This is a genomic window from Actinoplanes awajinensis subsp. mycoplanecinus (genome assembly GCF_001509495.1).
Taxonomy (GTDB): Bacteria; Actinomycetota; Actinomycetes; order Mycobacteriales; family Micromonosporaceae; genus Actinoplanes; species Actinoplanes palleronii.
Map to the genome: position 1 here is coordinate 1 of NZ_LLZH01000211.1, position 57671 is coordinate 57671.

49 protein-coding genes, 1 pseudogene and 1 riboswitch (1 of these 51 running past the window's edge) are annotated in these 57671 nt (G+C 70.9%); of the genes and pseudogenes, 21 read left to right on the forward strand and 29 right to left on the reverse strand.

Annotation, left to right across the window (positions count from 1 at the left end; translation table 11 throughout):
• Positions 1–906: 906 nt before the first annotated feature.
• Positions 907–1590 carry a DUF3152 domain-containing protein gene (locus ADL15_RS55465; RefSeq protein ID WP_269748367.1) on the reverse strand — a complete coding sequence of 228 codons (684 nt, stop codon included), beginning with the start codon at positions 1588–1590 and terminating at the stop codon, positions 907–909.
• Here ADL15_RS55465 and ADL15_RS55470 point away from each other — a divergent pair.
• Entirely contained in the window at positions 1565–1894 is a 330-nt protein-coding gene (locus tag ADL15_RS55470) for a hypothetical protein (protein ID WP_232344267.1), read from the forward strand. The two genes, ADL15_RS55465 and ADL15_RS55470, sit on opposite strands and share 26 nt — an antisense overlap.
• Positions 1895–1902: 8 nt before the next feature.
• On the opposite strand, the gene ADL15_RS21650 is transcribed toward ADL15_RS55470, so the two are convergent.
• Positions 1903–2862, reverse strand: a complete 960-nt coding sequence (locus tag ADL15_RS21650; protein ID WP_067694077.1) for an alpha/beta fold hydrolase — start codon at positions 2860–2862, stop codon at positions 1903–1905.
• Positions 2862–4589, reverse strand: a complete 1728-nt coding sequence (locus ADL15_RS21655) for a Daple (RefSeq protein ID WP_394326947.1) — start codon at positions 4587–4589, stop codon at positions 2862–2864. Before ADL15_RS21655 ends, ADL15_RS21650 begins: the two co-directional genes overlap by 1 nt.
• A gap of 464 nt (positions 4590–5053) precedes the next feature.
• Between ADL15_RS21655 and ADL15_RS21660 the strand changes: the two genes are divergently transcribed.
• The 3 genes from ADL15_RS21660 (at position 5054) to ADL15_RS21670 (ending at position 8064) form a co-directional block, all read left to right on the forward strand.
• A complete protein-coding gene (locus ADL15_RS21660; protein WP_067694083.1) occupies positions 5054–5713 on the forward strand; it encodes a TetR/AcrR family transcriptional regulator in 660 nt (219 codons plus the stop codon).
• Positions 5714–5754: 41 nt separating this feature from the next.
• Positions 5755–5979: a DUF3107 domain-containing protein gene (locus tag ADL15_RS21665; protein ID WP_067694086.1), complete on the forward strand. Its 225-nt coding sequence runs from the start codon at positions 5755–5757 to the stop codon at positions 5977–5979.
• Positions 5980–6210: 231 nt separating this feature from the next.
• Positions 6211–8064 (forward strand): DEAD/DEAH box helicase, encoded by a 1854-nt coding sequence (locus tag ADL15_RS21670; protein WP_067694089.1) that lies wholly within the window; start codon positions 6211–6213, stop codon positions 8062–8064.
• A 74-nt stretch (positions 8065–8138) separates the two neighbouring features.
• Here the strand turns inward: ADL15_RS21670 and ADL15_RS21675 are convergent, their stop codons facing one another.
• Complete coding sequence (locus ADL15_RS21675) at positions 8139–8795, reverse strand: biliverdin-producing heme oxygenase (RefSeq protein WP_067694092.1); 657 nt, start codon at positions 8793–8795, stop codon at positions 8139–8141.
• Between the two features lie 70 nt (positions 8796–8865).
• On the opposite strand from ADL15_RS21675, the gene ADL15_RS21680 reads away from it, so the two are divergent.
• Positions 8866–10005 carry a class I SAM-dependent methyltransferase gene (locus ADL15_RS21680; RefSeq protein ID WP_067694095.1) on the forward strand — a complete coding sequence of 380 codons (1140 nt, stop codon included), beginning with the start codon at positions 8866–8868 and terminating at the stop codon, positions 10003–10005.
• 6 nt (positions 10006–10011) lie between these two features.
• Here the strand turns inward: ADL15_RS21680 and ADL15_RS21685 are convergent, their stop codons facing one another.
• From ADL15_RS21685 to ADL15_RS21695, 3 genes are all read right to left on the reverse strand, one after another.
• On the reverse strand, positions 10012–11079 hold the full coding sequence (locus ADL15_RS21685; protein WP_232344269.1) for a hypothetical protein: 1068 nt from the start codon (positions 11077–11079) through the stop codon (positions 10012–10014).
• The gene (locus ADL15_RS21690) at positions 11072–11284 is read right to left on the reverse strand and encodes a heavy-metal-associated domain-containing protein (RefSeq protein WP_067694098.1); all 213 of its coding nucleotides are present in this window, start codon (positions 11282–11284) and stop codon (positions 11072–11074) included. The genes ADL15_RS21685 and ADL15_RS21690 overlap by 8 nt, the downstream gene beginning before the upstream one ends.
• A gap of 162 nt (positions 11285–11446) precedes the next feature.
• Positions 11447–11752 (reverse strand): metal-sensitive transcriptional regulator, encoded by a 306-nt coding sequence (locus tag ADL15_RS21695; protein ID WP_067694101.1) that lies wholly within the window; start codon positions 11750–11752, stop codon positions 11447–11449.
• A gap of 200 nt (positions 11753–11952) precedes the next feature.
• Here ADL15_RS21695 and ADL15_RS21700 point away from each other — a divergent pair, with 200 nt between their 5' ends.
• Positions 11953–12408 (forward strand): GNAT family N-acetyltransferase, encoded by a 456-nt coding sequence (locus ADL15_RS21700; RefSeq protein WP_067694104.1) that lies wholly within the window; start codon positions 11953–11955, stop codon positions 12406–12408.
• Between the two features lie 255 nt (positions 12409–12663).
• On the opposite strand, the gene ADL15_RS21705 is transcribed toward ADL15_RS21700, so the two are convergent.
• A complete protein-coding gene (locus ADL15_RS21705; RefSeq protein WP_067694107.1) occupies positions 12664–14793 on the reverse strand; it encodes a RecQ family ATP-dependent DNA helicase in 2130 nt (709 codons plus the stop codon).
• A 171-nt stretch (positions 14794–14964) separates the two neighbouring features.
• Between ADL15_RS21705 and ADL15_RS21710 the strand changes: the two genes are divergently transcribed.
• Positions 14965–15363: a hypothetical protein gene (locus ADL15_RS21710; protein WP_067694110.1), complete on the forward strand. Its 399-nt coding sequence runs from the start codon at positions 14965–14967 to the stop codon at positions 15361–15363.
• A gap of 5 nt (positions 15364–15368) precedes the next feature.
• Here ADL15_RS21710 and ADL15_RS21715 read toward each other — a convergent pair whose 3' ends face one another.
• The 8 genes from ADL15_RS21715 to ADL15_RS55475 form a co-directional block, all read right to left on the reverse strand.
• Positions 15369–16094: an SDR family NAD(P)-dependent oxidoreductase gene (locus tag ADL15_RS21715; RefSeq protein WP_067694113.1), complete on the reverse strand. Its 726-nt coding sequence runs from the start codon at positions 16092–16094 to the stop codon at positions 15369–15371.
• A 112-nt stretch (positions 16095–16206) separates the two neighbouring features.
• Positions 16207–18003: a serine/threonine-protein kinase gene (locus ADL15_RS21720; RefSeq protein ID WP_067694116.1), complete on the reverse strand. Its 1797-nt coding sequence runs from the start codon at positions 18001–18003 to the stop codon at positions 16207–16209.
• 137 nt (positions 18004–18140) lie between these two features.
• On the reverse strand, positions 18141–19655 hold the full coding sequence (locus ADL15_RS21725) for a fused MFS/spermidine synthase (RefSeq protein ID WP_067694119.1): 1515 nt from the start codon (positions 19653–19655) through the stop codon (positions 18141–18143).
• 18 nt (positions 19656–19673) lie between these two features.
• Positions 19674–20684, reverse strand: a complete 1011-nt coding sequence (locus ADL15_RS21730; protein WP_157441513.1) for a coiled-coil domain-containing protein — start codon at positions 20682–20684, stop codon at positions 19674–19676.
• Positions 20685–20748: 64 nt separating this feature from the next.
• On the reverse strand, positions 20749–21522 hold the full coding sequence (locus ADL15_RS21735; RefSeq protein WP_067694122.1) for an SDR family NAD(P)-dependent oxidoreductase: 774 nt from the start codon (positions 21520–21522) through the stop codon (positions 20749–20751).
• 68 nt (positions 21523–21590) lie between these two features.
• A complete protein-coding gene (locus ADL15_RS21740) occupies positions 21591–22409 on the reverse strand; it encodes an inositol monophosphatase family protein (protein WP_067694124.1) in 819 nt (272 codons plus the stop codon).
• On the reverse strand, positions 22402–22854 hold the full coding sequence (locus ADL15_RS21745) for a response regulator (protein WP_067694127.1): 453 nt from the start codon (positions 22852–22854) through the stop codon (positions 22402–22404). The genes ADL15_RS21740 and ADL15_RS21745 overlap by 8 nt, the downstream gene beginning before the upstream one ends.
• Complete coding sequence (locus ADL15_RS55475) at positions 22851–23411, reverse strand: sensor histidine kinase (protein ID WP_232344270.1); 561 nt, start codon at positions 23409–23411, stop codon at positions 22851–22853. The genes ADL15_RS21745 and ADL15_RS55475 overlap by 4 nt, the downstream gene beginning before the upstream one ends.
• A 76-nt stretch (positions 23412–23487) precedes the next feature.
• On the opposite strand from ADL15_RS55475, the gene ADL15_RS55480 reads away from it, so the two are divergent.
• Positions 23488–23673 carry a hypothetical protein gene (locus ADL15_RS55480; protein WP_232344271.1) on the forward strand — a complete coding sequence of 62 codons (186 nt, stop codon included), beginning with the start codon at positions 23488–23490 and terminating at the stop codon, positions 23671–23673.
• Between the two features lie 6 nt (positions 23674–23679).
• Here the strand turns inward: ADL15_RS55480 and ADL15_RS56860 are convergent.
• From ADL15_RS56860 to ADL15_RS21760, 3 genes and pseudogenes are all read right to left on the reverse strand, one after another.
• A pseudogene (locus ADL15_RS56860) lies at positions 23680–24246 on the reverse strand (CHASE3 domain-containing protein); the annotation flags it as partial.
• Positions 24247–24401: 155 nt separating this feature from the next.
• On the reverse strand, positions 24402–25604 hold the full coding sequence (locus tag ADL15_RS21755; RefSeq protein ID WP_067694130.1) for a PP2C family protein-serine/threonine phosphatase: 1203 nt from the start codon (positions 25602–25604) through the stop codon (positions 24402–24404).
• Between the two features lie 92 nt (positions 25605–25696).
• Positions 25697–26053 carry a hypothetical protein gene (locus tag ADL15_RS21760; protein WP_067694133.1) on the reverse strand — a complete coding sequence of 119 codons (357 nt, stop codon included), beginning with the start codon at positions 26051–26053 and terminating at the stop codon, positions 25697–25699.
• A 76-nt stretch (positions 26054–26129) separates the two neighbouring features.
• Between ADL15_RS21760 and ADL15_RS21765 the strand changes: the two genes are divergently transcribed.
• Positions 26130–28481, forward strand: a complete 2352-nt coding sequence (locus ADL15_RS21765) for a M28 family peptidase (protein WP_083971547.1) — start codon at positions 26130–26132, stop codon at positions 28479–28481.
• Positions 28482–28488: 7 nt separating this feature from the next.
• Here the strand turns inward: ADL15_RS21765 and ADL15_RS21770 are convergent, their stop codons facing one another.
• The 3 genes from ADL15_RS21770 to ADL15_RS21780 all read right to left on the reverse strand — a co-directional run bounded on the left by ADL15_RS21770 (position 28489) and on the right by ADL15_RS21780 (position 29475).
• Positions 28489–28773, reverse strand: a complete 285-nt coding sequence (locus tag ADL15_RS21770; protein ID WP_067694138.1) for a Smr/MutS family protein — start codon at positions 28771–28773, stop codon at positions 28489–28491.
• Between the two features lie 9 nt (positions 28774–28782).
• Positions 28783–29154: a tetratricopeptide repeat protein gene (locus tag ADL15_RS21775; RefSeq protein ID WP_067694141.1), complete on the reverse strand. Its 372-nt coding sequence runs from the start codon at positions 29152–29154 to the stop codon at positions 28783–28785.
• A gap of 90 nt (positions 29155–29244) precedes the next feature.
• Positions 29245–29475, reverse strand: coding sequence for a hypothetical protein (locus tag ADL15_RS21780; protein ID WP_157441514.1), 231 nt, complete (start codon positions 29473–29475; stop codon positions 29245–29247).
• A gap of 139 nt (positions 29476–29614) precedes the next feature.
• Here ADL15_RS21780 and ADL15_RS21785 point away from each other — a divergent pair, with 139 nt between their 5' ends.
• The 6 genes from ADL15_RS21785 (at position 29615) to ADL15_RS21810 (ending at position 37794) form a co-directional block, all read left to right on the forward strand.
• Positions 29615–30352 (forward strand): response regulator transcription factor, encoded by a 738-nt coding sequence (locus ADL15_RS21785; RefSeq protein WP_067694147.1) that lies wholly within the window; start codon positions 29615–29617, stop codon positions 30350–30352.
• A 2-nt stretch (positions 30353–30354) separates the two neighbouring features.
• Positions 30355–31965 carry a sensor histidine kinase gene (locus ADL15_RS21790; RefSeq protein ID WP_067694150.1) on the forward strand — a complete coding sequence of 537 codons (1611 nt, stop codon included), beginning with the start codon at positions 30355–30357 and terminating at the stop codon, positions 31963–31965.
• Between the two features lie 198 nt (positions 31966–32163).
• Complete coding sequence (locus tag ADL15_RS21795; RefSeq protein ID WP_083971549.1) at positions 32164–33228, forward strand: 3-deoxy-7-phosphoheptulonate synthase; 1065 nt, start codon at positions 32164–32166, stop codon at positions 33226–33228.
• 383 nt (positions 33229–33611) lie between these two features.
• The gene (locus ADL15_RS21800) at positions 33612–35780 is read left to right on the forward strand and encodes an ArnT family glycosyltransferase (RefSeq protein WP_394326946.1); all 2169 of its coding nucleotides are present in this window, start codon (positions 33612–33614) and stop codon (positions 35778–35780) included.
• A gap of 189 nt (positions 35781–35969) precedes the next feature.
• A complete protein-coding gene (locus ADL15_RS21805) occupies positions 35970–37193 on the forward strand; it encodes a bifunctional glycosyltransferase family 2/GtrA family protein (protein ID WP_067694153.1) in 1224 nt (407 codons plus the stop codon).
• A gap of 325 nt (positions 37194–37518) precedes the next feature.
• The gene (locus ADL15_RS21810) at positions 37519–37794 is read left to right on the forward strand and encodes a DUF3040 domain-containing protein (protein WP_067694156.1); all 276 of its coding nucleotides are present in this window, start codon (positions 37519–37521) and stop codon (positions 37792–37794) included.
• Positions 37795–38375: 581 nt separating this feature from the next.
• Here ADL15_RS21810 and ADL15_RS21815 read toward each other — a convergent pair.
• From ADL15_RS21815 to ADL15_RS21825, 3 genes are all read right to left on the reverse strand, one after another.
• Complete coding sequence (locus ADL15_RS21815; protein WP_067694159.1) at positions 38376–38963, reverse strand: hypothetical protein; 588 nt, start codon at positions 38961–38963, stop codon at positions 38376–38378.
• A 212-nt stretch (positions 38964–39175) separates the two neighbouring features.
• Positions 39176–40264: a DNA glycosylase AlkZ-like family protein gene (locus tag ADL15_RS21820; protein ID WP_067694162.1), complete on the reverse strand. Its 1089-nt coding sequence runs from the start codon at positions 40262–40264 to the stop codon at positions 39176–39178.
• Positions 40265–40279: 15 nt separating this feature from the next.
• Positions 40280–40888 (reverse strand): GNAT family N-acetyltransferase, encoded by a 609-nt coding sequence (locus ADL15_RS21825; protein WP_067694165.1) that lies wholly within the window; start codon positions 40886–40888, stop codon positions 40280–40282.
• Between the two features lie 159 nt (positions 40889–41047).
• On the opposite strand from ADL15_RS21825, the gene ADL15_RS21830 reads away from it, so the two are divergent.
• A complete protein-coding gene (locus ADL15_RS21830; protein ID WP_067694167.1) occupies positions 41048–41665 on the forward strand; it encodes a class I SAM-dependent methyltransferase in 618 nt (205 codons plus the stop codon).
• 56 nt (positions 41666–41721) lie between these two features.
• Here the strand turns inward: ADL15_RS21830 and ADL15_RS21835 are convergent, their stop codons facing one another.
• On the reverse strand, positions 41722–42960 hold the full coding sequence (locus tag ADL15_RS21835; protein ID WP_067694170.1) for a saccharopine dehydrogenase family protein: 1239 nt from the start codon (positions 42958–42960) through the stop codon (positions 41722–41724).
• A gap of 319 nt (positions 42961–43279) precedes the next feature.
• A riboswitch (cyclic di-AMP (ydaO/yuaA leader) is annotated at positions 43280–43459 on the forward strand.
• Between the two features lies 1 nt (position 43460).
• Here ADL15_RS21835 and ADL15_RS21840 point away from each other — a divergent pair.
• Positions 43461–44141, forward strand: a complete 681-nt coding sequence (locus ADL15_RS21840; protein ID WP_083971551.1) for a LysM peptidoglycan-binding domain-containing protein — start codon at positions 43461–43463, stop codon at positions 44139–44141.
• A gap of 58 nt (positions 44142–44199) precedes the next feature.
• On the opposite strand, the gene ADL15_RS21845 is transcribed toward ADL15_RS21840, so the two are convergent.
• Positions 44200–44565 carry a YybH family protein gene (locus ADL15_RS21845; protein ID WP_067694174.1) on the reverse strand — a complete coding sequence of 122 codons (366 nt, stop codon included), beginning with the start codon at positions 44563–44565 and terminating at the stop codon, positions 44200–44202.
• A 70-nt stretch (positions 44566–44635) separates the two neighbouring features.
• Between ADL15_RS21845 and ADL15_RS21850 the strand changes: the two genes are divergently transcribed.
• Positions 44636–45511: a LysR family transcriptional regulator gene (locus ADL15_RS21850; protein WP_067694176.1), complete on the forward strand. Its 876-nt coding sequence runs from the start codon at positions 44636–44638 to the stop codon at positions 45509–45511.
• Positions 45512–45624: 113 nt separating this feature from the next.
• On the opposite strand, the gene ADL15_RS21855 is transcribed toward ADL15_RS21850, so the two are convergent.
• A complete protein-coding gene (locus tag ADL15_RS21855; protein WP_232344272.1) occupies positions 45625–50457 on the reverse strand; it encodes an ExeM/NucH family extracellular endonuclease in 4833 nt (1610 codons plus the stop codon).
• Between the two features lie 450 nt (positions 50458–50907).
• On the opposite strand from ADL15_RS21855, the gene ADL15_RS56485 reads away from it, so the two are divergent.
• Positions 50908–51795 carry a hypothetical protein gene (locus tag ADL15_RS56485; protein ID WP_157441515.1) on the forward strand — a complete coding sequence of 296 codons (888 nt, stop codon included), beginning with the start codon at positions 50908–50910 and terminating at the stop codon, positions 51793–51795.
• 309 nt (positions 51796–52104) lie between these two features.
• Entirely contained in the window at positions 52105–53952 is a 1848-nt protein-coding gene (locus tag ADL15_RS21865; protein WP_067694185.1) for an Lcl domain-containing protein, read from the forward strand.
• A gap of 9 nt (positions 53953–53961) precedes the next feature.
• Here the strand turns inward: ADL15_RS21865 and ADL15_RS21870 are convergent, their stop codons facing one another.
• Positions 53962–55572: a chitinase gene (locus ADL15_RS21870; protein WP_067694188.1), complete on the reverse strand. Its 1611-nt coding sequence runs from the start codon at positions 55570–55572 to the stop codon at positions 53962–53964.
• A 151-nt stretch (positions 55573–55723) separates the two neighbouring features.
• Here ADL15_RS21870 and ADL15_RS21875 point away from each other — a divergent pair, with 151 nt between their 5' ends.
• A protein-coding gene (locus ADL15_RS21875) for an EAL domain-containing protein (protein ID WP_232344273.1) crosses the window boundary here: on the forward strand, positions 55724–57671 show its 5' portion. 1115 nt of this gene lie beyond the right edge of the window; the window shows 1948 of its 3063 coding nt (coding positions 1–1948); it begins with the start codon at positions 55724–55726; its stop codon lies off the right edge, out of view.

Below are 57671 nucleotides of genomic sequence, written 5' to 3' on the forward strand. Positions count from 1 at the left end.
GCCGCACTCCCCGGCCCCACCCCCAGCGAGCACCCACGGCCCCTTCGCCGCCCGAATAACCACCACCCGAGCTCACCGGCCACCCTCAGCGAGCACCGATAGTGGTCAAAACCGCCGAAAAACCACGACAAGTGCTCGCCAGCCCAGGCCGGCCGGCGCTCACGGTCCCCAAAACAGACCCGACACCACCCTCAGCACCAGCCGAGCCGCTCTGCTTAAGTTGATCTTGGCGGGGTGCCTGCCTGGGCGGTCGGAGTCCGCACTGCCAGATCGCGTGCGCTTACCGCCCGCCCGGGGGCGGTAAACGCACGCACAACCCGATCGCGGACCGCCACCGCCCCAGAACTCGCCCTAACGCGGCCCTCCGCCGCCCCTTCGGTGTCGAGTGCGGACCTCTACCGCCCCACGGGCATCGCTCACCCGAGTCAACCGCGAAAGCAGCACTGAGCGACTTAACATCCCGGCCCGCAACGACGCCCCGGCCTGCCTGCACCGAATGCATCGGACACCACTCAACAGCTGCAGGCCCCCGCCAAGATCCAAATAGGCCAAGCGGCATTGGAGCCCGCCCGGCTGGTCGTGACGGCCGTCAAACCAGCGCGAGACAACCCTGAGCACCAGCCGACACCGTCCAGCTGGGCCTGACGGCCCTCAACCCCAGCGCGAAACGACCCTGAGCACCAGCCGGGACCGCGCGGCTGGGCCTGACGGCCCTCAAAAGCAGCGCGAAACGACCCTGAGCACCAGCCGAGACCGCGCGGCTGGGCCTGACGGCCCTCAAAAGCAGCGCGAAACGACCCTGAGCACCAGCAGACACCGCACGGCTGGGCCTGACGGCCCTCAAGAGCAGCGCGAGACGACCGTGGGCACCAGCCGGGCTGTCGGTGGGGACGGAACAGGGGTGGGTCAGAGGTGGGGGCCGGCGAAGGGTTTGTTGTCGCGGCGGGGCCAGGCGTAGGGGACGCAGCCGCGCAGGGTGATGGTCTGCTGGACCATCACCGGGGCGGGGCCGCCGGCCTTGGGGCAGCCCTCGTGATGATGGCCGAGCTCGTGCCCGACCTCGTGGTTGATCACGTAGTTGCGGTAGACCGCGAGGGAGACCTTGGCGTTCAGGTAGGGCTTGGCGGACTTCCGGTAGCGGTCCAGGTTGATGATCGCTTTGCCGGTGGCGCGGCACGACGTGTATGGCACGCCGCCGATCGTGATGTTGGTGCCGCCCTGCTGGCACATCTGCCCGGCCGTGTCCCGGGTGGCCAGGTAGACGGTGAAGTCGGCCTTCTCGTTGCCGTTGACCATCTGCAGGCGCAGCGTCCCGTTGCCGGTCCAGCTCCGCTCGTCGCCGAGCGTGCTCACCACCTGCGTGGCGAAGGCGTCCGGGTCCTCGCCGCTGCCCTTCTCCACGGCCACCCGGAAACGGCGTACCGGACCTTTGTCGCCGAGGAGCGATCCGCGCTTCACCGCGTACAAGAAAGTGCCTGAACCGTGTGTCGGGACCACGCCGGCGATCTGCAGGACCTCGGGTGGCGAAGACACGGGAGAAGCGGAAGGCGCGGCAGGCGAAGAAGTGGCAACCGGCGGCGCGGAAGTCACCGCGGAAGCCGACGGCGAAGGCGCGGCCGGGAGCGAAGGCGCGGATTCCAGGATCGGCGCCGAGGAGGCGGCGGCAGCGACAGGGGTCGTCGCCGGGCGCGGGGAACCGGTGTTCCGCACGGCCACCGTCACGACGGTGAGCAGCACCAACGTGACGGCGAACAGGGCGAGCCACCACTGGCGCCAGCGGTCCTCGGCGGGCGGCGGAGCTTCCGGTTCGAGCGCGGAAGTGACTGGATCGATCATCTCGCGAACCAGCCTCGCACACGGGAACGGCGCGCAACCAGCCGAGTCGATCTTGTGAGACCAGCGCTACGTCGCGGGTGATCCGGCTTCCTCGAGCATGCCGACGATCGCCCGGGCGACCAGGCGGGGCACCTCCATCTGCGCGACATGGCCGACGCCGGGCAGGATCAAAAGACGACTGTCCGGTACGACCTTGGCCACCTGTACCGGCACCCGGGGATCGACCAGCTTGTCGTTGAGTCCACCGATCACCAGTGTCGGCGCCTGCACTCGCGCGGCCAGGCGCCACTGCGAGTCGGGGCCCGGGAGATAAGCCCGCAGGAAGCTGCCCACCAGCCCGCGCAGGGTGCCCAGATAGGCCCGCGGGTAGTGATCGACGGTGTACCGGAGCTGGATCTCCTCCATCGCCTCGGCCCGGCGCTGCGGGTGCACCTTCGTGGTGTCGCCGAAGCACGCGGCCAGCACCTGCTCGGCCATCTGCTCCGCGGTGATCCGGGTCAGCGCCCAGGCCATCAGGCGTTCCGCCCGTGGCAGGGCCAGCAGCGGCAGCACCGGGCCCTGTGCCGTCCGGCGCGGGTCGAGGAACGGCATCGCCGGGGAGACCAGCGTGAGGGTCCGCACCAGGTCGGGACGGAGCGCGGCGACCCGCACCGAGATCGAGCCGCCGAGCGAGTTGCCGATCAGGTGGACCGGGCCGCGGCCGGCGTGGTCCAGATAGTCGATCAGGGTGGCCGCGAAGGCCGGGATCGAATATCGCGGGCTGGGGTCGCTGTACCCGAACCCGGGCAGGTCGACGGCCTGCCCGGCGAACCGGTCGGCGAGCAGGCCGGCCAGGTCGGTGAAGTTCTGCGAGGAGCCGCCGAGGCCGTGCACGTAGACCGCGGGCTCGGCGTCCGGACTCAGCGCCGGGGTGTCCCGTACGTGCAGCATCGAGCCGCCCACCGTGACCCGCCGGGCGGGCCAGGGTGGGTGCACCTCTCCATCCGGCAACAGTGCGCTGTCGCCGGCCAGCATCGCGCCCTTCATCAGGCCAACAGTGCCTCGACGCGGCGGTTGACCGCGGCGAGTGTGGCGCGGACCATAGCGTGCCGGTCGTCGCCGGTCACCACGGCCGAGCCGGCCAGCTGCTCGACCCAGCCGCCACTGCAGGACAGCAGCAGCACCACGACGGCGACCTGGGTGGAGCCGAACGAGACGGCGGACGCGTGCTCGACGAAGCAGCGCGCCGGGCCGTCCGCGTGCTGCGAGGTGGAGAGCAGCTCGTCGACCGCGCCGGCGGTGGCCGTCGCGCAGAGGCGCAGGAGGTAACCGTCGACGGCCGGGCCGGTGGCGACACCGGACGCGCTCCGGTCGCCGGCGCGCAGCCGCACCTCGACGGTGGCGTCCGCGCCGAACGTGTTGACGTGCACGTTCTCGATCAGCACGCGCGGGCCGGGGCGGTTGCCCGGGTCGAGCGGGCGGGGCTTGTTCAGGTCCTGCGGGATCAGGGCGGCCGGAGCCTGCTGCACCGGCTGACGGGCCGGCGGCGCGGTGACCGGGACGGCCGAGACCGGAGCGACCGACACCGGGACAGCCGAGACCGGGGCCAGGGACGGCGCCGGAGCGGCCGAGACCGGTGCGGGCGCCGGCGGCGCCGAGGTCATGGCGGCCGACATCAGCGGGGCGGCGGACCGCGGCGCGGACGGCATCGGCGCGGCCGAGACCGGGCGGACCGAGGCGCGACCCGGCCGGGTGGCCTGGGACGGCACGAACGGCTGGGCGGGTGGCAGCAGGCCGGCGTCGCCGGGCATCGCCGCGTCCAGGCCCATCCGCTCCTGCAGCAGGCGGGCCACGTGACGGCTCACATCGGCCGCGTCGGCACCGTCGGAGAGGTCGAGCCGGAGACTGTGTGCACCGGCCGGGGTGGCGCGCAGCGACGCGTCCCGGACACCGGCCACGCCGCGCACGGCGGCCAGGATGGCCTGCACGTCGAAGCCGTCGTGGCGCTCCTGCGCGGGCACCACGTCGCCGCGGCGCAGGTGGGTGGCGATCCGGGCCAGGGCGGGCGCCTCGGCCGACGGCTCGGCGGCGACGGGCGGCTCCGGAACCCGGGGCACGTCCGGCTGGGCGGGCACGCGCTGGGGCAGTGCTCCGCTCGGTTCGCCCAGCGCTGAGCTGGGACCGGGGCGTTCCGTGGCGGCCTCCTGCTCCTCGGGGCGGCTGTTGGTGAAGCCCGGGTACGTCGGCGCGGCCGAGTACGGGGAACTCAGATCGTCGGCGGGCGGGGGAAAGCCACCCGGCGCCGGCTCGTAGCCCCGGCGCGAGAAGTTCGAGGCATCGTACGTCGGCAGCCCCATCACCGGCTCGTTGTCCACCGATCGCTGGTCCCCCGCCGGTGCGGCGGGTTCCACCCGGGGGAGGCCCTGTGCCAACGTGTCGTTGACCAGCGCATGCCGGGAACGGATCGGTTCGGACGGCGCGTCGGTACGGCTCAGTGGATCTCCCTGGTTCTGGCCCGGCTCGCCGGGCGTCCAATCGGTGCGTGCCTGCGTGACCGGCCGCGCCATCGGCACGGCGGCGCGCTGCACGGTCGCCGGCGGGGCGGCACGGTACGAGTCGTCGAGATCTCCCTCGTACGGATACGGGGGTGCGCTGCTCGGTGATGACATCGGCGCCTCGAACGGCGTGGTGGACGACTCCGCATCGACCGGACGCGGCCGGTGGCCGAGAATGTCAGCTAACCGGCTGCGATCGCCGGACCAGGGCGACACCATGTCGGTGTTCCCGGAAGGGGGAATCTCGGTGGACGGCGGCGGGTCCACGAACCCGGGCGGCGGGGGTGCCTGCAGCGGCACGGCCGAACTCGGAGCGGGCCCGAACGGGCGTTCCGGGAACGGCTGGCGGGCTATCGGAGTTCGCCGCCAGGGAGGCACTTCGGCCTCCTTCTCCAGCGCGGGACCCGTGTTCGACCACGGGTTTTCGCCGTTCGCCCAGCCGTTCATCCGATTGCGGTCATGCGCGTCGGCACCGTTGCCGCCACCCGCGGCTCCGGTGTCTCCGGAATGCCCTGTTTCATCCACCGCGTGCTCCTCGCTCGCCCCCGCTGAGGCTACCGTGTGGTTGCAGTGGCGATAAGTTGCAGCGTCGCGACAATTGCCCGCACGACCGCGACAAGCGCCGATCCGGGCAATCCGCGACGACAAACCGCGGGGACCGACCCCCTGGAGGTTCACCAGATATGACCGCCGCGTCCGGCGGGGCTCAGACCACCCGCCCCACCCGGCTGCCTCGTTCGGCACGCCGAAAGCAGCTGCTGGCCGCCGCTCAGCAGATTTTCGTCGCGCACGGCTATCACGCCGCTGCGATGGACGACATCGCGGAGCGGGCAGGTGTCTCCAAGCCCGTGCTCTATCAACACTTCCCCGGCAAGCTCGAGCTGTACCTGGCCCTGTTGGACACGCACTGTGACGCGATAATCGCCAAGGTGCGCAGTGCGCTGCTGGCGACGCCGGACAACAAGGAGCGGGTCAAGGGCGCGGTGCGTGCGTACTTCGACTTCATGGATCACGAGAGCGAGGCGTTCCGCCTGGTCTTCGAGTCCGACCTGCGCAACGACCCACAGGTCCGGCAGCGGGTCGAGCGGGTCGAGCAGGGCTGCATCGAGGCGCTGACCGAGACCATCATCTCGGACACCGGCCTGCGTCCGGATCAGGCTCAGCTGCTCGCTTCCGGTCTCGCCGGGGCCTCCGGCGCGGCCGCTCAGTACTGGTTGGCGAACGGCCGGCGTACGCCTAAAGCTGAAGCTGAGGCCCTCGTCGCCGCTCTGATCTGGCGTGGGATCGCCAGCTTCCCCCTCCAGGGCGGTTCAACGGCCGGAACGTCTCCGGAAATCGGATAGCCTTTCCAAGCGGTACACGGGTTGATCACGAGGAGGACTCCGTGGAGGTCAAGATCGGCGTGCAACATTCGCCGCGTGAGCTTGTGCTCGAAAGCGCGCAGTCTCCGGCGGAGGTCGAGCAGGCCGTGTCCGAGGCTCTGGCCAAGGACGGCGTCCTTTCGCTCACCGACGAGAAGGGCCGCAAGGTGATCATTCCGGTCGCCAAGCTGGCCTACGTGGAGATCGCTGAGGCCTCGCACCGGCCGTTCGGCTTCACCACTCGCTGAGGTTGCGGGAGGGAACCCTGGACACGTCGTGTCACAGGGTTCCCTCCCGTATCCGCTCTCGCGTGCGTCTGCTATTGGGTCGGGTAGAGTGGCAGGTGTCGCCGCCGACGTGGATCGTCAACTCGGCGGCCCCGCGTGTGGCCCGCTTTCGAGCGTGCGGCCCGCGCCTCACTACAGACCGCGCCCCAGACATCCGACGGGCGCACCACGAGAGGGCACCCGTAAAACTTCATGACCGACATTGAGCAAGCTCTAGTCCCCGTTACGAACCGCGCCCCGGTCCGGCCGGACAGCCCCACCTTCGCTGAGCTGGGTGTCCGCCCCGAGACCGTGGAGGCGCTGGCCGCGGCCGGCATCACGCACGCCTTCGCCATCCAGGAGTACGCGCTGCCCGTCGCGCTGCGCGGCACCGACCTGATCGGCCAGGCTCCGACCGGCACCGGCAAGACCCTCGGTTTCGGCCTCCCGCTGCTGGAGCGGGTCCTCGCCCCGTCCGAGGGCTCCGACGGCCGGCCGCAGGCCCTTGTCGTCGTCCCCACCCGTGAGCTGGGCATTCAGGTGGCCCGCGACCTTGCCGCCGCGGGTGCCACGCGCGGTGTCCGGGTTCTGCCGATCTACGGTGGCGTGGCGTACGAGCCGCAGGTCGAGACGCTGAAGAAGGGCGTCGAGATCCTGGTCGGCACCCCCGGCCGTCTGCTCGACCTGGCCAAGCAGAAGCACCTGAAGCTGAACGCCGTGCAGGCGCTGGTGCTCGACGAGGCCGACCGGATGCTCGACCTGGGCTTCCTCGACGACGTCGAGAAGATCCTGGCGATGCTCCCGGTCGACCGGCAGACCATGCTGTTCTCGGCCACCATGCCGGACCCGATCGTGGCGCTGTCCCGCCGGTTCCTGCGCAACCCGATGACCATCCACGCCGGTCACACCGCGGAGAGCGCCGCCTCGCCGCTGACCAAGCAGGTCGTCTACCGCACCCACCCGCTGAACAAGCTGGAGATGGTGGCCCGCCTGCTGCAGGCTCGCGGCCGGGGCCTCTCGATGATCTTCACGCGCACCAAGCGGGCCGCCGACCGGGTGGCCGAGGACCTCGACTTCCGCGGTTTCGCGGTCGCCGCGGTGCACGGTGACCTGAACCAGGGCGCGCGCGAGCGGGCCCTCCGGGCGTTCCGCAGCGGCAAGATCGACGTGCTGGTCGCGACCGACGTCGCGGCGCGCGGCCTCGATGTGTCCGGTGTCACCCACGTGGTCAACTACGACTGCCCGGAGGACCCGGAGACCTACACGCACCGGATCGGCCGGACCGGCCGCGCGGGTGCGACGGGTGTCGCGGTCACGTTCGTCGACTGGGAGGACATGCCGCGCTGGGTGCTGATCGACAAGTCCCTGCACCTGAGCATGCCGGAGCCGCCGGAGACGTACCACACCAGCCCGGCGCTCTACGCCGACCTGGACATCCCGACCGACATCTCGGGCACCCTGCCGACCGCGAACCGGAGCCGGGTCGGGCTGTCCGCCGAGATCGAGGAAGACCTCGGCGGCGTCAGCCGGCGCCGGTCGCCGTCGCGCAGCGGTGGCCCCGGTGGCGGCAGCCGTGACCGGGACCGTGATCGGGACCGCGATCGTGGCGGCCGGTCACGCGGCTCTTCGGCCCCGGCCGAGAGCGCCCCGGCCGCGGGACCCGTCACCGAGGAGGGGACCGAGCGGCCCAAGCGGCAGCGGCGTCGCCGCCGGGTGGGCGAGGACCAGGTCGCCGAGACCCCGGGTACTCCGACTCCGGACAGCACGGTCACGTCCGACGTTCCCGTCCCGATCTCGGACGACGCCTCGCCGACCGGTGAGGACGCGGCTCCCCGCGCTCGCACCCGCCGTCGCCGGGCCCCGGCCGCCGCGCCGGCGTTCTCGGACGGCGCTCCGGTCGCTGCGGAAACGGACGCGGCTCCGGCCGTCGCCGACTCCGCTGACTCCACTGGCTCCGCTGACTCCACCGAGGGCGAGGCTGCGGCCGCTCCGCGCCGTCGCCGCCGGCGCAGCACCCGGGCCGACGGTGACACGGCCGAGGCCGTGACCGGCGGTTCCGAGGCGTAGCGCAGGCATGGGGCCACCCCTCGTGGCCCCATGTCGTACTTTTCTCGCCGGGACCGTTCGCGGTCCCGGCGTTTTCAGGTCCAGCGGTTGTCGAGATCGGTCAGCACGGCCAGGTTGAGTTCGGCGGCCGCGGCCACCTCGGTCAGAAACGCGTCCCGCTCCGCGCGGTTCCACGGTGTGCTCTCCAGGCGGTTGCGGTACCGCGCCCGGAACAGCTCCGGGTCGACGCCCTCGAAGACGAAGAACCGATATCCCTGCCGGCGGAACCGGTACGCCTCGAGCACCGCCGCACCCAGCCACTGCCCGCCGTCGAGCTCACTCAGGTAGCGCGTGCAGTGATGCGCCACGAACCCGGTGGCCTTGTCGAACGCCGCGGACCGCAGCCGGGTGCAGTACGTCGAGGTGGCCGGCAGCGCGACGATCCGGCTCTGCCAGCGCGGGCCGTGCAGGAACTGCAGGTCGGACTCGATCGCCGGGATCCGGAACAGCTCCGGGAAGTAGAACCGGCCGCCCATCGGGTCGTCGGCCATCGCGGTGGTGGCCAGCTCCAGCGACTCGTAGACGAACCAGTGCTGCGCGACGAACTCCGCGTACGCCGCCACCGGCAGCCGGCCGGTGACCAGACCCTGGATGAAGCGGCTGCGACGCGCAGTGGCGTCCAGGTCTCCGAGGATCTTCTGCAGCGGCACGAGCAGCGCACCCGTCGCGGGCGGATCGGCCGTGTGCCACATCCCGCCCTCCCCTCGTTGATCAACAACCTAGCCCGTCGGTGCTCTCCGGCGGTGCGGGCAGAATAGGGCTATGCCACAACCGCTCGATCAAGCGCTCGCCGAGGTGCGCGAACTCCTCCTCGCTCCGGGGCTGACCCGTGCCGTCGCGGCCGGTCGGCGCCGCGGTCAGGTGCCCTCGGTGACCCGCGCTCAGGTACGCCCCGTCACATTGAAGAGCGGTCTCAAGTTGCAGATCGTCACCGAGGACGGTGTGCGGCCGTTCACCCGCAACGTCATGTCCGGTCCGGAGGCGGAGGCCGCGCTCGACGAGCTGCTGGCCGAGCCGTTCGGCAACTGGCACGTGGAGACCGAGACGGCCACCGTCCAGGTGCGGATCACCAAGAAGGGCGACGCCCAGGTGCACCGGTCCGCGGCCGTGGCGCCCGCGCCGGCCGCGCAGGAGCACGACCGCACCAAGCAGTGGCTGCTCGACCCGGGTGACCCGCTGTTCACGGTGATCGGCGGGAACGCCGCCAAGCGGCGGCAGATCGACGCGTTCCTGCGGGCGCTCGCCGCCACGCTGCCCGAGGACCTGCCGACGCCGCTGCGCGTCGTCGATCTGGGCTGCGGAAACGCTTATCTCACCTTCGCCGCTTACCGCTATCTGACCGGGCGCGGCGCTTCGGTCCAGGTCGTCGGGGTCGATGTCCGCGAGGACCAGAGGGTACGCAACAGCGCGCTCGCCGAGCAGCTCGGCTGCGCCGACGAGGTGACGTTCGTGGCCGGCACGATCGAGGAGGCGGACGTGCCGTTCGCACCCGATCTGGTGCTCGCGCTGCACGCCTGTGACACCGCGACCGACCAGGCGCTGGCTCGGGCGGTGCGCTGGGAGGCCCGGTGGACGCTCGCCGCGCCGTGCTGTCATCACGACATCGCCGCGCAGCTCAAGGCCGGTGCCGCGCCCTCGCCGTACGGTGAAATCACCCGGCATGCGATCCTCCGCGAGCGCTTCGCGGACGTCCTCACGGACTCACTTCGCGCGGCTCTTCTGCGGTTGAACGGGTACAAGGTCGACGTGGTGGAGTTCGTGGACTCGGCGCACACGCCGCGGAACCTGCTGCTGCGGGCCCGGCGCACCGGTGCGGCACCCACCGCCGAGCAGCAGGCCGACTACGACGCGCTGATCGGGCAGTGGGGCGTGAAACCGGCGTTGTCCGTGCTGCTCAGCTGATCGTTTTCAGCCGATCTTGAGGGTCCACGCCGCGGTGTGGACCCGCCCGGTCACCTGGAAGTCGAAGAACATCCGGTAGTCGCCGGGGCTCGGCGCGGTGATCCAGAACTTGACCTTGCCGTCCACGAGCTGCAGCTCCGGGTGGACGTGCACGTAGGCCAGGTCGCCCTGACGGATCACCACCAGGTGGCCGAACGCGCCCAGGTAGGGCTCGACCGCTGCGGGCTTGCCGTCCGCGCCGGTAACGGTCATCAGCAGCGGCTGGACCGCCGCGGTGCCAGGATTTCCTTCGTACGCCACGGTCAGACCGTCAGTGGTCGCCGCCGGGGTCGGCGCGGGCAGTGACTCCGGGGAGTAGTCGCCGGCCACGGTCAGGTCGCTACCCAGCGTGGTGGTCACCTGCTGGCCGCCGACCAGAGCGGTGAAGTCGGTGATCATCCGGTACAGCCCCGGCCGGGCCAGGGTCAGGTCGATGCCCCAGGTGCCGTCGGCGGCCATCTCCGGGTGCAGGTGCTGGAAACCGGTCAGGTCCCGGCGGATCACGATCAGGTGCAGCGGCTTGTCGTGCACGATCGCGTACGACGTGACCGGCGCACCACCCGGGCCGTTGATCGTGAAGCTGAGCCGCTGCTTCTTCCCGGCCTGGAACGTGGTGCTGGCCGGGCGCAGGGTCACCCCGTCCGCGCTCAGCGAGAGTCCGCCGACCGCGGCGCCGGCCGTGGTGGTCAGGCCGGCGCCGGTCGCGCCGTGGGTGTGCGGCATGTTCTCGTTGATCACGCCGGTGCTGGTGCTGGTGGTCGCGGCCGGGGTGGTCGCCGGGCCGGCCGCGGTGCCGTTGTTGAGGCGGCCCAGCCCGTAGCCGGCGAAGAGGACCACGATCAGCAGAGCGCCGATCGCGGCGAAGCGGAAACCGGAGCCCTCGGTGACCGGGTGCTCCGGTTCCGCGGTCTCCGGCACGTCATCCGTGTCCGCTGGTAGCGCCCACCTGGACCGCTTCTTGTTGTCAGCCCGGGGCTGGTTCTTGTTGTCAGCCCGGGGCTGGCTCTTGTTGTCAGCCCGGGGCTGGTCAGGCATCCGCGAGCTCGTAGCCGGCCTCGTCGACCGCCGCGCGCACCGCGTCGTCGGCGAGCGGGGCCTCGCTGGTCACCGTCACTCCCCCGGAAGAGAGGTCGACCTGCACGCCGGCGACACCGGGCAGCGCGGTGAGTTCCTCGGTCACCGCGTTGACGCAGTGCGAGCAGGTCATGCCCTTGACGGTGTAGGTGCTGGTGACGGTCATGAGAGGAACCTTTCGCCGCTTTCGTAGCTTCGTGGGTAGTCGCTCCGGGAACCCCGGGAGTTCCGTCCGGGTTTCACCCGGCGTTCGGTCCGGGTTTCAGCCGGTGTTCGGTCCGGGTTTCAGCCGGGGTTTCGCCCGGCGTTCGGTCGGGGTTTCGGCCGGTCAGGACTTGATCAACCGGGCGATCGCGTCCGACGCCTCTTTGACCTTGGCGGACGGGTCGCCGGCCCGGGCCGCGTCCACGACGCAGTGGGCCAGGTGATCCTCCAACAGGCCGACCGCGACCGAATGCAGCGCACTCTTCGCCGCGGAGATCTGGGTCAGGACGTCGATGCAATACGTGTCCTCCTCGACCATCCGCTGCAGTCCACGGATCTGGCCCTCGATCCGGCGCAGCCGGCCGAGCAGGGCCGCCTTGTCGCCGGAATAGCCGTGCGGTCCATGCTGCGGGGTGGGCTCCTCGGACATGGAGCCAGAATACCCCCCGCCGGTATGCGAACCCACCATGCCCACCCGTGACCGTCACCCCCGCCGCGCGTCACACCGGACTTCGGCTGGTGCCCACGGCTGCCTCAACGCCCCGGACACAGCCGTCACCACCAGCCGGGGTCGTCCCGGCGTGGGAAAGCGCTGGCGGATCCGCCCCCGGGCCGTGACACCATGCGGCCGTGGAAAACCGTGAACGGGACGGCTACGTCCTTACCGACGACCCGAGCAGGGTCGATGTCGACCTCGTGCACCACTGGCTGAGCGAGGAGTCCTACTGGGCGGCCGGCCGATCCCACGAGCTGGTCAGCCGCTCGGTCTCGGGCTCCTTGCCGTATGCGGTCCTCGCCGGCGAGCAGCAGGTGGCGTTCGCCCGGGTGGTGACCGACGGGGCGACCTTCGCCTGGATCTGCGATGTCTTCGTCGACAAGCAGCACCGGGGCCAGGGCCTTGGCACGTGGCTGGTCGACAGCATCGTCGAGGATCTGACCGGCCGGGGCATCCTGCGCTTCCTGCTGGCCACCAAGGACGCGCACGAGGTCTACCGCCGGTCGGGCTTCGCACCGTTGGAGGGCCCGGACCGCTTCATGGAAATCGACCACCGCCCCACCCGCAACGCCATCCTCGGCCGCTCCTGACCACCCGCCCGGAGGGGCGGCAGCAGCACACAACCGGTCATCGCGTGCTCCTGCCGCCCACCAGAGGGCGGCACCAGACCGCAATCAAGCAACGCGGGGCCGCACCGCCCTCGACGGTGCGGGCGGGCGTGAGTCGGCCGGTGCCGGGGCGACGGATCCGGCCGTGGCGTAGTGGAACGGCCGCGCGGCACGGATCCGAGCCCGCCGAGACGAGGGCACAGGGCGCGGGGGCACGGGCACGCTAAGGCGCGGGGGTCAGCTGGACGTGGCCAGGGCCAGCGGGAGGATGGCGGTGGCGCCGGAGCGGCGCAGGGAGCGGCCGGCCAGGGTCATCGTCCAGCCGGAGTCGACCAGGTCGTCGATGAGCAGGAGCGGGCCCGGGTGGGCTTCGATCGCGGCGGCCAGGTCGGGGCTGACGGTGAACGCGTCGTGCAGGGCGCGGACCCGCTGCGCGCTGTTGCCGCGGAACGTCTCCTCGCCGCCGCCGGCCGGGCTCAGGGCACCCAGCAGCGGCAGCCGGCCGACCGTCGCGATGTGCTCGGCCAGGCTGTGGACAAGTTGTGGATGACGGCGTGAGCCGACCGCCACGACGCCGACCGGGCGCTGCTGCCAGGCGTCGGCGCCCCGGGCCCAGGCCTTGAGCACCTCGACCACCGCGGCGGCGAGCTGGGCCGGGACCGGCGCGTCGGATGACTCCGGACCGACCACGGTGCGCAGCCGGGCACCCCAGCCCAGGTCGGAGAGCCGCCCGACAGCCCGGCCCGGCTCGATCTGCTCGACGGGGCTGATCTTGCCTTTCAGGGAGATGCCGATGGCGGACATCCCGGGCGGCCACAGCTTCTTCGGCGCGACCTCGACACCGGGCCGGCCGAGGAACGCCTCGGCCGCGGCGAGCGAGCCGGCCGACACCTCCGCGTCGAACAGCGGCTCGGCACAGTTGTCGCACCGGCCGCACGGCGCGGCGTCCGGGTCGTCGAGGCAGCGGCGCAGGAACTCCATCCGGCAGGTGGCCGTCACGGCGTACTCAATCATGGTTTGTTGCTCGGCGGTCCGGGCCTCGGCGACGCGCCGCAAGCGGGCGGTGTCGTAGGTCCACGGCTCGCCGGTGGAGAGCCAGCCGCCGCGGATGCGGCGCACCGCGCCGTCCACGTCGAGGACCTTGAGCATCAGCTCGAGGCGGTTGCGGCGCAGGTCGACGAGCGGCTCCAGGGCCTGGGTGGAGAGCGGCCGCTCCGCGGTGAGCTGGGCCAGCACCGAGCGGACCTGGTCCTCGGGCGGGAACGCCAGCGAGGCGAAATAGCGCCAGATCGCCGCGTCCTCCGGGCCGGGCAGCAGCACCACCTCGGCGTGCTCCACGGCTCGGCCGGCCCGGCCGACCTGCTGGTAATAGGCGATCGGCGAATTCGGCGCGCCCAGGTGCACGACGAACCCGAGGTCGGGCTTGTCGAAGCCCATGCCGAGCGCGGACGTCGCCACCAGCGCCTTGATCTTGTTGTCCAGCAGGTCCTGCTCGGCGACGCGGCGCTCGGCGTCCTCCACCTGGCCGGTGTAGGAGGCCACCGGGAAGCCGCGGGACCGCAGGAATTCGGTGGTCTCGGTGGCGCCGGCGACGGTCAGGGTGTAGATGATGCCGGAACCGGGCAGCCGCTCCAGGTGGTCGGCGAGCCAGGCCAGCCGGTGGGCCGGGTCGGACAGGCGCAGCACGGCGAGGCGCAGCGAGTCACGATCCAGCGAGCCGCGCAGCACCAGCGCGTCGTCGCCCAGCTGGTCGGCGACGTCGGCGGTGACCCGGGCGTTGGCGGTCGCGGTGGTGGCCAGCACCGGAGTGCGGCCGGGGAGTCCACTCAAGAACGTCCGCAATCGGCGATAGTCCGGCCGGAAGTCGTGGCCCCAGTCGGAGACGCAGTGCGCCTCGTCGACCACCAGCAGGCCGGTGCTGTGCGCGAGGCCGGGCAGCACGTTGTCGCGGAAGTCGGGGTTGTTCAGCCGCTCCGGGCTGATCAGCAGCACGTCGACGGTGCCGGACCGGATCTCCTGCTCGATCTCGGACCACTCGTCCAGGTTCGCCGAGTTGATCGTGCGGGCTCGGATGCCGGCCCGGGCGGCCGCGTCCACCTGGTTGCGCATCAGCGCGAGCAGTGGGGACACGATCACCGTGGGGCCGGTCGACCCGTCGGCCCGCAGCAGCGCGGTGGCCACGAAATAGACCGCCGACTTGCCCCACCCGGTGCGCTGCACGCAGAGCACCCGGCGGCGGTCGACGGTGAGCGCCTCGATGGCACGCCACTGGTCCTCGCGTAGTTTCGCGTGCTCACCGGCGAGCCGGCGCAGCACCTCCTCGGCACGCTCCCGCACACTCGCCCGCTCGGCCGCACCGGCCGTCATTCGCGTCGTCTCGGTCACCCGGCATGTCTATCAGCCCGCACCGACAGAACCGGAGTTATCCACAGTCCGCCGCTGTCCACAGGCCGACGGCGGGAAGCCCGGCGCTGGGCCATGCTGCCGAGGTGACCGGAAATCCGACCCTCATCCGCTCCTGAATGGAAGTCTCGACTCATGAGCAAAACGATTGCCGAGAAGCTGTTGATCAAGCCGAACTCCACGGTCTGGCTCAACCAGCCGGCCCGTCTGCCGCTGCTCACCCCGATGCCCGAGGGCGTGCGGGAGACCGGCACCCTGGCCACCGCCAGCACCGCTGTGCTCTTTGCCGACAACGCCGACATCGTACGAACGGAGCTCACCGAGCACCGCGCCGACCTGGACAAACCGGCCGCCTTCTGGATCGCCTACCCGAAGGGCAACCAGGCGGACATCAACCGGGACTCGCTGTGGCCGATCGTGGCCGATTTCGACATGCGCCCGTGCGGTCAGGTGGCGATCGACGCGCGCTGGTCCGGTCTCCGCTTCCGGCCGAACCGGCCCGGTGAGGGCCGGTTCACCGGCGGGAGCGAGTGACCTGGTCAGCGGCCGAGGACCGAGCCACCGTTGACGTTGATGATCTGGCCGGTGACGAACCCGCCGCCCGGACCGGCCAGCCAGCGCACCGCCTCGGCGATGTCCTGCGGCTCACCGGCCCGCTTGACCAGCGTGGCGGCCACCCGGGAGGCATGGCCCTCGGGTGTCATCCGGCCGTCGAAGAACTCGCTGTCGGTGACGTAGCCGGGCGCGATCACGTTCGCCGTGATCCCCTCGCCGCCGAGGCCGGCCGCGAGGTCCAGGGCGTATCCGTGCAGGGCCGCCTTGGCCGCCGAGTAGGGCCCGCCGCCGCCGCGCTGCGCCGCGATCGAGCTGGTCAGGATGATCTTGCCGCCGGGCCGGCGGAGCAGCGGCAGCAGCGCGGTGGTCATCAGGACCGCGGTGAGCACGTTGGAGTCGAGATTGGCCCGCCAGCGCGCGGCCACCCCGTCCAGCGTGCTCTCGTCACCGGCGAGGTACGCGCCGGCGTTGTTGACCAGGACGTCCACCGGGCGGCCGGCCACCGCCTCGACCACTGCGGGGATCTGCGCCGGGTCGGACACGTCGGCGGTGACCGGGGAGGCCTGCGGGCCGATCCACTTCACCGCGTCGGCGAGCACCTCGGGCCGGCGGCCCACGATGATCACGTCGTAGCCCTCGCCCGCCAGCATGCCGGCGACCGACCTGCCGATTCCCGTGCCACCACCGGTGACCACTGCCAGTCTTGTCATGGCCTCGACCCTATCGACGCGTCACCGGCCGGTGTCCCGGACCTGCCGACGCGACCCAGACCGCGGCTCGCGGCGTGACCCGGCGGGCGCCCGGACCGCGGCGTGGCGGGGCTCAGAGGGCGAGCGAGAACCCGCCGGAGCGCTGCTTGGCCGGTGGCGGCGCGGTCGCGCGGCCGGCCGGCGGTGGCGTGACCTGCTTGCGCGGGTTCTCGCCGGATCGCGCCGGTGCGCGCTTGCGCTTGCGGACCGTCTCCTCGGGCCCGGGGCCCTCCTTCGCCGAGGCGGCGCTCACCGAGTCGTCGGCCACCGGTGCGGGCTCGGTGACGCTGCCCAGCACCTCGACCCGGCACGGGTGACCGTCGATGGCGAAGGCGAACGGCAGCGGGTTGCGGTCGCGGTACCCGCCGCGCAGCGTGACGCTCCGGGTGCTGCCGCTGCCGTGCACCACGACGTGCTTGCCGCTCTGCGAGACCGCCTTCGGCGCGGCGGCGAGCCGCTGGGTGCCGGGGAAGCTGAAGTCGACCCGCCAGCCGTCCGGCCCGGCCGTGGTCTGCACGGTCAGTCGCGCCTGGAAGGAGCCGCCCGAGTCGCGTTGCACCTGGTAGCGGACCGAGCAGCGGATCCGTTTCACGTTCTCGTGGCCCGGCGCCGGTCCGGCCGCGGAGGCGCTGGACTGGTCGGCCTCGGTGGGTTCCCGCCGGGACGACCAGTTCACCGCGCTGCCGGCCAGCAGCACCACGCTGGCCAGGGCGGTGATCGCGGACAACCGGTTCCGGACGCCGGCCGGGCGGCGCATCCAGGCGCCGGCCGCGCGGGCGCGCCGCATCCGGGCGCCGATGAAGACGCCACCGCCCAGCGGCCGCACACCACCCATCCGCAACGCCGCGCCGATCTTGAGACCGACGCGCAGGCGGAGTTTGAGGGCCTGGGTGCCGCCCAGCCGGAGCTTGCGGCCGTCCGGGGAGACCGGCGAGTCCAGCGCACCCGACAGCGACACCACACCGCGGGCGGCCGGTACCGAGGGCTGCTCCCCCGGGCGCAGCGGCGGGATGATCGGGCGTACCCCGACGGTGGCGGCCAAGGCGCGGGCCACCTCGGCCGAGCCGGGCCGGTCCGCCGGGTTCTTGGCCAGGCAGCGCAGGCACAGGTCGGCCACCGCGGGCGGCATCCCGGGCAGGTCCGGCACCGGGGCGGGGTCGGCGTAGAGGTGGGCGCGCAGGGCTTCGGCGGTGCTCTCGGCGGGCCAGGGCATCCGGCCGGTGAGCGCGCGGTAGAGGAGCAGGCCGAGGGCGTACACGTCGGTGGCCGGGGAGACCGGTGCGCCGCCGAGACGTTCCGGGGCGAGGTAGGCGGGGGTGCCGAGCAGGCTGCCGTCCGGGCCGGCGTCGCGCTGGCCGACCACGGCCGAGATGCCGAAGTCGACAACCTTCGCGCCGGCGCCGGTGAGCATCACGTTGGCCGGGGTGACGTCACGGTGGACGACGCCCCGGGCGTGCGCGGTGGCCAGCGCGGAGGCGACCTCGGCGCAGAGCATCACGGCCTCGCGCCAGTCCAGCGAGCCCTGCCGGCCGATCCGGGCGCCGACCGACTCGCCGTCGTTGAGCTCCATCACCACGTACGGGACGGTCAGGTGGTCGGAGAGCAGTGCCTCGCCGAAGTCGTAGACGCCGGTGATGTGCGGGTGGCAGAGCCGGGCGGCGGCCAGCGCCTCCTGGCGGAGCCGGTCGCGGGACGTCCGGTCCTCGGCCAGCTGCGGCGCGAGCACCTTGACGGCGACCTCACGGCCCAGGGTCTCGTCGTAGCCGCGCCAGACGACCGACATCCCGCCGGTGCCGAGCTTCTCGATGAGACGGTAGCGCCCGGCGAGACGGAGCGGTCCTTCGTGTCCGTTTCGCTCCGTACGCCCCATGCGCCGATTCTCGCCCGCGCAGCTCACCCTCCGGTGCCGCACTCCGAAACCCGTGCGGATTCCCTGCCCGGATCGCCCAAATACGCCCAAATCGCCCAACGTGCCGCGCGAGAAAGGCCCGGGCCCGGCCGAGGACCTCAGCCGGGCAGCAGCTGGTCGACCGGGGCGTAGTCGTCGGTGAGCACCGTGGCGTCGCCGACGTAGCCGGCCAGCTCGGCACCGGAGAGCAGCGTGACCGGCTCCTTCACCTGGGCGAGCCGGGTGCCGAGCGCGGCCAGCGGGAGCGGGCTCCGGGACGCCACGATCACGAAGTTCGAGCCGACGTCGCCGGCCAGGGCGTCCGCCGGGGCGATCACCGCGACGTACCGGAAAGCCGCCTGGACCGTCGCCAGCTCGGCGCGGATCAAGCGGTCCGGCGGGTAGTCGATCACGTTCTGGGCGTAGATCCCGTCCTCGCGCAGGGTGCGGGAGATGTCCGCGGCCATCTCCCGGGTGGCCAGGTGCCACGGCACCACCTGGTGACCGAAGGCGTCCCCGACCACCAGGTCGTAACCGGCCGACGGGCGCCCGGCCACGCCGACCCGGGCGTCGCCGACCCGGACCCGCAGGTCGGCGCCGGTGACCAGGCCGAGTTCGCGCTTGTCCAGCTCGACCAGCTCGCCGTCGAGCTCGAGGACCAGCTGCTCGCTGCCGGGACGGGTGGCGCGCAGGTACCCCGGGACGGTGAAACCGCCGCCGCCGATGTGCAGGGCGTCGATCGGGGCGCCGGCCGGGCGCACGACGTCGGCCACCGCGGCGATCCACTGGACGTAGGCGAACTCGAGGTGCCGCGGGTCGTTCAGATCGACGTACGAATGGGGTGCCGCATTGAGCAGCAGCAACCGACCACCTGGCCGATCAGGATCGGTCTGTACCCGGGCGCAGTGGTAGGCGGTCTCCACGTCGCACGGTGTCGGCGCGGTCGCGCCCAGACCGGCGCCGACCAGTCCGATCGAGACGGCCACCGCCCGGAAGCGGGGTGAGCCGGGCAGGTCGGGGTGGTTCTCGTCGCGGCGCAACCACCAGCCGAGCACCAGGCCGCCGAGTGCCAGCAGCACCGCCAGGCTCAGGATGATCGCGCTGCTCGGCATCGCGGCGACGAACACGAACCCGGTGCCGAGGGTGGCGGTGATCGCGCCGAGGGTGCCGATGCTGGACAGCCGGCCGACCACGGTGCCGGCCTCGCGCAGGTTGCTGAGCTGGAGTTTCACCACCATCGGCGGGATCGCGGAGAGCACGAACGCGGGCAGGAAGACGGCCAGCGCGGCGAGCAGGAGCACGGCCGGCGCCGCGCCGCCGCGGAGCAGCTCACCGCCCCAGCGGACCAGCGGCAGGGTCACGGCGGTGCCGATCGCGCCGAGGATCAACGCCGGCGCCAGCAGGATCCGCGGGTCGAACTGGTCGGCGAGGCGGCCGCCCAGCCACGCGCCGTAGGCGATGGCGGCCAGCGAGATGCCGATCACCGAGCTGCTGACCTGCAGGGTGACACCGACGTACGGCCCGACCAGGCGCAGGGCGACGATCTCCAGGACCAGGACGGCACCGCTGGCGCCGAAGGCCAGGGCGGCGGCCAGAGCCGCCGGCAGTGCTCGGGGCGGCGCGACGATGTCCATCGCGCGATGCTAACCGGGTCAGAGCATGGAGAGATGCACGTGGTTGGTGTGCACCGCGGCCGCGTCACCTGTCGCGCTGTAGGCCCGCCAGCCGGTGCTCGGCATCCAGATCTGCCGGTACCAGATCACGTACATGATGCCGAGGCGGTCGGCGTTCTTCACGAAGTAGGCGGCCAGGCGGTCGCCGTAGGCCTTGTCGCTGCCGGTCGCCGCCGAGGTCTTGAAGGTGGTGGCGTTGGACGAGAAGTCGCAGGCCCGCCCCTTCGGGTGCTCGCCGGACGACCGCTGGCTCCAGCACACCGTGTAGTGCTTGAAGCCGTCCGCGCGGGCCTGCTCGTACGCGTGCAGCGTCCGCGGCGTGAGGCACCCGTCCGACGTCGGGTCCTTGATCGAGCAGGACTCCTTCGGCCAGGAGCCGTCGGAGTTGCGCGGCGCGGGCTCGGCGGCCGGCGAGGACGCGTCGATGAAGCCGCCGGCCGATCCGCCGCCCACCTCGGCGAGCGCCAACTCGGCCTGCTTCTTCTTGCGCTCCATCACCGAGACCTGGCGCTTCTGCTCGCCGATCTCGGCGTTCAGCCCGATCTGCGCCTTCTTGATGGTGTCGATGTCCTCCCGGTAGTCGGCGAGCGTGCCGCCGTCCACCTGGGCGAGCATGTCGAGGCTCTGCACCCGGTCCACGAAGCGGTCCGGCGAGTTGCTGTTCAGCAGCAGCGCCAGCGTGCTCATCCGGCCCATCTGGTACGACCGGTTCGCCACCTCGGAGACCCGGGAGGTGAGCTTGTCCGAACGGGTCTGCGCGGCCTTGAGCGTGGCGGCGAGCTGGGTCTGCCGTTTCTTGGAGGCGGCCAGCTTCGTCTTCGCCTGGTCGTACCCCTTGGCGGCGGCTTCCAGGTTGGTCCGCAGCTTCTTCGTCCCACCCTCCGGGTCGGCGGCGAACGCCGGAGTTCCGGGCACGATGAGGACAGCCATGACCGCGGCCGCAAGAAGGGCGAGCAGGGCGGTACACCGGCGCGGGGAGATGACCGCCACGGAAAACCTCCAAGTCGGGAGCGCGGGTACTTTACCGTGCCGGACCTGGCGTAAGGGAGATCGATCAGGTCGCTGAATATCCACCGTCGACGAAGAGTGTCTGCCCGGTCACCGCTTGGCTCGCGGCACTTGCCAGAAAGACGGCACATCCGGCGAAATCTTCGGGCACCCCGTTGCGGCCGATCATGGTGCGCGCCGCGTGGGCCGCCACTTTCGTGGGATCGGCGAAGACCGGCTCGGTCAGCGGGGTGTGCACCACTCCGGGCGCGATCGCGTTGCAGCAGACCCCGTGCGGCGACCAGGCCTCGGCCTGCGAACGGGTCAGTCCGACCAGGCCGGCCTTGGCCGCTCCGTAGGCGCCGCTGTTGCCGTACGCGCGGAACGCCTGCTGGGAGACGATGTTGATGATCCGGCCCCAGCCGCGCCGGGCCATCACCGGGCCGAACGCCTGCCCGAGAAGGAACGGCGAGGTCAGGTTCGCCGCCAGGGTGAGGTCCCAGACGTCCTCACCCAGCTCCCCGAGCGGCGGGCGCAGGTTCACGGCGGCCGAGTTGACCAGGATGTCCGGTTCGCCGTACCGGGAAATGATCTCACTGATCGCGGCCCGGACGGCCTCGCGGCCGGCGAGATCGGCGGTGATCGCGCCGCCCTCGACACTGTGTTTCCGCAGCTCAGCGACGACCTCGTCGAGCGGACCCGGCCGGCGGGCGAGCACCACCACCCGCGCTCCGGCACGACCCAGGGCCAAGGCGATGTCGCGGCCGATCCCGGAACTGCCGCCGGTCACCACCGCGGTCCGCCCGGCCAACCCGAAGAGCTCATCGAGGTACGAGGTCATCTCCGCACGGTAGAACTTCGCGTGACCGAGTCGGATCAGAGTGTGAGATCCGACACGTCATCCCGGAGTCAGTCCTCGATCGTGGGCGGTCCGTCCGGAAAGAGGGTGCTGTGCACGGTCTGCCAGATGTCCTCGTTCGCCGCGACCAGCAGGCCCCGCCGGGTGTTCGCCGCCCGGTAGTCGGTGCCGTCCAGCAGCCGGGAGACGCCGCCGGCCTCCTGCACGATCAGCGAGCCGGGCGCGTGGTCCCACGGGAAGAGCCGCCAGAACATCCCGAACTGCTGCAGGTCGGTGGCGATCGCCGGGTACTCGTATCCGGCGCAGTGCTTCCCGTTGGTGTAGCCACCGAGCCCGCCGGCGTGCGCGTCGACCTGGTCGCGGTAGTTCTCCGGGAGGTACTTGCGGGAGATCACGCCGTGCAGCTCCCCGGCGGCCGGCGCGTCGGCGCGGGACTTCAGCCGCACCCCGTCCCGGAACGCCCCGGCGCCCGCCTCGGCGAGCGTCATCCGGTCCTCGACCACGTCGAGGATCCAGGCCGCCACCGTGACACCGTCCCGGACCAGCGCGGTCATCACGCAGAACGGCGTGCGCCCGGCCGCGAAGTTGTTGGTGCCGTCGACCGGGTCGACGATCCACACCGCACCGCCGGCCCCGATCCGGTCCCGCACCGCGGGGTCGGCCGCGACGGCTTCCTCGCCGACCACCACCGAACCGGGCAGCAGCGCGGTCAAGCCCCGGGTCAGCGCCCGCTCGGACTCCTGATCGGCGATGGTGACCATGTCACCGGGCGCCTTCTGGTGCACCTCGTCCGCGCTCAGCTTCTGGAAGCGGGGCAGCACGATGGTCTGCGCGACCTCACGGATGAGGGCGGACACCTGTTCAAGCACGCGGCGGCAGCTTCACGACGCTGACGAAGAACTCGTCGATCTGCCGGATCACCTGGATGAACCGATCGAAGTCCACCGGCTTCGTCACGTACGCGTTCGCGTGCAGCTCGTAGCTGCGCAGGATGTCCTCGTCGGCCGCCGAGGTGGTCAGCACGACCACCGGGATCCGGCCCAGCTGCTCGTCCTTCTTGATCTCGGCGAGCACCTCGCGGCCGTCCCGGCGCGGCAGGTTCAGGTCGAGCAGGATCAGGTCGGGGCGCACCGCGTCCGCGTACTGACCCTCGCGGCGCAGGTAGGCCAGCGCCTCGGCACCGTCGGAGACGACGTTCAGCCGGTTGCGGACCTTGTGCTCCTCGAACGCCTCCTGCGTCATCAGCACGTCACCGGGGTCGTCCTCGACCAACAGGACCTCGATCAGGGTGCCATTCGCCCGTTCGACACTCATGCGCCAACCACCTCTCGGCTTTCCTGCTCATCGCCCGACTCGTCGAGACCGATCACCGCGGGGAGCGTGAACCAGATCGACGCACCGGGGGTGACGTCGACATCGAGCCAGATCCGCCCGCCATGGTATTCGACGATCTTCTTGACGATCGCCAGTCCGATGCCGGTCCCCTCGTACGCGTCCCGGGCGTGCAACCGCTGGAAGATCACGAAGACCTTGTCGGCGAACTCGGCCTCGATCCCGATGCCGTTGTCGCGCACGTTGATCCGCCACTCCTTGCCGTCGCGCTCCGCGGTGATCCGCACCTCGGACGGCACGTCCGGGCGGCGGAACTTCAGCGCGTTGCCGACCAGGTTGACGAAGAGCGTGGTGATCAGCGGGTCTTCGCCCTCCACAGTGGGCAGGCCGGACCAGATGATCTCGGCGCCGTCCTCGGTCCGGCCTTCCAGCTGCGAGGTCACGTCGGTCAGCACCCGGTTCAGGTCGACCTCGGTGAAGCCGCTGGTGAGCCGGCCGATCCGGGAGAACGCCAGCAGGTCGTTGATCAGGCGCTGCATCCGCTGGGCGCCGTCGACCGCGAACCCGATGTACTGGTCGGCGCGCTCGTCCCTTGCGCAGCGGCTCCTGCAGGTCGTGCGAGGCGACGTAGGCGAACTGCTCGAGATCCCGGTTGGACCGGGTCAGCTCCTCGGCCTGGCTCTTCAGCTGGTCGTTGATCCACTCGACCTGCTGGCGGGCGCCGCGCACCTCGGAGAGCTCGGAGGCGATCTGCTGGCGCATCCGGTCGACGTCGGTGGCCAGCCCGACCAGCTCCGGTGAGCCGTTCGGGCTGACGATGTGCCGTTCGTAGTCGCCGGAGGCCACCTGCCGGACCTCGTCGGCGAGGTGCACGATCGGCCGGCTGACCAGGCGGTCCATCAGGAACAGCAGGATCACGCCGGCCAGCACCACGATCGCCGCCGCGGCGATCTCGATGGCCACCATGGTCTGGCTGGAGGCCTTGGCCTCGTTCGCGCTGCGGGCCCGCACCACCTGGATCTGGTTCTGCATCACGCCGATCGCGGAGCGCAGCCCGTCGAACTCGGTGGTGTCACCGGCCGTCACCCGGGCCTGGCCGGCGTCGGTGCCGCCGTCCCGGACCGCGTCGATGACCGGCTGGGCCACGTCCCGGTGCCAGGTGACGATCCGCGCCTTCACGTCGTTCAGGGTGGCCCGGATGTCCCGGTCCTCCGGGTGCAGATAACCCTCGATCCGGGCGATCTGGGCGTTCTGGTCGGCAAGACCTTTCCGGTACGGATCGAGGCTCGCGTCGCGCCCGGTGATCGCGTAACCGCGGATGCCGGTCTCCTGGTCGACGAGCGCGGTGTTCAGCGTCTCGCCGGCGGCCCGCATCGGGCTCACCCGGTTCAGCACGTCGTCGAGCTGCCGGTTGTGCGCCGTCGCGGTGATCGCGGCGAACACCCCGAGACCGATCAGGATCAGGCCGACGGTCGAGGTGAGCGCGAGGATCCGGCCGCGGAGAGTCCACGACTGCACGCTGAGCACGCTCACCGTCCGGCGCCCCGGGAGATCAGCAGCATCGCCACGTCGTCGGTGAGCGGGCCGCCGTTGTCCTGGTCGGCGCGGGCCACCAGCCAGGCCGGCAGCCCGGGCAGCGGCACCTGACGCGCGTCCGGGTCGTCCAGCAGCTTGCAGAGCCCGTCCACGTCCAGGCGTTCCTCACCGGCGCCGATGCGCCCCTCGATCAATCCGTCGGTGTACATCAGCAGGGACCAGTCATCGCCGGTGAACTCCAGCTCCGTAGCGGGGGTAGGCGTAGGACGTACCCCGAGCACGATGCCGGTACGCGCGTGCACCGGCGCGGCCCGGCCGCCGGAGAGGACGACCGGCGGCGGGTGGCCGGCCAGGCGTACCGTCGCGCGGTTGCCGGGCAGGTCGATCACCGCCGAGGCGACCGTGGCGAACACCTCCCGGGCCCGCCGTTCGGACATCAGCACCTGCTCCAGCGACGCGAGCACCTGCTCCTCGGGCACCCCGGCGAGCACCAGCGCGCGCCAGGCGACCCGGAGCTCGACACCGAGCGCGGCCTCGTCCACCCCGTGGCCGCAGACGTCGCCGACGATCACGTGCAGCCGGTCCTCGCCGATCTGCACCACGTCGAAGAAGTCGCCGCCGAGCAGGCCGGCCGCCCGCCCGGAGCGGTAGAACGTCTCGACCGCCACCTCGGTGGTCTTCATCAGCGGCTTGGGCAGCAGGCCGCGTTCCAGCCGGGCCGACTCGTCCTGGCGCAGCTCGATCTCGCGCAGCCGCCGGGCGTTCTCGTCGGCCCGCTTGCGCTCGACCGCGTACCGCAGCGCGCGGACCAGCCAGACGCCGTCGACCTGGCCCTTGACCAGATAGTCCTGGGCGCCCTCGGCGACCGCCTGGACACCCAGGTGCTCGTCGGAGCGGCCGGTGAGCACGCAGACCGCGGCGCTGCCGGCCACGGCGAGCAGCTTGCGGAGCCCGTCGATGCCCTCGGCGTCCGGCAGCCCGAGGTCGAGCAGCACGCACTCGGCGCCGCCGATCAACGCCCGGGCCTCACGCAACGTGGTGGCGACGGTCAGCTCGAACGGCGCGGACGCCTCGGTGAGCAGCTCGCGGACCAGGAAGGCATCGCCCTCGTCGTCCTCGACGAGCAGGATGCGCAGATGCTCCAGCTGCTGCTGGTTCAGCGCATACGTGCTGGAGGCGAGCGAACGATCCATCATCGAAGAATCCCCACTCGACGTTGAGGTGACCGGGAAATCGTGTACCACCGGGACCCGCGGCACAACACCGGTCACCAGCTCGTGACCTGGCTTCACACCGGCTCGCTGGGAGCGCTGCCATCCCCGGACGCGGCCACCCGGCGGGCATGATCAGCGATCACCTGGCCAAGGATGCCGTGCAACCGCCCGCAGTCCCGGCAGTGCAGGTTCTCATCCAGGTGGCGACCGCCACACTCGACGCACTCGCCGCGGTCCTGCGGGTCGCGATAGGACGCCAGGGCACGGCACATCGCGCGGATCAAATGGTCGCTCATGGTGAACATCTCATCACCCAGAGCGGTGCGCAGCCCGATCAGCGCCACCGGCGGGGCGTCCGGATGCGGGTCGTATGGCGCCACCGCGTCGATGAACTCCGCGATGACAGCGGCCGGGTCGAGCGAGGCAGTCACCCGTACAACGCTATTGCACGCAACAATTGATCTACCGGGTACCCGGCGGCCGGACCACCAGGCTTAGATGTCACCCATGCGTGACGCTGCTCTCATCCGGCCGGCTCGGCGCGGCTTCGCCGCACTGGCCGTCCTCGCGGTACTCGCCCTGGCGGGCTTCGCCGCGGTCCGCTCGATCCTGCCGCCTCCGGCGATCCCGGCCTCGGCGCCCGCCGACGAGTTCAGCGCCCAGCGTGCTTTTTCCGAGGTACGTACGATCGCCGCCGCCCCGCACCCGGCCGGCAGCGCGGCGAACGACCGCGTGCGCGAGCACCTCGTCGAGACCCTGCGCGGCCTGGGCCTGAGCCCCGAGGTGCAGGACACCGTCTCGACGCAGGGCGGCCAGCTCTCCGCCAGCGCGGGCGGCACCGGCCTGGCCCGGGTCCGCAACGTGGTCACCCTGATCCCGGGCAGCGCCTCGACCGGGCGGATCTTCCTGGTCGCGCACTACGACTCGGCGCAGACCGGGCCGGGCGGCAACGACGACGCGGCCGGCACCTCCACCGTCCTGGAGACCGCCCGCGCGCTGACCAGCGGCGGCAGACTGCGCAACGACGTGGTGCTGGTGCTGACCGACGCCGAGGAGGCCTGCCTGTGCGGTGCCGAGGCGTTCGTCCGGCAGCACCCGCTGGCCCGCGACGGCGGCGTGGTGCTCAACCTGGAGGCGCGCGGCAGCTCCGGCCCGGCGATCATGTTCGAGACCTCGACCGGGAACGCGAACCTGGTCGGGGCGTATGCGCACGCGCCGTACCCGGTCGGCACGTCGTTCGCGGTGGAGATCTACCGCCGGCTGCCCAACGACACCGACTTCACCTCGTTCCGGGAGGCCGGCTTCCTCGGCCTGAACTCGGCGTACATCGACGGCGCGGCGGTATACCACGCGCCCACCGACACCCCCGAGGCGATGGACCGCGACAGCCTCCAGCACCACGGGTCGAACGCGCTGGCCGTCACCCGCGAGCTGGGCGGCCGGGACCTGAGCACGCTGCGCGGCGGCGGGGACGCCACCTACTTCCCGGTGCCCGGCCTGCTGGTCCGGTACCCGGGCGCGCTGGTCTGGCCGCTGGCCGGGCTGGCCCTGATCGCGGTGGTGGCGCTGGGCTGGCTGGCCCGCCGGAAGGGCCGGCTGACCGGGCGGCGGCTGGCGCTGGCCGGCGCGCTCGGGCTGGCCCCGATCGCCGTCGCGCCGGTGCTGGCCCAGCTGTACTGGACCGTGCTCACCCTGATCCGGCCGGAGTACGCGGCGCTGCCGATCGACCCGTACCGCCCCGGCCTGTACCGGATCGCGGTGATCGCGCTGGCGGTGGCCGTGGTGGTGTGCTGGTTCGCGCTGTTGCGCCGCAAGCTCGGTGCGGCCGCGCTCGCCGTCGCGGGGCTGGGCTGGCTCGCGGTGCTCGGCGTGGTGCTGGCCGCGGCCGTTCCGGGCGGCGCCTACCTGGCCACCCTGCCCGCGCTGGCCGGTGCGCTGGCCGGGATCGCGGCTCTCTACCTGCGCGACGGGGCGGCCACCGCGGTGATCACCGTCGGCGCCCTGGTCGCGGTCGTGATCCTGCTGCCCACCGTGGTCATGCTGTTCCCGGCGCTGGGCATGGGACTGGGCGCCGCCGGCGCGTTCCTGACCGTGCTGATGATGCTGGCACTGCTGCCGGTCGTCGACCTGATCCACCCGTCCGCCGAACCGGTGCAGGGGCTGCCCGCGGCCCGCGCCCGTCGCCGCGGCGCGCTGCCCACCCTGGTCGCCTCGCTCGCGGTGCTGGCCTGCACGGCGGCCGGCCTGGTGGTGGACCGGTTCGACGCGAAGCACCCGGCGCTCACCCAGCTGATGTACGCGCTGGACGCGGACACCGGCACGGCGGAGTGGCTCAGCGCCGAGACGGACACCCAGAAGTGGACCTCGCAGTACGTCGCCGGCGACCCGAAGCCGGTGGCCGGGATCCTGCCGGCGTTCGGCGCCGAGGAGTTGCGGACCGGGCCGGCTCAGGCCGCCACCCTGCCCGTGCCGAACCTCACCCTGGTCTCGGACACCGCGGCGGCGGGCGGCCGGGTGCTCACGCTCCGCCTGGCCCCGCAGCGGACGGTCCGGTTCGTCACCCTGCACGTGGCCGCGGGAACCGAGGTCAGCGCCGCGACGGTGGGTGGCCGGCCGCTGCCGGTGACCACGTCGGCCGGTGGTGGCTGGGGCTTCGGTTTCGTCTTCCACGCCCCGCCGGCCGAGGGCGTCGAGGTGGTGCTCACGGTCCGCGGCACCGGGCCGGTGAAGCTGCGGGCGATGGACGCCAGCGACAACGTCACCGAGATGCCCGGTTTCCACGCGCGACCGTCCGGCGTCGGCGTCCTCGGCTCGCACAGCAGCGAGATGGTCGCCGTCGCCAAGACCTACAGCTTCTGACCGACCCTCATCTGCCCCGGCCGCGACGGCCGGTCGGGGCGTCGTGCCGGAAGTGCACGAAGAGGCGACCCCAGTTGTCGCCGTCCTTCTCGATCCGGTGGTAGAGCTGCTTGATCTCCTTCTGGTCGAGGAAACGGATCACCTTCTTCTTCAAGGCGCCGGTTCCCTTCCCCGGGATGATCTCGACCATGGCGGCCTTCTTGTCGATCGCCTCGTCGATGATCCCCCGCAGGGCTTTGTCGATCTGCTGGCCCTTGTTGAAGATGTCGTGCAGGTCGAGCTTCAATTTCATGGCACGACCCTATTCCGCGGCGGACTTGCCGAGCCAGGTCTCGACCCGGCGGACCGCCTCCTGGTAATCCGGCTGCTGCTTCATCGCGGCAGCCAGGCGCAGGTGCGGTAACGCCTCGCGGAACCGGCCGGCCCGCTCCAGGGTGCGGCCCAGCACGTGGTGCGCGTAGTGATCCGAGGGGTCGTGGTCGACCAGGGCTCGCAGGTGGGTCTCCGCCGCGTTCAGCTGGGCCGAGTTGAAATAGGCCCGGGCGAGCAGCTGACGGACCGCCGAATTGTGCGGCTCCGCCTCGATGATCGGTTCGAGCAACCGGGACGCCCCGAGCGGGTCACCGGACTCGAAGAAGAAATTGGCTCTGCGGTACTCCTCGAGAAGATCCACGTGCAGCTCCCCACGCTTGCGCCGCCGACAATGACCAACGCTTGCACAACATCGCGCGAACGGCGAGTGTTCCGGGGCCACACCGTGGCGCTATACGGCTTTTGTCCGCCTGATCTGGTCGGCCGCCCCGGTCAGCATCACCGAACCGGTCATCGAGTCCACCGCGAAGCCGATCGCCTCACTCGCGCCCAGCCGGGTCACGGCCGGCGCCGCGGGGCCGAACACCGTGGTCACCGCGAGGGCGGCGGCCACCGCGGTCACGCCCGCCCGCCAGCGCCAGGTTGCCGATCGGGTGCTGCCGCCGATTGCCTCAATCGTCATAACCGTCATGCCGAAGACCATGACGGCGCACGATGTCAGCCCGCTGTGCGATCAGCGTGACCTCTCTGTGCGCCAGGGTCACAGCTGGTACACAGGAAACGGAAAGCCGGCGCAGAGCGTCGCCCACCACAGTAGGGGCATGACGATGGCGAACGCAGACTCCAGCACCGAACTCCGGCGGCCCGACGGGACCCCGGTGCGGGTCCTCGTGGTGGACGACGAGCCGACGCTGGCCGAGCTCCTCTCGATGGCCCTGCGGTATGAGGGCTGGGACGTCCGGAGCGCCGGCGACGGGCTCTCCGCGGTGCGTACGGCCCGGGACTTCCGCCCGGACGCCGTCATCCTGGACATGATGCTGCCGGACATCGACGGGCTGGAGGTGCTGCGCCGGCTGCGCGGGGAGTCCCCCGAGGTGCCGGTGCTGTTCCTGACCGCGAAGGACTCGGTCGAGGACCGGATCACCGGGCTGACCGCGGGTGGCGACGACTACGTCACCAAGCCGTTCAGCCTGGAGGAGGTGGTGGCCCGGCTGCGCGGGCTGATGCGCCGGATGGGGCACGCGCCGATGCGTACCGAGTCGCAGCTCGTCGTCGGGGACCTCTCGCTGGACGAGGACTCGCACGAGGTGCGCCGGGCCGGTGACCTGATCACGCTGACCGCGACCGAGTTCGAGCTGCTGCGTTATCTCATGCGCAACCCGCGCCGGGTGCTGAGCAAGCCGCAGATCCTGGACCGGGTGTGGAACTACGACTTCGGCGGGCAAGCCAACGTCGTGGAGCTGTACATCTCTTACCTGCGCAAGAAGATCGACGCCGGGCGCACGCCGATGATCCACACGATGCGCGGCGCCGGTTACGTCCTCAAGCCGGCTGACTGACGATGAGCGCTGCCGACAGGGCCCACACCCGTCCCGCCCGCTGGCGCAGCCCGGCGGGCTGGCCGCTGCGCACCCGGCTGGTCGCCACCATGATCGCCCTGCTGGCGGTCCTGGGCCTGGTCGTCGGCGGCACCGCCGAGCTCTACCTGAAGCAGTCGCTCTACAGCCAGATCGACGATCGGCTGGACGAGGTCCAGAAGCTGAGCAGGGGCTTCGGTGGTGGTCCGGGCGGACTGAAGAATCCTGACCCGAGCCAGGACAACAGCGTGAACGTGCCACCGGGCGCGGAAGCCAAGTGGATCTTCCTCTATTACGACTCGTCGATGGTCCAGCAGGACGGCGGCCTGCTGCAGTATCGCGACCCCTCGACGACGACCACCACGAACAATCGCTACTCCGGTTACTTCGAGCCGCTGACGGACTCGGAGAAGGCGACACTGCTCTCCGCCGGAGCGAACGGCGACAAGAAGACCGTCGCCGTCGGGGACCGCGGCAACTACCGGGTCACGCTCTTCAAGACACACTCCGGGCAGCCGGGCAGCAGTCAGAGCAACGGTTACACGGTCGTGGCGCTGCCGCTCTCCGATGCCAACGACACGCTCATCAAGGTCGCCGGCTTCACCGGCTGCGTCATCCTCGGGTCGCTGCTGATCGCGGGGTGGGCCGGTGCGCTCATCGTCCGTCGTACCCTCAAGCCTCTCGATCGGGTCGCGGCCACCGCGAGCCGGGTCGCTGAGCTGCGCCTGGACCGCGGCGAGGTGCAACTCGCGCAGCGGGTGCCCGCGCAGGACACCGACCCGCGCACCGAGGTCGGCCAGGTCGGCGCCGCGCTGAACCGGATGCTCGACCACGTCGGCAACGCGCTCGAGGCGCGGCACGCCAGCGAGATGCAGGTCCGGCAGTTCGTCGCGGACGCCAGCCACGAGCTGCGGACGCCCCTGGCGGCTATCCGTGGGTACGCCGAGCTGACCCGGCGCAGCCGGCAGCCGATCCCGGACGAGCTGGCCCACGTGCTGGGCCGGGTCGAGTCCGAGGCGAAGCGGATGACCACCCTGGTCGAGGACCTGCTGCTGCTGGCCCGCCTGGACGCCGGTCGCCCGCTGGCGCAGGACCCGGTCGACCTGACCATGCTGGCCGTGGACGCCACCAGCGACGCGCACGCCACCGCCCCGCGCCACTACTGGCAGCTCGACCTGCCGGACGAACCGGTCACCGTGATCGGCGACGGCGCCCGGCTGCACCAGGTGCTGGCGAACCTGCTGGCCAACGCGCGCACGCACACCCCGGAAGGCACCACGGTCACCGTCAAGGTCGGCACGATGCCGAACGCGGCAGTGCTCCAGGTGATCGACAACGGTCAGGGCATCCAGGCCGAACTCGTGCCGCACATCTTCGAGCGCTTCGCCCGTGGCGACAGCTCACGATCGCGGGCGGCCGGCAGCACCGGCCTGGGGTTGTCGATCGTGCACGCGGTGGTCACCTCGCACGGCGGCAAGGTCGGCGTGCAGAGCCGGCCCGGACAGACGATCTTCACGGTGATGCTGCCGGCCACCGTGCCGCAGGTCGTCCCATCAGCTGAACATCACACGCCATATCTGCCGCGGGTGGGCTGATCCGGCTATGCTGGCGGCGTGTCTCAGACTTGGGCGTTCTATTGGTTTACGGGGCCGGCTCGCGCCGGTGCCTCGGCCATGACCGCATGACCTGAGACACCCCGCCAGAGCCGGCAAGGCAGCGACGACGTCGCTGCCTTTTTGTTTGCCTCGAGCAAACCGGCTCTCGCGCAGGGCCGGTTGAGAAGGAGAGCCATCATGACCGCCCCTGAGGTGCAGCGCGTCCGCGACCAGCGCATCGAGAAGGTCGTCCCGCTGATGAGCCCGGCGCTGCTGCACCACGAGCTGCCGCTCACCTCCGCGTTGCACGACACCGTGCTGGCCGGCCGCAGGCAGGTCGAGGACGTGCTGAACGGACGAGATAAACGCCTGCTGGTCGTGGTCGGGCCGTGCTCGGTGCACGACCCCGCCGCCGCCGGTGAGTACGCCGACCTGTTGAAGGTCGAGGCCGAACGGCTCAGCGAGGACCTGCTGATCGTGATGCGGGTGTACTTCGAGAAGCCGCGCTCCACGGTCGGCTGGAAGGGTCTGATCATGGACCCGGCCCTGGACGGCACCGGTGACGTCGGCGAGGGCCTGCGGATCGCCCGCAAGCTGCTGCTCGAGGTGGTCGACCGGGGTCTGCCGGTGGCCGTCGAGTTCCTCGACCCGATCACCCCGCAGTACATCGCGGACACCGTGGCCTGGGGTGCGATCGGCGCCCGGACCGTCGAGTCGCAGGTGCACCGCCAGCTCTCGTCCGGCCTGTCGATGCCGATCGGCATGAAGAACCGCCCGGACGGCAGCGTCTCCACCGCCGTCGACGCGATCCAGGCCGCCGCGGCGCAGCACGTCTTCCCGGGGATCGACTACTCCGGCACCCCGGCGATCCTGCACACCACCGGCAACCCGGACTGTCACCTGGTGCTGCGCGGCGGGGGCGGCAAGCCGAACTACAGCGCCGCCGACGTCGAGGCCTCGATCGCGCTGCTGCGCAAGGGCGGCCTGCCGGAGCGCCTGGTGATCGACTGCTCGCACGGCAACAGCAGCAAGGACCACAACCGGCAGCCGCTTGTCGCCGAGGACATCGCCGCGCAGATGGAGGCCGGGCAGCACGCCATCAGCGGCGTGATGCTGGAGAGTTTCCTGGTGCCGGGCCGGCAGGAGCTGGGCGCCGAGATGACCTACGGCCAGTCGGTCACCGACGCGTGCATGGGCTGGGACAACACGGTGTCGGTGCTGGAGCGGCTGGCCGCGGCGTCCGCCAAGCGCCGCACGCTGTAACCCGCAGGACGCGGTACTCACAGGGACCACACAGCGGCGGCACAAGGACGCGACAGCGGCGGTGTAAATAGTTCATCAGGTACGAATCCGCCAGCTCTGGGAGTACCTCGATGACCTCGAAGTCGGCGGCGTCGACGGGCGAAGAATCGCTCGTCGACGCCGACACCGGTCCCGCCGAACCGTCCCCTGAAGCTGCCGCGCCAGCTGAACCCTCCACGCCGGCCGAAACGCCTGCCGCTGTTTCTCCGGCAGCCGCTTCTGCTGCCGCTGTTTCTCCGGCAGCCGCTTCTGCTGCCGCTGTTTCTCCCGCAGTCGCTTCTGCTGCCGCTGCCGCGCCGGCCACCGCTGTCGCTCTCGCCGAGCGCGAGCGCGAGCGGCCGGCCGTGATCGACGGGGAGGCGAGCCCGGCCGAGACACCCGCCGAGACGCCGCCTCCCCCGCCGCACGACCGCACCGGCGCTGCGCGGTACCTGCTCGGCCGTACCGACGCCCCGTGGGTCCGGCCGTCCCTGATCGCCCTGCTCATCGGCACCGCGGTCCTCTACATCTGGGGCCTCGGCGCGTCCGGCTGGGCCAACGCGTTCTACTCGGCGGCGGTGCAAGCCGGCTCGGCGAGCTGGAAGGCGTTCTTCTACGGCTCCTCCGACGCCGCGAACTCGATCACCGTCGACAAGACCCCGGCCTCGCTGTGGATCATGGCAATTTCGGTACGGATGTTCGGCCTCAGCGCCTGGAGCATCCTCGTGCCGCAAGCGCTGCTCGGCGTGGCCAGCACCGGCCTGCTCTACGCGACCGTCCGGCGCGGCTTCGGACCGGCGGCCGGCCTGATCGCCGGGGCGGTCTCCGCGCTCACCCCGGTGGCCGTGCTGATGTTCCGGTTCAACAACCCGGACGCGCTGCTCGTGCTGCTGATGGTGGCCGGGGCGTACGCGACGCTGCGCGCCGTGGAGGGCGGCTCGACCAAGTGGATCGTGCTGGCCGGCGTGTTCGTCGGCTTCGGCTTCCTCACCAAGATGCTGCAGGCCCTGCTCGTGGTCCCGGCGTACGGTCTCGCGTACCTCATCGCCGGCCCGCCCAAGCTCGGCAAACGCATCTGGCAGCTGCTGCTCTCGCTGGGCGCGGTGATCGTGTCGGCCGGCTGGTACATCGCCATCGTCGAGCTGGTGCCGGCGTCGGCCCGGCCGTACATCGGTGGGTCGCAGAACAACAGCCTGCTCGAGCTGGCCCTCGGCTACAACGGCCTGGGCCGGCTCAACGGTGAGGAGACCGGCAGCGTCGGTGGTGGCGGCGGGGGCGGTGGTGGCAACGGCGGCAGCATGTGGGGGTCGACCGGCCTGACCCGGATGTTCGACAGCTCGCAGGGCGGGCAGATCTCCTGGCTGCTGCCGGCCGCGCTGATCGTGCTGGTCGCCGGCTTGGTGATCACGGCGCGGCGGGCCCGTTCCGATCTGCAGCGGGCCGGGCTGGTGCTGTGGGGCTCGTGGCTGCTGATCACCGGGCTGATCTTCAGCTTCATGCAGGGGATCTTCCACGCGTACTACACCGTGGCGCTGGCGCCGGCGGTCGGCGCGGTGGTCGGGATGGGCGTGGTGCTGCTCTGGAAGCACCGGGCCAACATCGTCGCGGCGCTGACGCTCGGTGCGGCGGTCGCGGTCACCGCCTGGTGGTCGTACACGCTGCTCGGGCGTAGCTCGGACTTCCTGCCCTGGCTGCGGCTGCCGGTGCTGATCGTCGGGATCGTGGCGGCGGTCGCGGTGGTCGCGTCGTTCCGGCTGTCCCGGCGGATCGCGCTGATCGGCGGGACGGTTGCGCTGGTCACGGCGCTGGCCGGGCCGGCGGCGTACGCGGTGCAGACCGCGTCCGAGGCGCACACCGGCTCGATCCCGTCGGCCGGTCCGGCGGTGTCCGGTGGCGGCTTCGGCGGTCGCGGCGGCCCGGGTGGTGGCGGCGCCGGTCGCGGCAACCGCGGCGGCGGCTTCCCGGGTGGCGGCACTTTCCCCGGCGGCGGCACTTTCCCCGGCGGCAATCAGAACGGTGGCGGCTTCCCCGGTGGCGGAACCCAAGGCGGGACTCAAGGCGGCGCGCCCGGTGGCGGCACCCAGGGTGGCACTCAAGGTGGTGGCAACCGCACCGACGGCGGGGGCCGGGGCATGGGTGGCGGCGGGATGGGCGGCCTGCTCAACGCCGCGACCGTCAGCGCCGAGATGAAGGCCCTGCTGGAGCAGGACGCCGGCAAGTACACCTGGGTGGCCGCGGCGATCGGCTCGCAGAACGCCTCCGGTTATCAGCTGGCCACCGAGCAGCCGGTGATGGCGATCGGCGGCTTCAACGGCACCGACCCCTCCCCCACTCTGGCCCAGTTCAAGGACTACGTCGCCGCTGGCAAGATCCACTACTTCATCGGCGGCAGTGGCTTCGGCGGGGGCGGCAGCTCGGGCAGCAGCGACAGCGGTCAGATCTCCTCCTGGGTGACCGAGAACTTCACCGCCACGACGGTTGGCGGCACCACGGTCTACGACCTGACCACGGGAGTGTCCGGCACCACGGCCTGACAGCACTGATCGACGGCGCGGGCGGTCTCCCTTCTCGGGGCGGCCGCCCGCTCGGCTTTCACGTCGTACAAAAAAGTGGTTTTCGGGGTGTTGATCCTGGTGATAAATCGGAAACAACGCCCAAGAACTCACAGTCGGCGCACAGCGTTCTTATACAGCGGGCAAAGATGCGCGGCGGAGATTGTCCTCATGAGCCTCTCGACGCTGCCATCGCAGGACGCCGGACCGACCCGCGTCACCGCTCCGGTGCTCGACGTCGTCGTCCCGGTCTACAACGAGGAGATCGACCTCGAGCCCTGCGTGCAGCGCCTGCACGCCTACCTCGCGGCCTACTTCCCGTACCGATTCCGGATCACCATCGCGGACAACGCGAGCATCGACGGCACCGCGGCCGTGGCGCAGCGTCTGAAGGCCACCTACCCCGAGGTCGAGGCGGTGTACCTGACCGAAAAGGGTCGGGGCCGCGCCCTGAACCACGTCTGGACACAATCGGACGCGGCCGTGCTCGCCTACATGGACGTCGATCTCTCGACCGACCTCGGCGCACTGTTGCCGCTGGTCGCACCGTTGATCTCCGGGCACTCCGATCTGGCGATCGGATCACGGCTGGCGCGAGGTTCGCGGGTGGTCCGGGGAGCGAAGCGCGAGTTCATCTCCCGGAGCTACAACCTCATTTTGCGTACGACGATGGCCGCGCGATTCTCCGACGCGCAGTGTGGCTTCAAGGCGATCCGGTCCGATGTGGCCCGTCGACTGCTGCCGATGGTCGAGGACACCGGATGGTTCTTCGACACCGAGATGCTGGTGCTCGCCGAGCGGGTCGGCCTGCGCATCCACGAGGTGCCGGTCGACTGGGTGGACGATCCGGACAGCCGCGTCGACATCGTGGCGACCGCGATCGCCGATCTCAAGGGCATCGTCCGGATCACCCGTGGGCTGAGCACCGGCAAGATCCCCCTGGCGGCGCTCCGCGAACAGCTCGGCCGCAATCCGCTGCCGGTGGACGGGGTGCCGACCGGCCTGACCGGTCAGCTGATCCGGTTCGCCGCGGTCGGCGTCGCCAGCACACTCGCCTACCTGGTGCTCTACGCGCTGCTCCGGGTCGGTGTCGGGCCGCAGGCGGCGAACCTGGTCGCGCTGCTGGTCACCGCGGTGGCGAACACCGCGGCCAACCGGCGGCTGACCTTCGGGGTGCGTGGCAACGACGGCGCGCTGCGGCATCAGGCGCAGGGACTCGTGGTGTTCGGAATCGGACTGGCGCTGACAAGTGGCTCGCTGGCACTGCTTGACGCGGCGTCCACCCAGCCGTCCCGTTTCGTCGAACTGTCGGTGCTGGTGCTGGCGAACCTGGTGGCGACCGCGGTGCGGTTCCTGATGATGCGGGTGTGGGTGTTCCGCGGCTCCCGGTCCTGAGCTCTTCGTCTGGTTCACCCTTTTCGCGGCGTCCGTCCACTACGGGCGCCGCGTTGCGTTGCCTGCCGCTTGTATCGCCATCTGACACTCTCCGTGTCGGTGCCGCCGCCAAAACACGGCAAAAACGTTGTACCGGCTGATGAAACCCTTTCCGGTCATCTCACCTCTTGGGCGCGCCTTCCGGGGTCTCGGGTAGTTCGGCCGGAAAATTCGGCACACGCAGACGTATCACGGAAGCAACTCAGAGGTAACAATGGGCTTTGATCGGGATAGCCGACTCTCGATCCTTGCTTCACCGGCGCGGCAGACCGGAAGGCGGCAGCACATGCTCAGCAAAGAGGACACCCGACGCCTGTCACAGCTGGAGCGCCAGCTCCGGCGGGACGACCCCGACTTCTGTGCCCGGATGGGTGGCGGGAACTTCAGTGTTCCGGCTCCCCGGCCCCCGATAGCCCTCTTCATCGCCGCCGCCGTGATCGCTGTCGCCGCGATCGTCCTGGGCGCGGTGGGCTGGTGGATCGCCTCGATCATCGTCGCGGTGTGGGGCGCGGTGACAGCGGCGGCGGCTGGGTACCGCTTCCAGAAGTTCCGCTCCCGCTGACACCCGCGCATCCCCTGGTCATCTGGCCTCATGATCGTCGTCGGCTGAGCCTGCCCCGATCGAGCCCGCGCCCGGCACGGCGCGGGCTCGATCACGTCCCAAGCAAGCGTGTGAAGTGTGGGCGCGCTCCGCACCGAAAGTCCCCACACTCGCCGTCACCACACGCTGCGTGGGGAGTTTGGGCGCGCTCCGCACCGAAAGTCCCCACACTCGCCGTTGCCGCACGCTGCGTGGGGAGTTTGGGCGCGCTCCGCACCAAAAGTCCCCACACTCGCCGTCGCCGCACGCTGCGTGGGGAGTTTGGGCGCGCTCCGCACCGAAAGTCCCCACACTCGCCGTCGCCGCACGCTGCGTGGGGAGTTTGGGCGCGCTCCGCACCGAAAGTCCCCACACTCGCGGTTGCCGCACGCTGCGTGGGGAGTTCGGGCGCGCTCCGCACCGAAAGTCCCCACACTCGCCGTCGCCGCACGCTGCGTGGGGAGTTCGGGCGCGCTCCGCACCGAAAGTCCCCACACTCGCCGTTGCCGCACGCTGCGTGGGGAGTTTGGGTGCGCTCTGCACCGAAACTGCGGGTGGGTGGGTCAGGTGGTGGCGGCTAGGACGGCGGCTCGGGGGCTGGTCAGGACCGGGCGGCCGGGGAGCAGGGCGGCGGCCGGGGCCATGCTCGGCTGGGCCAGCACGATCACTTCGGCGTCGACGGCGCGGAGCTGGGCGGCTATGGCCGCGTGGTAGGCGGGCAGGTCGCCGGCCTCGAAGAACTGCCATGCGTCCAGGCAGGGCACCAGCACCAGGTCGGCGGTGGCGTCCTCGTCCCGGAGCACGGCCGTTGTGGGTTCCACGGTGGACTCGACCGCGTAGGCGACCGCGATCCGGCCGCCCTTCGCCGCTGCGATCGCGGCTCGGGCCATCGGGCGGTCGCCGCGCAGGGCGCCGGCGCGTTCCGCTTCCAGGCCGATGGTGGAGCAGGTGCAGACGATCACGTCGGTGTCGGCCAGCTCGGCCAGCCGTTCCCGCAGCCGATCCTCGACCGGCAGCCCGGCGCGTGCGTCGGCCAGCAGCTGCGGATCGACGACGTGCCGGTCCTGCCAGCCCGGCGCCAGCTCCGCGACCAGACCGCGGAACGTCGCCACGTGCACTTCAGCGGTATGCAGAAACCCGATCGTGCTCACTCGGCCACGGTAACGGCCGCACGATCACGACGTGACAGCACCGACCGCGGTCACCGGGTCACCGGCGCGCGCACCGCGACAGCTGCGAGAAGCACTCGAACGGCCGCACGATCGCGACGTGACGGCACCGACCGTGGTCGTCGGGTGCTTGACGTCGACGTTGACCGTGCGGGCACCGCGGTGGCTGCGGGAAGGCTTGAGGGGCGGCGGGGTCAGGTGAAGGTGGTGGTGGCGGTGGGGACGTTGCGGGCTCGGGCCACCTCGCTCGCTTCCGCTTCGACTCGGTGCTGCTGCTTCGGGGTCAGAGGGGCGAACGGGGTCACCGTGAGGTCGACTCGTTTCTTGCCGGCCATGCGAGGGCGCCACACCCCGGCGATCTCGCCGTCGAGCAGCAGGACGCCCGGGTTGCCGAGTGCGCGCCACACCTCCTTGTGCCGGTCTCGCTCCGGGATCAGCAGGTCTCGGTCACGGGCCTGCAGCAGCGGGTCCATCGCCGGCAGCAGGCGGACCGAGGCCGGGGTGGGCGGTGACTCCAGGGCGGGCACGCTGGCGGCCGGCAGCCAGGAGCGGCGGCCGTCGACGTGCAGCTCGACCAGGTCGGCGGGCCAGTGCGCGCGGACCTCGGTGGTGGTGCTCTGCAGATATTTCGCCACCTCGGCCGGGGTGGCCGGGCCCAGAAAGCGCAGATAAGTGGTGACCAGCTCCCCGAACCCGTGATTGCTCTCCGGGAACGGCGCGTCGAGAGGACCGAGCATGGCGTCGCGGCCGCGGGAGAGCACCTGGACACCACCGGGCAGGCCGGCCAGCTGCCAGACGCTGCCCGAGACGTGCCGGGCCTGGCAGGGCTTGCAGTCGAAGGTCAGCTCGGCGGGCACCCGGCTGCTCACCGCGGTGCTCACCTCGCCACGCGGCATCGGCGTGTGCACCACCTCGCGGAAGGCGGCCGCGGTGGCCCGGATCGCCGCGATCCCCAGGCTCAAACCGTACGGAATCTGTGCGCTCTTGATCCTCGCGGTCGCGTCGGCGTCGCTGATCGGCCACAGCTGGGCGGTCAGCGCGGCGATGTCGGCGCGCCGGTGCAGGTGGGGCGCGCCACGGGTGGCCCACACCGTGAGCAGGCGATCGTCGTCGAGCTCGGCGCTGGTGCGGGCGGCCAGCGCGACGTGGGTGGAGCCCGGGGTGTATTCCTGCACGCCCAGGTCGAGCACCGGCAGGTCGGCGGGGCGGGCACTGACCCGCTCGGTGAGCCCCAGCGCGGCCAGCCGGAATGCCATCACCTGCGCACGATCCACGTTGATCATCGCTGCACCTCCCGATCAGGTGCGACGACCGTACCGCCGGGATGCGACATTTCTCAGGCGTTCCCGGCGGGCGCCCGGCAGGCCCTCGACATACTCCCAGGTGTCCAGGCTGGTCGGGCCGTACGGGCCCTCCTGCGGTATCGGCGGCTCGCCGGTCAGACGGTACCCGCAGCGACGGGCCACCGCCGTGCTCGCCGAGTTGCCCGGATCGATCCGCAGCAGCAGCCGACGCAGGTGCAACGTGCCGCAGGCGTACTCGGTGAGCAGCGACAACGCGCCCACCGCGAGCCCGCGCCGCCGGTATGCCGCACCCACCAGATAACCCAGCTCGGCCTCGCGCGGCACCGGGTTGACCCCGAAGAGCAGCACCTCGCCCAGCGGCGCGAGCCCGTCCACGGTGATCGCGAGCTGGATCCGGCGCCCGGTCAGCCGCCCCTGCTGGGCCCGTTTCAGGTAGGCCAGCCCGGCCTCGACGTCGAACGGCGACGGCATCGGCGTCCAGCGGGCGATGTCCGGCTCGTCGAGCAGCGTGACCAGATCCTCCAGATCGTCGGGCGTCCATTCGCGCAACACGACCCCATAGCCCGCCAACCGGAGCGGGTGCGGCAGCGGGCTGGTGGTCACTCCTCGAATCCTGCCTAAAAGGACCCGTTTGCGGCTAGTGGCGATCGACAAGTCGTCTTTGACGATTCTTGACCGTCCATCCGTCGGATAACCGATCGCTTTACCGCGGGCCTTCCGGGCGGCTTCGCCGCTTGCGTCCGGCACGGCAGGATCCGGTGCATGTCTTCCCTTTCCGGTACGTCCTCGGCCTACCCGGTCAACTCCAACGAACACTGGGCGCTCTACAACGCCCGGCAGTCCGAGCGTGACGTCCGTGCGACCTGCCGCCGGGCGATGGAACTGGCCGGTCCCGGTGCCGGCCGGACCGCTGTCGACCTGGGCTGCGGAGCGGGCCGGGAAACTCGTGCGCTGCTCGAGTCCGGCTGGCGGGTGACCGCCTTCGACGGTGACCCGACCATGCTGTCCGCTGTCGATCAGCCGCACCCGGCGCTGACCGCCCGCCGGCTCAGCTTCGAGCAGATCACCGAACTCCCCGATACCGACCTGATCCACGCCGCCTACGCGCTCCCGTGGCAGGACCGGCCGCACTTCGATCGCCTGTGGACCATGATCCGCTCGGCGCTGCGCCCCGGCGGCTGGATCGCCGTGGACCTGTTCGGCGTGCGCGACAGCTGGGCCGGTGCGCCGGGAATGACGTTCCTGACCGAGACCGAGGCGAAATCCCTGGCCGACGGCCTGACCGTCGAACACTGGCACGAGGAGGACGAGCTCGGCGCCGCCAGCAGCGGCCCCAAACACTGGCACGTCTTCCAGCTGATCGCCCGCCGGCCCACCTGACCCCACCCCGCCGCGCGACCGGAGCGACGAGCGGCGGGAGGAGCGGGTGGCCGGGGTCAGAGCTTGCGGGCCGTGATCTCCACCCCGGCGGTGCGCAGCCGGGTGACCAGGGCGTCTCCGATGGCGGTGGCCGGGGTGAGAACGCCGCCCTCGGACGGGGGCAGGGCGTCCCGGTCGAGGGCCAGGGCCAGGGCGGACTCACCGAGCATCACGGCGGTCGCGGCGTACCCCGGGTCGCCCTTGGCCCGGAACCGCGCGGTGTAGCGCGCGCCGCTCGTCGTGGTGGTGAAGATGTCCATGGTGAAGTGGCCGTTCTGCTGGGTCTTCTCGCTCGGGCCGGTGCCCGGCGCCGGCAGCAGCCGGTCCAGCAGGAAGCGGGTCGGCGGCACCGCGAGCCCGACGAACAGCGCGCCGAGCACGATCTTGGTGCCGGCCGCGATCACCGGCGAGAGCGGTGACGCGCCGACACTCATCGCTTCGCGATACTTGAAACCGCGACCGTACGCCCAGCCCCGCAGCGCGTTGCTCCGCCGCACCACCCGGGTGTTGTAGGACGCCATCACGAACGGCGCGAGCCGTCCGCGCAGTCGCGGGTCCACGTCGGAGGCCGGGAACGTGTCCATGTCGCTCTGCCGGCCCACCTTCGGCTCGGCGGCCCGGTCCGGGCTGAGCGAATACGGACTGCCGGCCACCCGGCGCAGCGAGGGGTCCTTCTTCATCACGTCGACCTGGTTGCGCATCGAGTCGATGGTGCCGCCGCTCACCCCGCCGCTCAGGCTGGTCACCACGAGCGTGGTGTCGGTGAGCTCCCCCGCGCCGTCCTGCTCGATCAGTTGATGCAGGACGTGCACCCCGATGTCGGACGGAATGGAGTCGAAGCCGCAGGAGTGCACGATCCGCGCACCGGTACTGCGGGCGAGCTCATGGTTCTCGTCGATGCTGTCCCGGGCGAACAGCACCTCACCGGTCAGATCGACATAGTCGGTGCCGGACACGGCGCAGGCGTGCGCGAGGGGACGGCCGTACTTCGCGTAGGGACCGACGGTGGTGATGATGACCTGCGCGCGTCCGGCCAGGGTGGCCACCGCGTCGGGATCGGTGGCGTCCGCGATCAGAACCGGCCAGTCGACGTTCAGCCGAGAGCGGAGCGCCTCCAGTTTCTCCGGTGAGCGGCCGGCCAGTGCGATACGGGTGCCGGCCGGTGCGAATCCGGCGAGATGCTTTGCCACGAGGGCCCCGACGAAGCCGGTGGCACCGTAGACGATCACCTCGAAGTCACGTGAACGATCGCTCATGGTCCGAGATTGTGCACCCCGGACCGCAGCGGCGGGACATCCGGACGCCACAAAAGAACCGAACAAGCAGCGGTGACCCGAAAAAAGCCGCTGTTTACCCACTCCCGACCGGGCTATGCAGACTGACAACGGGTTTCCCCCGTACGGCCGACCACGGTGGTGGAAAGTCTCCCCTCCACTCAAGAAAACGGGTGGTTGTCGGACCAAAGGCAGATCAAAGCGGCTAATTTGTGAGAACAAAGTCACCAGCCCCGCTATCGGACGTGGTCAGGTCCGTGATGCGGTGGCTACCGTCGGCAGTCCGCACTAGCGGACACCGTGGCCGGAACGCCGAGTCCTGCCTGCTGGTCACGGTCAACAACACACAGGCATGGAGCGGGGGACCCACAAGTTCTCCGGCGCGCTCCTCGGAGCGTGCCTCGGGGTGAAGCCGCACCTAGCGGCCGGGCTCCTCGGCCCGAACCCGACAGCTCACCTCGCAGGCGTGGAGGGAAAACTTCATGCTTCACCTGAACAAGCGGGTTCGTCGTGTCCTCTCCCGGCGAGCCCCGGCACCGCGCGCCCATTTTCGGGCCGCGCAGGTCACGTCCACGCAGCCCGGGCACACACGCACCCGGCTGAAACGTGCGCTCGGCATCACGGTGGCCGGCCTGGCCGGCGCCATCGGCCTGCTGGCCGTGGAAGCCGCACCAGCCAGCGCCGCGCCGAACGTCAACTGGGACGCCGTCGCCAAGTGCGAATCCGGCGGGAACTGGAGAATCAACACCGGGAACGGCTATTACGGCGGTTTGCAGTTCAGCCGCGGCACGTGGCGCTCGCACGGCGGCGGCTCCTACGGCTCCACGGCCAATCTCGCCTCCAAGACCGAGCAGATCACGGTCGCCGAGCGGGTGCTGCGCAACCAGGGCATCGGCGCGTGGCCGACGTGTGGCCGCCGCGGCCTCACCCAGTCCCGGAAGACCGCCACGGTACGGACCACCTCGGTGAGCCCCTTCCGCCTAGCGGCCTACACCAAGCCGCTGACGGCGGGGCGCACCTACGTGGTGAAGCGCGGCGACACGCTCTCCAGCCTCGCCGCCCGCTATCACGTCCGGGGTGGGTGGAAGGCGCTCTACCGCGCCAACGCCGGCCGGCTGAGCAGCCCGAACCACCTCCGCGTGGGACAGCGCCTGGCGTTCTGACCAGCGGTTGCGGGGTCCCTCGGCAAGGGACCCCGCGCCCGGTCAGCTCTCGATCGGGTCAGCTGGGCGGCCGGGTGAACTCCGGCTGGTCGAGCACACGCAGCCAGGAACCGTCGGGCTGCCGGCGCACCACCTGCGCCCGCGCCCCGGCGCCGTCTTTCGGCGGGGTCGAGGTGAGGGCCAGGTCGCCGCTGATCAGCGTGGGCAGCGGCGGCTCCGGCTCGAACCGCGGCATCCTCGGCAGCACCTCGGCCCAGAACTTCTGGATCGCCGCGCGGCCGACGGTCTGGCTGCCTGGCGGGTAGGCCATCACGGCATCCTCCTCATACAGCCAGGCCAGGCCCTCGGCGTCTTTCGCGTTGGCGCGCTCGACGAAGAGGCGGGTGAGGTCTTCCGGCTGGAGTGCCTTCTCGCGTTCGCTCATGGCTCCAGCCTTCCGCGCCCGGGTCTACAAGTCCAACGCATAGTTCTTATGACTACTACAATTCCCACTTGTGGATTTGCGGCAGCTTCAGTACTTCGTGGCGGTGGCCGAGACCGGGAGCTTCACCCGGGCCGCGGAGCGGGTGCACATCACCCAGTCCGGGGTGAGCGCCCAGATCAAGGCCCTGGAGCACGAGCTCGGCGCGGAGCTCTTCGACCGCAGTGGCCGCACCGCGCGCCTCACCGACGCGGGTTCGGTGGCGCTGCGCCACGCCCGCGCGGCGCTCGACTCGACGCTCGACCTGCGCGACGCGATCGACGACGTGAAAGGGCTGATCCGGGGCCGGCTGACGATCGGCATGGTGACCGGATGCGAGGTGACGCCGCTGTTCGACGCGCTCGCCGCGTTCCACCGCGATCACCCCGGCATCGAGCTGGAGCTGACCGAGGCGAACTCGGATCACCTGGTCGCCGGGGTACGCACCGGCAGCCTCGACGTCGCGCTCGCCGGACTCGCGGGTGAACCACCCGACCACCTCGCGGCGCAGATCATCGTGAGCGAGCCCCTGGTCGCGCTGACCCCGCCGGGCAGCGAGCTGGCGCAGCGCGGGAGGGTCCCGGTCGCCGGGCTCACGTCGTACCACATCGTCTGTCTGCCGGTGGGGACCGGCATCCGTGACGTGCTCGACCGCGCCGTCCTCGCAGCGGTCGGTGTGCGACCGGAGGTCGCCCTGGTGGCCACGTCCCCGGACACCGTCGCCGGCCTGGCCCGTCGCGGTCTCGGGGTCGCCGTGCTGAGCGAGTCGATGGCCGCCGCGCACCCGGACCTGGTCGCGGTCCCGATCGACGACGTCGGCATTCCGGCCCTGCTCGCGCTGATCTGGCAGGACCGCGCGAGCCCGGCCCTGTCCGCCTTCCTGAAGCACTGCCGCGCCGCTTTCAGCTGATCGAAAACAGCCGAACCTGAAGCGGTGCCGCCCCGCTTTCAGCTGATCGAAAACAGCCGAAACGGCAGGAGCCCCCGCCGCGACCAGCGGCGAGGGCTCCCGGGACTACCGAGTTACTTGGTGATCTTGACGGTGTAGACCTTGGCGGCCGACTTGTTGCCCGCCTTGTCCGTCGCGAGGTAGCTGATCCGCAGGGTGCCCTTGGCGACCCCGGAGACCTTGAGGCTCCAGGATCCGCCGCTGACCTTCGCGGTCAGCAGCTCGCCCTTGCTCAGCGCCGCGGACTTCGAGGACGCCTTCGTCCACTTGCCGTGGCTGTAGTAGTACCACTTGCCGGAGCGCTGCTCGACCAGCTTGACCCGCACGCTGCTGACGCCCAGACCGGTGTCGCTCACCTTGCCGGTGACCGTCTTCCAGGACGTCGCCTTGTTCGAGCTGTGCGGGACGGTCAGAGTCACCTTCGGTACGAAGACGTCCTTGACGACCTTGAGCGTGCCCGCCGTCACGGTGCTGCCCGCGCCGGCCGCGTTCACCGGGGTCACCTTGACCGAGTACGTGCCGGCCTTGGTGTAGGTGTGCGTGACCGGGGTGTTGGCGGACGCCGAGCCGGTGGTGCCGTCGCCCCAGGTGATCTTGACCGAGGTGCCGTTCACGCCGCTGACGCGGAGGGTGACCGACTGGGTGGCCCAGATCGAACCGGCGCTCAGCGAGTACTTGCCGGCCTGCGCGGCCGCCGTCACGGTGCCGCCGCTGACGGTGGCCGTGTTGCCGGCCTTGTCAGTGAGGGTCACGGTGATCGTGAACGTGCCGGCCTTGGCGTACTTGTGAGCGGCCGACTTGCCGGTCAGGGTCTCCGGCGTGCTGCCGTCGCCCCAGGTGACGACCTGCGTGACCTCGGCGACAGCACTGTCGTCGGTCAGCGAGGTCTGCGTCAGGGTGACCGTCTGGCCGGGCCAGATGGTCGTGGCGTTCGCCTGGTAGGTGCCGGTCGGCGCGGTGGTGTCCGACGGCGCCGGGACGTACACGCTGCTGCGGAACGCGGTGTCCGCGGTGATCGGCGTGTACTTGGCGAAGTAGTTGACCAGCATGGTCAGGTCGTTGTCGCCGGTCGTGACCTTGGCGGTGCCCTTGCCGAGGGTGAAGAAGTTGTCGCCACCCGAGGCGAGGAACGAGTTCGACGAGACCCGGTACTGACCGGCCGGGTCGAGGACCACGCCGTTCAGCTTCACCGTGGACGCGATGATCCGCGAACCGGCCGGCTGCGTGGCGTCGTACTGATAGGTGAAGCCCTTGGACACACCCAGGTGCAGGATCGGCCGGGAAGCGGTGGACGGCTGCCACTGCTCCTCGAGCACCTGCTTGATCTGTGCGCCGGTGAGGGTCTGGGTGACCATGTCGTTGGCGAACGGCTGGACCGCGTACGCCTCGGAGTAGGTGATCACGCCGTCCTCGCCGACCAGCAGGTCGCTGCGCAGGCCACCCGGGTTCATGAAGGCGATCTGAGCGCCGCCGCGACGAGCCTCACTGGTCTGGTCGAGCTGCACGTCGGCGATGAAGTTGCCCATCACCGACTCGGCGCCACGGTCCTCGGCGGTGCCGTTGTAGGCCCGCTTGATGTCCGTGGTGATGGTGCCGAGCTGCTTCGCGCCGAGCACCGTCGAGTTGGCCTTGGCGGCTGCCACGATCTTGGCGACCGCCGCGTTCGGCGTGATGTCGTCGGCGGTGGTGTCCGGCGTGCCGGCGTTGGCCAGCACGTCGATCAGCTTGGCCGTCGACGCGGTGACCTGCTTGGTCGCCGGGTCGATGGTCAGGGTGGCCTGGCCGACGCGGACGCCGTAGTCCTCGGCCTGGATCACCGGACGGGTCTTCGTGGTGCCGGGGACCGGGACCTCGAAGGCGTACGGCTGGTGGGTGTGTCCGGTGAGGATGGCCTCGTACTCGGCGCTCACCCTGGTGAAGTCACCGAAGACCGGGTCGGCCTGCAGCGTCGCGGCGGAGGTGATGTTCTCGGTCGCCGCACCCTCGTGGGCGAGCAGGACGAGCACGTCCGCCTCACCGTTCGACTCGTCGCCGTCGGAGAGCTGAGCCGCCACCGTGTTCGCCTCGGCGATCGGGTCGTGGAACTCGACGCCCTTGATGCCGTCCGGGCTGACCAGCGAGCCGGTCTGCGAGGTGACGACACCGACGTAGCCGACCCGGATGCCGGCCACGGTCTTCACCGTGTAGGCGTCCAGGACCCGCGCGCCGTCCTTGTAGACGTTCGCGCCGAGGTACGGGAAGTTCGCCCGGTCCTCGACCCGTCCGGTCAGGTCGGCGAGGCCCTTGTCGAACTCGTGGTTGCCGACCGCGGAGACCGACAGGCCGGCCGCGTTCAGGGCGTCCAGCGTCGGGTTGTCCGAGTCGATCGACGAGATGAAGGTCGACGCGCCGATGTTGTCACCGGCCGAGCTGAAGATCGTGTACGGGTTCTGCGCCCGCAGCTTGTCGACCAGACCGGCCACGTACGCGGCGCCGCCGACGTTCGTGCTCGGCTGCTCGAGCCGGCCGTGGAAGTCGTTGATGTTGAGCAGCTGCAGGTCGATCGGGTCGGTGTCGATGCCGACGACGACCGGGTCGTGGTCGCTGGCCCGGTACGGGTCGGCACCGTAGAACGGCGCGTAACCGTCGTACTGGAACGCGTACGACTCGACCGAGTTGATGTTCCAGATGTCCACGCCGGTGACCCGGTCGGTCAGCGCCGCCGTGGTCAGCGCGTGGTCCAGGGAACCGGACTCGCCGCCGAAGACGTACGAGGACTTGCCCGGCGCCTTCGTGGTGTGCACGTCGGTGTAGCCGGCCTCGTAGAGGACCTGCATCGGGTCTTCCTGGGTGTACGAGTTGAAGTCACCCAGCAGGATCACGTTGTCGGTGCCGCTGTCCTTCTCGACACCCTTGACGAAGTTGACCAGCGACGCGGCCTGACGCTTGCGGTCACCGTTGTACGGGCCCTGCCCGTCACCGGAGTCCACGTTGTCACCGGCCGGAGCGACCGAGGCGCTCTTCGACTTCAGGTGGTTCGCGACCACCGTGAAGTCGATCGAGCCGGCGTGGAACGTCTGCGCGATCGGCTCACGCGCGTTCGACCACACGGTCTCGTCGCTGAGCGAGCGGGACGCGCCCTTCGGCGTGGCCTTGGCCGGCTTGTAGATGATCGCGGTGGTGATCACGTCCTGCTCGGCCGCGCTCGGCAGCTCGGCGGGCGACCGGACGTAGTCCCAGGTGCCCGCGCCGTCGACGTCGTTCAGCGCGCCGACCAGGGTCTTCAGCGCCAGCTGCGGGTCGTTCGCCTCGAACTTGACCGAGTTCTCGATCTCCATGAGCGCGACGACGTCGGCGTTCATCGCGCTGATCGCCGAGACGATCTTCGCCTGCTGCTTGGCAGCCGCCGCCGCGTCGGTCGCGCCGCGCGCCTCGCCACCGAAGTGGACGAAGTAGTTCAGCACGTTGAAGCTGGCCACCTTGAGGTCGCCGCCCACGGCCACCGGTGCGGTGGTGCGCGGGTTGGCGGCGGTGAAGGTGGTCCGGTTCGCCGCCGGGGTCTCCGCGGAGACCGGGGTGGTCGGCTCGAGCAGCCAGTCGCCGTACGCGTAGTCCAGCACGACCGGGCCGAAGGAGGCGACCTTGTCGCCGGTCCGGATCGGCTCGTCCTTGGAGATGTACGGCGGCGCGATCTTCGCGGTCGACAGGTTGGCGGTCTTGCCGTCGTCCAGCAGGATCCGGGCGTCGCGGTTGGCGGCCTTCAGGGCCTTGGCCGCGTCGCTGCCGGGCTTGGCCACGTCGGTCGGGACCTTCGCCACCGCGTCGCCGGCGGCCAGCACGGCCTCGCCGTAGGTGTTCAGGTAGTACGTGTCCGACACCGTGTACTTGCCGGCCGGGGCGACGAGCATGCCCTCGGCGGACTCGCGGACCGCGTCACTGGCCGGCAGGCTCAGCGACACCGCGGTCGGCACGGTCACACCGGTGGCGCAGATCTGCGTGTCGGCCTTGGCCGCGAGGGTGATCTCGGTGAGGCCGCTGAACTCGGTCACCGAGCCGGTCACCCGGACCTGGTCACCCATGTTGACGGTGGGCAGGTTCGCGACGGTGCCGTAGACGAGGACGGCGTCCGACGCGGTGCCCTCGGCGACCTTGCGGTCACCGCCGCTGCCCGCGGTCTGGATGTAGAAGCCGTTGAAGCCGCCGGTGGTGTGCACCGCGGTGACGACGCCCTCGACGGTGACCTTCGTACCGGCCAGCGGGGACGCCGCGCCGGTGCCCTGCACCTCGGCGATGGTGTTGGTGACCGCGGTGTCGCAGCCGACCGTCGGCTCCGGGTCGGGGGTGGTGGTGCCGCCGTTCAGCGTGCCGAACGAGCTGGCCGCCTCGGGCTTCCAGGCGCCGTCGATCTTCTGGAGCGAGTACCCGACCGGGGTGGCGGTCGACTCGGCGACACCGATGTCGGTCGAGGTCTGTCCGAGCGCCGGGCCGTTGGACGCCGTGACGACGCCCTCGTAGCTGAGGAACTCGGCGAGCGTGCCGTCCGGCTTGACCAGTGCGATCGCGTCGGGCGAGCCGTTCTGCAGGCCGTCGGTCGGGTAGGTCGTCACGACCACACCGGACGCCGGGACCAGACCGCTGAGCGTGGTGGTGCTGTAGCTGGCACCGACGGGGTTTCCGCCGCCGTTGTAGAGAACGATCTGCCAGCCGGACAGGTCGGTCCCGGCCGGGGCCTGGATCTCGATCGCCTCGCCGCTGTCAGCGCCGACGTTGTCGTAGTGGATCTCGCTGATGAAGGGGATCTGTGCTTCGGCGGCGAAAGCCGGCCCGGAGAAGCCCAGACCCAGCGCGGTGGCCAGTGCCGCGGCACCGAGGGCACGAAGAGCGTGGGGGCTCCGTGCCGTCTGGTTCGCCCGAGCACCGGGGTTCACGCTGCGTGTATATGGACGCATCGAGATAGGTCCTCCGATGGAAGTGAGTGGGGCGGAGATTAGGGGCGGTCGATGACGTTCTTTTCTCGATCAGGTAACGGAACGGGGTGCGGCCCACTAAGGACAGGTGGTAATCCCCCCGAATCGACCACTCACGATGGTCACGGTTGAGCATCCGAGAGTCCATTACGGATTGTTACCTGTTGGCTGTCTATACAGCGCGTTACGAAACGTCCTCGTCGTTACGTGCCCGCCACGACCTTCTAAGACCCTTTTTGGTACGACCTGAGCAGTCCGGCCTGCTCCGGGGCGGGTCGTCCGCATCGAGCCCACCGTCGTCGTTCGTGATCTAGTTCCGGCCGAAAGTATGAGACGCGGTTTTAGGGGTATTAAGTCCGTTCTGACATGGTTAGGGAGTGTTTCCGGGGGAGGCGACTGAAGGGAATGGTTATGAAGAAGGCAGCACGCATGCTGACGCTGGCGGGCTTGGGCATGCTGGCCGGCGCCGGACTGTTCGCGGGGCCGGCGCTGGCGGCGCCCGCCGCGGGGCAGTCGGGCAGCGGCACCTCGGCGAACCCGGCGCAGGCGCGGTGGGACGACGACGAGGTCGTCGGCTACTACCGGACCTACCGGTCCTGTGACCGGGCCGGCCGCACCGGCGAGCGCTTCGACGCCTGGGACGACCACGACTGCGAGCGGGTTCGCCGGGGCATCCGCCGCGGCGCCTACGCGCTGATCGTGTCGCAGGACGACTGGAGCGACCGCTGGAACAGCCGCTGGCGTCCGGGCCAGTGGCCGGGCAACTGGAGCGACCGTCCGCAGTGGCCGGGCCCGGGTCGCCCGCACCACGGCGGCCCGAGCCACGGCGGCCCGAGCCACGGCTGGCCGGGCAACGGCGGCCCGAGCCACGGAGGGCCCGGCAACGGCGGCCCGAGCCACGGAGGGCCCGGCAACGGCGGACCGTCCCACGGCGGCCCCGGCAACGGCGGACCGTCGAACGGCGGACCGGGCAACGGCGGACCGTCCAACGGCGGACCGGGCAACGGCGGACCGTCCAACGGCGGACCGGGCAACGGTGGCCCCGGCAATGGCGGACCGGGCAACGGCGGACCGTCCAACGGCGGACCGGGCAACGGTGGCCCCGGCAATGGCGGACCGTCCAACGGCGGCCCGGGTAACGGCGGACCGGGCAACGGCGGACCGTCGAACGGCGGCCCCGGCAACGGTGGACCGGGCAACGGTGGGCCAGGCAACGGTGGGCCGGGCAACGGTGGGCCAGGCAACGGTGGGCCAGGCAACGGTGGACCCGGCAACGGTGGGCATCGCCCCTCTCGCTGATGCATGACGCGCGCGGGTCACACCTCACCAGGTGTGACCCGCGCGGCTTTCCCCGGAATGGCGCTCGCGACCACCCGCACCGGGCGTCATAATTCCGTACGATGCGATTTTAAAAATGGTCCGCGGCCTCGAGATTCTCGCAAACCTGCAGCTCAGGCCGCAGTGAAAAATCTCAAAGCAAAAACTGATATGTACACCGGGGCACCACGACCGCGCGTTGACAGAGCTCCGGAAAGCTATTTAATCTCTCCCCTCGAAGCGCCCGTTGAATGACGCACGGCAGCGCACCGGACGCGAGGGGCCCGACCGATGAGCAAGCGCGACGACCGCCGGCGCGACCTGATCGCCGCTGCCCAGCGCGGTGATCGGCGGGCCCGTGACGAGCTGGCCCGGGCGTTTCTTCCGCTGGTCTTCAACGTGATCGGCCGGGCTCTGAACGGGCATCCGGACGTCGACGACGTGGTGCAGGAGACCATGCTGCGGGTGATCCGTGACCTGCCGTCGCTGCGGCAGCCGGAGAGTCTGCGCGCCTGGATCCTGACCATCGCGGTGCATCAGGTCGGCGTGCACCAGCAGCGCGCCGAGGCGGCCGCCCGGGTCGGGCCGCTCGCCGAGGTCCCGGACACCGGCGCCGACTTCGAGGAGCTGGCCATCCTGCGGCTGCGGCTCTCCGGCGAGCGGCGTCAGGTGGCCGAGGCGAGCCGGTGGCTGGACGCCGAGGACCGCACGGTGCTGGCGCTCTGGTGGCAGGAGGCGGCCGGCGAGATCGGTCGCGGCGAGACCGCGGTGGCCTTGAACACCACTTCCGCGTACGCCGCGGTCCGGATCCAGCGGATGCGCGCCCAGCTCGACCGCAGCCGGATCCTGGTCGCGGCCCTGGAGGCGCGGCCGCGCTGCGCCGGGCTCGCCGAGACGGTGACCGGTTGGGATCAGCGACCGGGCGCGCTGTGGCGCAAACGGATCGACCGGCACGTCCGGGACTGCCCGGTGTGCCTGGCGATCGTCCCGGACCCGGTGGCGGTGGAGCGGCTGCTGGTCGGGTGCGCGCTGGTGCCGGTTCCGGCGGCGCTGACCGCGGCGGTGGCGGTCAAGGGCGGCTGGCTGCGATCACATCCGGTCGCGGCGGCGCTCACCGTCGTCGCGGTGCTCGCGGCCGGCGGCACCGCGGCGTACGCCAGCCGGCCCGAACCGCAACCCACCGCCCAGCCGGTCGCGCCGGGCCTCGCCCCGGCCGTCGCCTCCGTCGCGCCTTCTTCGGTGGCCCCGGCCACCGCGCCACCGTCGGCAAAACCGTCGACGACAGCGTCGGCGAAGCCGAGAACCACCGCTTGCGGTGCGGGTCTGGCCCCGCGCTGGGCCAGCTGGCCGATGCCGAACCCGGCGAAGACCGGCCTGACCCACCGGGCGAAATACACCAACCTGGGCAGCGGGGTGGTCCGCGACGACGTCACCTGCCTGCAGTGGCAGCGTGCCACGGCACCGGACACCTACACGTTCCCGCAGGCCAAGGCGTACTGCGCCGGGCTGAAGCTGGACGGTGGCGGCTGGCACCTGCCGACCCGGATCGAGCTGACCTCGATCGTCGACAGCACCCGTTCCGGGCCGGCGCTGAACACCACAGCATTCCCGGGCGCTCCGGCGCAGTTCTTCTGGACCTCGACCCCGTGGGCGGTGACCAAGACGCCGCTGCGCGCCTGGATCATCAACTTCTACGAGGGCCTGGCCAGCAACGGCGCGTTCCAGACCGGCACCTACCGGGTCCGCTGCGTGCGCTCCGGCGGCGGCTCCGGCGCGCCGGCCTACCGGGTCGCGGCCGGCCAGGTCACCGACCCGGCGACCGGGCTGGTCTGGCAGCGGGCCGGCTCCGCGGGCACCATGACGGCGGCCGCGGCCACCGCGTCCTGCACGGCGCTGAGGCTGGGCGGCCGCACCTGGCGCCTGCCCAGCCTCACCGAACTCGCCAGCACCGTCGACGACTCCCGGGTGGCCCCCGCGATCAACCGGTCGGCCTTCCCCGGCACCGCCGCGAACGGCTGGTACTGGACCTCCGCGACGGCCGCCCCGGACCCGTCCGCCCGGTGGGCGCTGAACTACGACGACGGCTACACGAACTATCGCAAGGTCACCGCGGGGTACGCCCGCTGTGTCAGCTCCTAGGCCCTGGCTCTACCCGGTCACCGGCTCGCCGGGGACGGTGAAGAGCGGCGCCCACGGCTCCTCCGGGCCGATCGGGTACTCGGTCGACGGCGGCTCGTTCTTGGTGATCCAGCGCGCCTCGTACGGCAGGCCGCCGAAGACCACCCGGTCACCGCGCTTGTAGCCGAGCGCCGGGTTCCACTCCGCGGTCACGCCGGACACCGCGGGCGTCGGGGTGGGTGCGGTCTCGGTGGTGCTGACCGGGCCGACCACCGACCACGGGTTCGGCGTGCCGGAGACGTCGTCGGCGGTCGGGTCGGCGCCCTGGTTGGCCCATTTCGCCTGGTAGACCACCCCGTGCCAGACCACCTTGTAGCCGCCGACATAGAGCGCGGTCAGCCGCCACACCGGGTACGGGCTGGTCGCCGGGTCGTCGACGGTCGCGTTCTGGTCCGGGATCTCCACCGACTCGCGGCCGCTGCTGCCCACCGAGGTGCCCGGCAGACCGGCGAAGACCTTGGAGAACTCCAGCGCGGTCTGGTCGACGCCGCTGCACGTGTTCGAGTGCACCACCACGTTGGTGAAGGTGTTCTTGCACCGGGAGTCCCGGTTCAGCGACCACATCGACACCCGGCCGAGGCCCTTGTCCACCGCGAACGTGGCGAGCCCCGCGGCGTCCTGGACGGTGAACCGCTCGGCGTCGACGTCGTTCTGCCCGATCATCGGGGTGGCGCCGATCCGGGACCACACCTGCGACGAGGTGAGCTGCACGCCGAGCCGCAGGTAGAGGTCGGAGAGCTGCTTGTGGGTGGCGTTCAGGGCGCTGGTGGTGAGCTCCAGCATGTCCGGGTTCGAGCCCTTGGCCGAGCCGTAGTCCATGGTCATCACGTTCACGCCGCGCAGCGCGACCCCGCCCTCCAGCGTGGCGCGCACCGCGGCCACCCCGTCGGCGGTCAGGCCCTCCGGGCTCACCGGCACGGTCAGCCACACCGCCAGCGACGAGCCGGCCGCGGTCCGCTCCGCCTGCAGGGTCTTCAGCGCGGCTGCCCGCCGGGTCAGCGAGCCCTGGTCAGCCAGCGCGGTGCCCTCGATGTCGAGATCCAGGGTGGCCAGTTCGTACCGCTTCACCAGCTGCCGGTACGCGTCGGTCAGCCGCGCCTGGTCGGTGCAGGCCACCGCGAGCTCGCTGTTGGTCAGGCCGCCCACGCTCAGCATGATGTTGCCGCCGGCCGCCCGGAGCTGGCTGATCCGCCGGTCCAGCTCGAGCGACGCGGACGCCTCGTCCGGGGTGTACGCGCCACCCCAGCTCGGCGCGCAGCCGTCGGTCTTGTCGGCCACGACGAACGCCAGGGCCACGTCGTTCGCCGGGTTCAGCGACGGGTCCTGGAACTCGAACGTCGGGGTGAGCGTGACGTCGACGTACGGCACCGCCCACGACTTGGCGAGCGCGCCGGCGTTGTCCCGCCAGTGCATCACCGCGGCGGTCCCGCCGAGTCCCACCCCGGCCACGACCAGGATCAGGAAGCCCAGCCGGAGCCAGGACAACTTCTCGGCCGGCGGCTCCGGTTCCTGCCAGTCCGGGTCGGCCAGCGGGTCGTCGTCCGGCCGCACTAACAGCGGGGTGGCGCGGTCGGTGAGCATCGCAGAGCCCTCTTCTCCTTCATGGGTTTCCGTGCTCTCGAATCGGCAGATTTGCCGCCCACTGAAGCTCGGACCGGATTTTCCGCCCAAACCTTCAAGCCGAGGCGCGTAAACGCCGATGGAATGACGAACGGTCCCGCAGGTGCGGCCGGTGTCGACAACCCATGTGAAGGGCAACCCCATGCAGCGCAAATCGGTGGCCCAGCCCCGGCCGGACGCTCCACGGCAGTGGGGCGCCGACCGGCGGTCGGCTCCCCAGCCGATCGTGCCGCCACCCGTCTCCGAGGGCCGGATCGCCCGCGGGCGGCTCGCGATCGTGCTCACCATCACCGTCTGGGCGGGTTACGTCGCCTACACGGTGTTCGAGCAGTTCGTGGTCGGCAAGGCGACGAGCGCGCGGCTGGCCGCCGAGGCGATCGTCTACCTGCTGGTGATCACCGGGCTGGCCGCCTCCGCGATGGCGTACCTGATCACCCGGATCGGTTTCTTCTACCGCAGCCGGGCACACCAGCGGGCGCCGCGGATCGTGCTGGACGCGTTCCTGGCCGAGCCGAAGAAGCCGTCGGTGACCGTGCTGGTGCCGTCGTACCAGGAGGACGAGCGGGTCATCCGGACCACGCTGTACTCCGCCGCGCTGCAGGAGTACCCGGGCATGCGGGTGGTGCTGCTGATCGACGACCCGCAGCAGCCGAAGACCCGGGCCTCCCGTGACCTGCTGCTGTCCGCCCGTAACCTGCCCGGCCAGATCGAGTCGGAGATGGCCGTCCCCTACCTGCGGGTCAAGGCCGCGTACGAGCGGTTCGAGCGCGAGCTCAGCGACCGTGAGCAGCGGGCCAGCACCGTCGAGGACATGCGCGAACTGGCCGACGAGTACCGGTACGCGACCGGCTGGCTCTACAGCCTCGGCCACCAGCAGGAGATGGTCGACCACACCGACACGTTCTTCGTCGAGCACATCGTCAACAAACTCGGCGACGAGCTGGCCACCATCGCCGGTGCGCTGGAGCACGGCGCCGACGAGAACGCCACGCTGCCGGTCGCCCGCCTGGTGCAGCTCTACAGCCGGCTGCTCGCGATCTTCGACGTCCGCCTGACCGGTTTCGAGCGCAAGCGGTTCGTGTCGCTCTCGCACGAGCCGAACAAGGCGATGAACCTGAACAGCTACATCGGCCTGATGGGCGGTAGCTACCAGCAGGTCAGCACCCCGCTCGGGGTGGCGCTGGTGGACGCCGGCGCCGGCCGCGGCGAGCTGACCGTGCCGAACCCGGACTACGTGCTCACCCTGGACGCCGACAGTGTCCTGCTGCCGGACTACTGCCTGCGCCTGGTGCACCTGATGGAGCAGGGCGCGTACGCCGGTGTCGCGGTGGCGCAGACGCCGTACAGCGCGTTCCCCGGCGCGGCCACCCGGATCGAGCGGATCTCCGGGGCGACCACCGACATCCAGCACATCGTCCACCAGGGCATGACCCACTACGGCGCGACGTTCTGGGTCGGCGCGAACGCGGTGCTGCGCAAGAAGGCGCTCGACGACATCTGCGAGGTCGCCTACGAGGGCGACTGGGAGATCCGCCGCTACATCCAGGACCGTACGGTCATCGAGGACACCGAATCGACGATCGACCTCGGCGTGCACGGCTGGACGTTGTACAACTACCCGGAGCGGATGGCCTACAGCGCCACCCCGCCGGACTTCGGCTCGCTCTGCATCCAGCGTCAGCGCTGGGCGAACGGCGGCCTGCTGATCCTGTCCCGGCTCAAGGACCAGTTCCGGGCGAAGACCAAGCGCGAGCAGAAGAACCGTTTCGGCGAGCTGTTCCTCCGGGTCAACTACATGGCCTCGATCTTCTGGAGCTCGGTGTGCCTGGTGATCATGCTGGTCTACCCGTTCAACGCCGACCTGCTCAACCCGATCCTGCTGCTGGTGTCGGTGCCGTACTTCGGGATGATGGCCGCCGACCTGAAGTACTGCGGGTACCGCCGGATCGACGTGCTGCGGATCTACGGCTTCAACCTGATCCTGCTCCCGGTCAACCTGTCCGGCAGCTTCGCCTCGCTGTTGCAGCTGCTCACCGGGGAGAAGAGCGCATTCAAACGTA

Coding starts and splice junctions, on each gene's coding strand:
- ADL15_RS21785 (WP_067694147.1), top strand. CDS start 29,615: ATGACGATGGCGAACGCAGACTCCAGCACCGAACTCCGGCGGCCCGAC.
- ADL15_RS21670 (WP_067694089.1), top strand. CDS start 6,211: ATGACCGACATTGAGCAAGCTCTAGTCCCCGTTACGAACCGCGCCCCG.
- ADL15_RS21725 (WP_067694119.1), bottom strand. CDS start 19,655: ATGGACATCGTCGCGCCGCCCCGAGCACTGCCGGCGGCTCTGGCCGCC.
- ADL15_RS21790 (WP_067694150.1), top strand. CDS start 30,355: ATGAGCGCTGCCGACAGGGCCCACACCCGTCCCGCCCGCTGGCGCAGC.
- ADL15_RS21845 (WP_067694174.1), bottom strand. CDS start 44,565: ATGAGCGAACGCGAGAAGGCACTCCAGCCGGAAGACCTCACCCGCCTC.
- ADL15_RS21805 (WP_067694153.1), top strand. CDS start 35,970: ATGAGCCTCTCGACGCTGCCATCGCAGGACGCCGGACCGACCCGCGTC.
- ADL15_RS21780 (WP_157441514.1), bottom strand. CDS start 29,475: ATGACGATTGAGGCAATCGGCGGCAGCACCCGATCGGCAACCTGGCGC.
- ADL15_RS21685 (WP_232344269.1), bottom strand. CDS start 11,079: ATGCCTGACCAGCCCCGGGCTGACAACAAGAGCCAGCCCCGGGCTGAC.
- ADL15_RS21795 (WP_083971549.1), top strand. CDS start 32,164: ATGACCGCCCCTGAGGTGCAGCGCGTCCGCGACCAGCGCATCGAGAAG.
- ADL15_RS21660 (WP_067694083.1), top strand. CDS start 5,054: ATGACCGCCGCGTCCGGCGGGGCTCAGACCACCCGCCCCACCCGGCTG.
- ADL15_RS21810 (WP_067694156.1), top strand. CDS start 37,519: ATGCTCAGCAAAGAGGACACCCGACGCCTGTCACAGCTGGAGCGCCAG.
- ADL15_RS21865 (WP_067694185.1), top strand. CDS start 52,105: ATGAGCAAGCGCGACGACCGCCGGCGCGACCTGATCGCCGCTGCCCAG.
- ADL15_RS21705 (WP_067694107.1), bottom strand. CDS start 14,793: ATGACGGCCGGTGCGGCCGAGCGGGCGAGTGTGCGGGAGCGTGCCGAG.
- ADL15_RS21840 (WP_083971551.1), top strand. CDS start 43,461: ATGCTTCACCTGAACAAGCGGGTTCGTCGTGTCCTCTCCCGGCGAGCC.
- ADL15_RS21715 (WP_067694113.1), bottom strand. CDS start 16,094: ATGACAAGACTGGCAGTGGTCACCGGTGGTGGCACGGGAATCGGCAGG.
- ADL15_RS21710 (WP_067694110.1), top strand. CDS start 14,965: ATGAGCAAAACGATTGCCGAGAAGCTGTTGATCAAGCCGAACTCCACG.
- ADL15_RS21870 (WP_067694188.1), bottom strand. CDS start 55,572: ATGCTCACCGACCGCGCCACCCCGCTGTTAGTGCGGCCGGACGACGAC.
- ADL15_RS21655 (WP_394326947.1), bottom strand. CDS start 4,589: ATGGTGTCGCCCTGGTCCGGCGATCGCAGCCGGTTAGCTGACATTCTC.
- ADL15_RS21675 (WP_067694092.1), bottom strand. CDS start 8,795: ATGTGGCACACGGCCGATCCGCCCGCGACGGGTGCGCTGCTCGTGCCG.
- ADL15_RS56485 (WP_157441515.1), top strand. CDS start 50,908: ATGAAGAAGGCAGCACGCATGCTGACGCTGGCGGGCTTGGGCATGCTG.
- ADL15_RS21765 (WP_083971547.1), top strand. CDS start 26,130: ATGCGTGACGCTGCTCTCATCCGGCCGGCTCGGCGCGGCTTCGCCGCA.
- ADL15_RS21695 (WP_067694101.1), bottom strand. CDS start 11,752: ATGTCCGAGGAGCCCACCCCGCAGCATGGACCGCACGGCTATTCCGGC.
- ADL15_RS21680 (WP_067694095.1), top strand. CDS start 8,866: ATGCCACAACCGCTCGATCAAGCGCTCGCCGAGGTGCGCGAACTCCTC.
- ADL15_RS21690 (WP_067694098.1), bottom strand. CDS start 11,284: ATGACCGTCACCAGCACCTACACCGTCAAGGGCATGACCTGCTCGCAC.
- ADL15_RS21770 (WP_067694138.1), bottom strand. CDS start 28,773: ATGAAATTGAAGCTCGACCTGCACGACATCTTCAACAAGGGCCAGCAG.
- ADL15_RS21650 (WP_067694077.1), bottom strand. CDS start 2,862: ATGAAGGGCGCGATGCTGGCCGGCGACAGCGCACTGTTGCCGGATGGA.
- ADL15_RS21830 (WP_067694167.1), top strand. CDS start 41,048: ATGTCTTCCCTTTCCGGTACGTCCTCGGCCTACCCGGTCAACTCCAAC.
- ADL15_RS21755 (WP_067694130.1), bottom strand. CDS start 25,604: ATGATGGATCGTTCGCTCGCCTCCAGCACGTATGCGCTGAACCAGCAG.
- ADL15_RS21835 (WP_067694170.1), bottom strand. CDS start 42,960: ATGAGCGATCGTTCACGTGACTTCGAGGTGATCGTCTACGGTGCCACC.
- ADL15_RS21735 (WP_067694122.1), bottom strand. CDS start 21,522: ATGACCTCGTACCTCGATGAGCTCTTCGGGTTGGCCGGGCGGACCGCG.
- ADL15_RS55475 (WP_232344270.1), bottom strand. CDS start 23,411: ATGCAGCGCCTGATCAACGACCTGCTGGCGTTCTCCCGGATCGGCCGG.
- ADL15_RS21820 (WP_067694162.1), bottom strand. CDS start 40,264: ATGATCAACGTGGATCGTGCGCAGGTGATGGCATTCCGGCTGGCCGCG.
- ADL15_RS21720 (WP_067694116.1), bottom strand. CDS start 18,003: ATGGGGCGTACGGAGCGAAACGGACACGAAGGACCGCTCCGTCTCGCC.
- ADL15_RS21745 (WP_067694127.1), bottom strand. CDS start 22,854: ATGAGTGTCGAACGGGCGAATGGCACCCTGATCGAGGTCCTGTTGGTC.